We start from the raw sequence: 43,422 nt of genomic DNA on the forward strand, positions 1-43,422 counted from the left end.
CATAAGAACCAGATAAAGCAATGTTTGTATTGTTTTTATCATTCAATGCATTATCAAGCGCTTCTTTATAGATTGTTATGTCTAAATCTTTAACTGCTTTAAGATTTTCTAAATATAGTTTTTCTGTCACCTACTATACCTCCATACACTAGATCCTTATCAATATTGTACTAGATAAATCAGTATTAGAGAAGATAAAGAAAAACATATTGAAATCCCGTAGACAGTCATATTCGAAATTTTTTAAAAGTTGTAAAAGATAGTTTTGTTAAATAAATTTTACAAATACCTTTTTCACAATAACTTTTGTTGATTTAGTATAATTTAAAGTTATTTGACTGTCTTTCCCCTAATTTAAGACAACTAGATACTATTGCTTCGTGCATTTGGCGGAGATTCCCCTTCAAGTATATTTAAATGCATTAATTAAATTATAAATGCTATATTTAACTTGCTGATAATAATGTGCGATAAAGCACTTGTAGACATTGATTAAAACAAATAAAAATCAAAAAAGAGATACTGCTTTTACACAATATCTCTCATTTTCTCCAATTCCTCTGGCGGAATCTTGGCGGAGAACCTATTCATTTTTAATCATTTCATCCATTTTACGTACCATCGAAATGCAGTCAAATCAACGTTTTCACTTCAAATGCCTCTAGTGAATTACTCCCACTCAATCTGCAAACAGCACCTGTAACCCTTGATACAATAGCATTCCTTTAAAAAAGGCATGGTAATCAGCATGGTATTTTTGCAAATCACCTTGTGATCTAATTAATTAATATGCTATATTTGAAGGTTATAGTTTAATAAGTGAGCCTGTCCTATTTGCAAAAATTCTTTGTTAGAAACCTGGTCTAAAGTGGTAATTGATTCATCCGCAATTCTGTTATCATAAATTGTATAGACATTCAATGTATCAACCCTACTGTTCCCTCTCAGGCCGCTTACAATGATAGAAATCAAAAAGGGGTTTACATTTATTAAGTAAATAACCTTGCATTCTAATATCTGTTTCACCGCAAAATTATATTCATCCCTACTCAAAACCACATTAAACGAATGTCATTAAAGAGCCACCAATTGCACCAGTCAGTACGATAATCCACGGTGGGAGCTTCCAGTAGGCAAGCATACTAAATAAAATGGCAGCTAGAGCAAAATCAATAGGTGCCAAGATTGAACTTGTCCAAATCGGAAAATAAAAAGCAGAGATTAAAATGCCGATAACTGCTGCATTTACGCCCATTATTGCTCCTTTAATTTTATGATTGTTGCGTAAACTATCCCAAAATGGTAATGCACCGAGAATGAGCAAAAAAGCAGGTAAGAAAACCGCAAGTGTCGCCACTAAACCGCCTTGCCAACCTTTCATAACAGTACCTAAGTAAGCTGCAAATGTAAACAAAGGCCCAGGTACTGCTTGTGTCGCACCATAACCTGCTAAAAAAGACTCTTCACTTATCCAGCCAGATGGCACCAATTCCTGCTCTAACAAAGGCAAAACGACATGTCCCCCACCAAAAACCAAAGAACCTGAACGATAAAAACTGTCAAACAAAGCTATCCAATAGAATCCAGTTACTTCTCGAATAACGGGTAAGAAAAATAATAAGCCGAAAAATAACAGTAGACAGATCACCGATACCCTTTTGGTAATCGGAAAGTTCGATTTAGTTTTTTCAATCTCATCGTGCTGTTTAAATAAAAGGAATCCAAAGAATGCAGCGATTAAAATAACACCTACTTGAGTAAAAGCTGATTGCCAAAGAAGCGTGCCTATTAGCGCAAATAAAGCGATGGCTTTTCTTTTTAAATCAGGCGTCAAGTTTTTAGCCATCCCAATAATGGCATGTGCAACTATCGCTACTGCTACAATTTTCAATCCATGTATCCATCCAGCGTTTCCTATATCAAATCCAGTGAGCAGTAAAGCAAAAAGGATAAGCGCAATAACAGACGGTAATGTAAACCCTATAAAAGATATTATTCCACCTAATATCCCCGCACGCATAACGCCTATACCGATTCCAACTTGGCTACTAGCTGGACCCGGTAAGAACTGTGCTAAAGCAACTAAATCGGCATAACTTTTTTCACCCATCCATTTTCTTCTTCGTACATATTCTTCATGAAAATACCCTAAGTGGGCTGTTGGTCCACCAAATGAAGTCAATCCAAGTCGTGTTGAAACTAAAAATATCTCCAAGAGTGATTTAAATCCTCTATTCGGGTTACTTTGATTCATTATTATCTCCTTTTATTCTTTAATTTCTTTAAAGAGTTCATAAGCTTTTTTCCGAGCTTCGTTAAGAACTAAATCTCCTTTTTCAGTTATCGTGTAATACTTCCTAACTTTTCCTTCCACGTTTTTATCTTCTCTTATTAGAAGTCCATCAGACTCCATTGAATGTAGTATAGGATAGAGAGTCCCTGAACTGATACTGTATCCGTGTTCTCTGAGCTCTTCTAACATCCATACACCAAAAATCGGATGCTCTTTTGCATGGTGTAATATGTGTATATGAATAAATCCAAGAAATAATTTACGCAATACTTTATCCTCCAAAACATCACCTCCAATAGCAATATCGAAACCAGATATCGTTATCCGATATCAATAATATATAATACACTATGATCACTTTCAATAAAAAAACTAATTATTTACATAACCTTTACATTTAAACAGTGGTAAATTCTTTTTCGCAAACAACAAACGCGTGCAATTGTTGAACAGTTATATCATCTAAATCAAAACCACCAGTGTGAACTGGTGGTTTTGATTTGCAGTATTATTTAGCACAGTTAATGACTTCCTCCCCTCTCTACTTACTAAACAACTACTGGTTTAATATCCATAAAACATAATATTCTATATCGGAAATTTGAAATTCAAAGAGACTACCTGAGCGATTTCCAAAAATTCTTTGCTTGAGATTTCTCCTATGGATTCTGATTTAACTTTTAGAACGTTGGTAAATTCTAATGTGTAAAGGTTTAGCGTATTAACCTTACTGTTTCTTCTTAATCCTGGAATCCTAATTGGAATAAAATAAGGTTTCACATCTGTTATATAAATAATCTTACATGCTAGTATCTGTTTCATCGCAACGTTATATTCATCCCTACTCAAAACCACATATTCTGTCTTACTGTACCGATCAAGTACTTCATCGTATGATTCAACTGATATGACATCTTTTTGCTTCATTAATCTTTACTCTCCATTCAGGGCACATACTTTTTTGCATACTCTTCTAGCTCTTGCTGTAAATTTAGTTCATCTATCTTCTTAAAGAAATCTTCTGTTTCAGGTATTAATCTAATCGTTTCATCTTCCTTTATAATGTAGAATTTTTGACCGACTTCAATATTAAAGCGTGCTGGTATTGTTATGACGACTGCATTCCTTTGTTTCCGTGCATTAGACGTTCCAACTATCATCTTTCTCACCTCCTAAAAAAATAAACGCCCTGGAATAGATTCATCCAAGACGTTTACACTTTAATTTTTAACATGTTGATTACCATAAAATCCTATTAATTTTTTATCTGTGATATTAATGTCAATATCACCTGCTATCGCTTCTGCGACTACTGTATCATTCCGATTCCATAGATGTGCATAATGCTTCAAAGTGATTTCCGGGCTGGAGTGCCCGAGTCTTTGTGATACAACTAGAATATCAATGTTGTGCTGATTAATAAGGTAACTTGCATGGCTGTGCCTTAAGCCTTTCGCTTGGATACGTTTCACACCAGCTGCATCAGCATAGCGATTGACAATATTATTCACTGTTCCCCTGACAAGAGGTCTTTCTGTGGTAGTTAAGATGAACTTGGTCACACCATGTTTTAATTGACGCTCTTTCCATTTTTTCAAAATAAAAATTGTATCATCATCTAAAGAAATCATTCGCATACTACTTCTAGTTTTCGTGTACGGTTTCACTGTGTACTCACCTTTGTACCATTCCAAAGTACCATGGATCCTCAGTGTCTTCTTTTCAAAATCCACATCATCCCATGTTAATGCTAATCCTTCCGAAACCCGCATCCCCGTCGTGTAGTACAACCACAACATAACAAACGACATGTGTTCATAAAAATCCTTTACATAAACAGATGATATAACCCTTTCAAATTCTTCCTTTGTCCAATAGGGTACAACAGCTTTACCCTTAGGAATTGCTTTAGTACGCATGGATGGATTCACTTCTATATACTGCAAATTAACCGCCTTCGTTAACGTTCTTCTAAACGTGCTATAAACCATACTTGAGAAACTCTGTGAATAACCACTTTCCGACAGTAAGAACACCCGAAACATCTCACAATCTTCTACAGTAATACCTCTTAGCTTTTTGCTTTTAAATCGTTTCTTAATTGTTTTAAACACAGATTTCCTAGATAGCCATGTTGATTTTTCTACGTTCCCTTTATAAATAGGTAAGTAAATTTGTGTCAAGAACTGATCGTATGTCATGTTATAATTCCTGTATTGATGCGCCTCATGGTACTCTCTCTTTATTTTTGTTGCTTCAATATGAGCCGCTTTTGCAGTTAAAAACGGCTCACCTAATTCACTCCTAGATCGCTTCCTCTGTATTGTTTTACCTGTAATTTTATCTACACCTAGCCAAACATTATAAAAGAATCGACCTGTTTTTTCATTCTTGTATACGCCTGGATATTTTGTCTTGGCCAATCAAATTCACCCCGCTTTGTTAGTAAATTTAACTCCTAAAATTTCCTCGACTTTTTCTACTGGCACTACACCGCAACGTTGATTTTCATAGAATGTAAAGCCTTCATTGACTAATTTAATCTTTGCTTCTCGAATGATTGATCTTGCAGTGTTCTGTTTAAATCCGTATTCCATCAATTTTTTGTAATCAATCATAACCATTTAAATTCCCCTCTCTTGTTGTATGTTTTGTCATTTAATTTTTGCTACATAATAGTCCAATTAGCTCTTACATTTACCGACAATGGATGCCGGCAGTTAATCTTTTCTTCATCAGTAAGTGTCCTTATTTTCTTACCTAACTTCTTCTGTTTTAATAAATCCAACAATTCATCTAATCGTTCACGCACTCGCTTGCTCTTCTTCGGCGTGCTTCCATAAGCTAAAATAATTAATTCCGAATCTTTGACACTATTAACGATAATTTCATCGTTAACATCATCCGACATGTACTTGTATTCTTTCTTATCTATTAATTTTTCAGAGAACAAGTTCACACTGTAATAGCCACCATAACCAAGCTTGTAAACATTGCTGGTAATCAAGAAATTCGTCAAGTCATTCTCAACGTAATTAAAGTTCGTAGGATAGAGTGTCAATACAGTTACTAATGGACTATTCGAATCCCACACACGTTTTGTAGCATATCGATGTTCACCGTCATCCGCTTCCAAAAACGTAACATCAATTGCTGTTGTCGATTCTTTAACCATGACTACTGACTCCTTCCTCAATGCGTTTCTTTATCTCATAGACGGTCGATTTAGATATCCCGTTCTCTCTTGCAATTTGTCTGATTGGAATCTCTCGTTCTAATTGATGACTAACATTGAGAAAAACGAGTTTGTCTTTTGGATTTTTTGCTTGTGCATGATATTTCAGAGGTCTCCCTTTGTAAACACCACGTAATTTGGCTTGTATGATTCCTTGCTTTTGCCGTTCCAGTATTTTTTCTCTTTCGTTTTGTGCGATATAACCTAATAAAGAAATAAACATATCGGACATTGCTTTGTCTAATGTCTTATTACCAGTGTTGAAATGTAAAAACGGAGCATCCAACACAGTCAATCGTACATCCCTTTCTTGGAGGATTCTAACTGTTTCTTTAATGTCCGAGTAATCTCTGCCAAGCCTGTCCAAGGAAGCGATCACAACCTCATCTCCAGATCTAACATATGACATCATTTCCTGAAACTTTTCCCTTTTTGTATCTTTACCACTTAATTGCTCACTAAAAATCTTGTCTACATTTTCCTTTTTCACAGCATGAATTTGTCTGTCCAGATTTTGTTCTTTAGTAGAAGTCCTAATGTATGCTACTTTCATCCCAAATCCCCTTTTCTGTAATCAATTACTGGCCACTTATAACGGCCACTTTCGTTCTTGTAAAATCAATGAACCAAAGTGGCCGATTAGGGTATAGCCATTTTGGCCAGTCTATTCAGTAGCCTTCCCAACACTACTGAAAGTGCTAGTTAACCTTTCTTCCCTCCTTTAATTCACCTAGTCATTCAATGAATCAAAGGTATAATATATATTTGAAGGAAAGTTCTTCGACAGGATAAGATGACTTAAAAGTGCGACACTCCCTCCCCCATCGTCACTGTTAGTGATTCCAGTGACGACAGTACCTACTTTTTTACTTCAATCCAATGTCACGAACAACTGTAATTCCATTGGACTTCCCACGAGTAAATGAAATGAGTTCAAGATTCATTGCTTCCTGGAACATTTTCCAAAACTTTTGAGGGTTGTCTGTCCCTTTGAAAGGTAACTTTTCTAGCATCATCCAGTTTTTGTATGCATTTAATAAATCTTTAGCAGGCATGACTTTTGCTGGTACAGAATCGATGCATTCTTTTACAAATTTTTCAATTGGATTACCAACACCTAAATATAATTCCTTTGCATCTAGCATGGATTTTGACACCGTAAATGTGTAATTGTTTGCGATTAAGTGCCTCAGTCCTTCTAACGACCAATTTAAAATACCTTCTAGCTCCTTTGATAGCTTTTTTGGTAGGTCTTTGTCTTGTTCATGCGGTAGGAAGATCCTGTCGAATGGTAAAATCAGCAACCGTCGCTCGAAGCCAAAACTGTCATCGCTTAATAGCGGTAATTCGTTCATTAAGAACGTGAGTTTAGCATTTAATACAACATTAACTTCCTGGCGGTTTTTCCGATTCACAGATATTGTCTCTCCACTACAAATCGCCTTCAGCTTACCTGATTTAAAGCTTTCTAGATCTGACTCTGTAGCTAAGTTTAATTTTTTTCCAATTAAAGGCTCTAATCCAAATTCGGTGTTGAAATTAGAGAGTGGTGCTGATGATACATTTTCAATCCCTACCAGTTGGGCGAGAATATCAAACAAAGTTGATTTACCATTTGCACCTGCCCCAACACCAATCAAAAAAGAATTTGATTGGTGGCTACACGACAACGTATAGCCGAAAAATTCTTGAACAAATTGAATCGTTTCTTCATCTTCAAATAACCCTTCTAAAAACTCAGTAAAATTTGGACATCTAGCTTCCTCATTATGATTTACTGGACTACCAAATGTTGCAAGGTGACTCGGTGCATGCGGCACCAAGTCTCCTGTGATGGAATCAAGGGTATGGTTACCCAGGGGAAAGTGACTCTTATTGAAATTTAGCGACTGAATAAAAGCTACTTTCCTTTTTAAAATATCGACAATTGAACTCTCTAAGTGGCTCGTCCAGGTGTCTTCTATGTTTCCACCAGCTGCATGCGCAATCTCAATGATGAGTCGATGTAGTGGTTGTCTAGCTTTTTCCCAAAAACCTTTTTGATTGTTGTAGACTAAAATCGTCTCTGGATCTTTTCTGTCTACAACTAAAGCCATTAGTTCCATCACTAGCTCTGCAAAGCTTTTCTTGTTAAAGCTGATTCTCCCAGACTCACTCATGTTGTACTCCAATTCAATTCGTCCAACGTCTAAAATAAATTCATGAAACGACTCTTTAACTTCTTCCGACAGAATGCTACTTCCACCCGGATTAAAGTTTACATCTGTTCCTTCTAACAAGCTTTCCATGCAAATAGGTGCTAGTAAATGTTCATTTAAATCATTTAACACTTGTATAGATGTTAAATTTCCTTCTTTCACGGATGAAATAAAACTTTCAAAGAGATCTGATCGTGTTTGTTTTTCTATTACTAGTTTATTTTCCACCTTAATAAATTGACGAATAAAATGTAGATTCTTTTTGTTTTGAATCTTATACAATTTCATCACCACCCTCGTCGAAATCGATACCATCATCTTTTTGGTACTGCTCTAATGCTTTCGCTACCTTGTCGTTTCGCTGGTAAAAGACCCAATTGTTAATTCGTGGGTATGAAAAGTCGCTTCCTTCAGGCTGGTAATGACTTAGGACCGCTTCTCCTTTCAATCCAATTAACTTGCTTGGCTGAAATGAGGTTGTTGATAGTGCAGTAATTGCTGCATTAACAAATTTGTAAAAATGACCTCTTGGTGTGAAGTCCACAAATAAATTAATTTCTTTTACCTCTGTACTGCCATCAGCGTTGTTTAATTCTTGCAATTCAAGCTCTAACTTTACTATCTCTTTCACCCCATTCTTTGTGGGTATGTCGTCATACATTGCATTTAAAACTCTAAATTTGACTGGTCCATCTTCTACCTTTGCTTCGAATTGACTTAATAATATTGATTTTTCATTATTTTTACTCATTATATTTTTTCCCCTCTCAATTTTTCCTTCGACAGAATTCCGTTTGTAGGTAATCCTGGAAGGATCATTTCTATTTCTTTCTCAAATCTTTCTTCGACCTGCTTTATAAACTCATCAAGATAAATGTTTTCTTCTACTAAAAACCAGACTTCATCATGGACAACATGAATGATTTCAAAATCGTTTTCAGCTAGTACATTAAGAAGAACTTTAAGGGCTACTGCCACACTATGCTGTAAGGTGAAATTTTTCTTCTGTGTTGTTGTAAACTTAGCAACTGGTTCAATTTCACCAAACACGGTCAACAATTTTTCACTCTTACCTCTTTCATTTAAAAAATGTTGTAGTTCTGGATACGTATCATAAAATACAGCTCTTAATCTATCCACCTCTACACTGGTCACATGGGGAAAAATCTTACGCATCTTTTTCGTGATGGTCTGAATTCCCGAACCATACGCAAGGCTATACGTAAATTCTTTAGCAAGCTTTCTCAACTGCTTCCCAGTGATGTCATGACTGTCAAAAATGTAACGAATCATGTCTGAAATTTCGGTAAGTACATCGATACCTTTCTGGATTTTTTGCACTAATGAACCACATTTTGCGTGATATGCCATGAACCTAAGCTCTGCTGCGTTGATGTCTAAACTAATTATTTGATAGTCTTTAGGAGTCATGATGTAATTTCTCATTTCATTTGGCAGAGATGTCAATGGCAAGTTTCTGGCATAGATTCTCCCAGTATAGGAAGTGAAGCTTCTCCATTGAGCTTGGAGTATGACACCTCCATCGACTGTTGTGCCTTTTTCTAACAATCTTTGCCCCCACATTTTCAAATAGTTTTGATAATTTTTGTAGGTCAACATCATTTGAAAGCTCGGATGTAATTTTCTGTACATTATTAACTCATCCATGCCTTTAGCTACTGGAAGTTCTCTAAGCTTCCAATAATGATGCAGCTTGTCCTCATCGACTTGGTCAGACACTGCTTCGCCCATCATCTGGTTAATCTCATTCCTTACAGCTACTAATTGATTCTGTTTTTCCTGCAAGCCACTTTTAAACCATTCACCTGAGATGAGAAGTCCCGATTCTTCTAAAGTTGATAAAATTGGGCTGATGCTTTTTTCAAGAAGATATAACTCTTTAAATAATGAGTGTTTCTGTAAAAGCACATCAACTTCTTTACGACTTTGAGTCAAGTCGTAATGCTTCGGCATTAAGAGTAAATGGTTCAAGTTGGTGTGTGATATCATCTTTTGGGGTTTCACAAACATTTCGACCTCCTTTCCAACTAGATTAAAAAGAAATGTAATTTATCAATTACAGCAACAAATCTTTTCATCCCTCATTATGAATCGACAGCGATCTTCTATCTATATCGAAAATAAATATTGTTTTTCATAATTAAACTTCGGATAATAAAATACGCAAAAAAAATAAGCATCTAATAGTTATATTAGATACTTACTTTTCAAACTGCTTGTCAATTTCAACTAGATTTTTATTTAACTTATATTTGTGATACTCATTAGGGTTGTCATTTATTTCTAATTCAATGTAATCCTCTAATCTCTCTAACATTTTTGGAATCCTACTTTTCATTGATTGATTATAAAATGCTACTTTATGATGTTCAGGTAGTTCTTCATACAATTTTAATAGTGTTTCTAAATCATTTTGATAGTCCTTTGCCTGAGCATTCATCGCAGGTAGTAATGTGAATTTATAAAATATACTCGCTAGATTTACAGATACGATCTCCCAAGTTTCTTGCCTACTCGTTTCACTCCATACTGCCTCAAAACGGTTCAGTTTATTAGTGAATGCTTGTATCCACTGTTTTTCTTCTTGTTCGGGATTACTTATCCATGATTGTCTTCTTATTTTTTTGAATAAAGATTGGTCAAATAAAGAAATAAGAACAGCCAAAAATATTGCATCCATATAATTGTAGTCATAACCTTGGTAAATAGCACCTCTGGCTTTAGTCAAATTCATTTCATTATTAAAGAAATACTCCCCCAACTTTTTCTCCTTTTGTCGTCCAAGTAGATATTGGACTCTGCTTTCATTAAGAAATCCAAGAATTTCCTGCAATCTTTTTTCCAATGTTGTTTGATTGAGCTCAAATTCTAATTCGCCATACTTTTTAACCAATTGAATAATATCTGTCTTTGAATAGATTTCATTTCCCACAAGCACCCATTCTCTCCTTAAATATCTATTATTAAAACGATTCACCACATTCGATGGTAGCGAAGAAGTTGGCTAATTTACTGGCCTACATACATATTAATTAATCTAAGATCTTTTTACGTTACTAACTATGAAACAGGTCTTATGCTGACACATTCGATGTTCGGGAATGATAAATTCTCATAATAGCCTATCTTTAATTTTGCTTGATGGACTGCATCTTCGTCTTCTAATACAGATCTCTCTACTAAAAAAAGATCACCTTCAACATGATTAGAACCACTTAACACTTTATCGATAGTAAACGATAAGTTTTCACCATCGAACTCTTCGATGATCGATACAGTCACCAACGCTTCAATTATTTCTTCCTGGTGTAAATTCTCACTTAATTCATCAAAAATATTAAACATTAAACCGCTCCTTTTTATTTGATGTAATAATAAGAACTATACCAGATTTATTTTTATTCGTACAGTCAAAAACGGCGTAAGAGCAGCGTCACAACAACGTTTCCGAGGGCCTTCGGCGGATATCGGCGGATAAGGAGTCGAAAATAAATTTAAATATTTAATAAATATGTCTGTTTACTAAAACCACTAATTGAAAAAATAAAAATATTAAGGTAGAACATGTCACTCTCGTCACTATAATCACTTTTTAAGTGAACAGAGCGACGAGGGTACCCATTTTAAACTATAACTTTAACAATACTAGAAACGACCAAATCTTTTTGCATACACTCTTTTAAAAAATGATGGAATTAATCGGAGTTTTTGTTCTGTTTTTTTCGTATTTAAGACCATTAGAGATTTTTTAATTTCACTATATCGCGTCAATTAATTGACGCTAATAAGTAGGTGTGATAAAATATATCTAATATATTGATAAAAAGTGGGTGGACTAAGTTATGACTAATGATTTTCATAATTGGTTAATAGAGAAATGTGAACTTAAATTGAGATCGGCCAGAGATGTTCAGAGTCGACTGAAAAGAGTAAATAAATTTATAGATATTTCACAAAACATTCCAGAAGATGAATTGATTCTGAATCTGAACAGAATAAAAGATTTTAAGACACTACAGCCTACTGTTCAATCTCAACTGAGAAGAAGCATTAAATTATATAGGAAATTTTTAAGAGAAAATAATTCATAAAATAGAGGAATGTGCAAATGATGAAAGGTGTATCTATGTTCTCAAGTGCAGGTATAGGAGAACTTTATCTTAAAAAGATAGGATTAAATATAGTAGTTGCAAATGAAGTAATTGAAAGACGTGGAAAGTTACACCAATACACTTATCCCGATGCCGAAATGATAATTGGGGATATTTCTAAAGAAGATATTTTTGAGAAGTTTATAAAGGAATCTAAAAAGCATGTGATAGATTTTTTAATAGCATCCCCTCCTTGCCAAGGTATGAGTATCGCAGGTAAAAATAGATGCCTAAACTCAATGAGTCTAGATGAAAGGAATTATTTAATAAGTTATGTAATAAAAGCTATACATATATTACAACCTAAGTATATTTTAATTGAAAATGTTCCCTCATTATTAAGATTGATGTTAAATTATAAAGATGACCTTTTAACAGTTCCGGAAATATTAAATAAGGAATTCAAGGATAGTTACACTATTGATACTGATATTTTAGACTCCGCAGACTATGGTGTACCACAGACTAGAAAAAGAGCGATAATTAGATTATATCCAAAAAATAAAAAATGGAAGTTACCAAAAAAAGAACCTAAAATTACAGTTAGAGATGCCATATCTCATTTACCTTCGTTAGAATCTGGGGAAGTGTCCAATATAAATTGGCATTTTGCACGAGAACATGACAAAAGACATGTTTTATGGATGAGTCATACTAAAACTGGAGAATCAGCCTTCTCCAATCTAACTCATTATCCTCGAAAATTAAATGGTGACAAGATAAAAGGGTATGATACTACTTATAGAAGAATAGAGTGGGATAAACCAGCTCCTACAATCACCATCAGGAATGATGCTATAAGTTCTCAAAGAAATGTTCATCCTGGACGGAGGTTAGAGGATGGAACATATTCTGATGCCAGGGTCTTAACACCATATGAACTAATGATATTAAATAGCATTCCTGATGACTGGGATATACCTGATTCGACCCCAGAGATATTAATACGCCAATGTATAGGTGAATCAATCCCTCCATTAATGATTAAAAAAATTATTGAAGGAGTTTTTTCAGATGATTAAAGCATTATCGTTATTTTCTAGTGCAGGCATAGGAGAATTATTATTAGATCCAGAAAAAATACAGGTAGTGGTTTCAAATGAATTGCTAGAAAGAAGAGCTCAATGTTATGAGTATTTGCACCCAAATACCAAAATGATATGTGGTGACATTACGAAAGATAGCACAAAAGAAGCTATTTACAATGAATTAACCGATGATGTAAAACTATTAATCGCTACCCCTCCATGCCAAGGGATAAGTAGCGTTGGTAAGAATAAAGTACAAAATGACTTTATTAAAGATAGAAGAAATTTCCTCATTTTGGAGACATTTAGTTTTATCGATAACTTAAAGTTTGATTACATCCTTATAGAAAATGTCCCTAGATTTATTGAAATGTTATTTCCATATAAGGATGATTTTTACACTTTGGAGGAGTTGCTAAATTTCAGATATTCGGGTGAATATAATATTGAAGTAAGAGTATTAAATGTAAAAGATTATGGAGTTCCACAATCTAGACCAAGAGCTATTATAAAAATGTATAAAAAAGGATTAAAATGGGATTGGCCTGTGGAAGAACCAGAAATAACGCTAAAAGAGGCTATTGGGCATTTACCATCTCTGGCACCTGGAGAGAAGTCTAATATAAAATGGCATGAAGCAAAGAAAGTAAATGATAGAATCATACTAGCTTTGTCACATACTAAAACGGGTGCAAGTGCAATGAAAAATGAAGTATATTATCCTAAAAAAGCCAATGGAGATAGGATAAAGGGGTTTCATAACACGTATAAAAGAATGAATTGGGACAAGCCCGCTACAGCTAGAACAACCTATAATGGCAGTGTCAGCTCGCATAATAACGTACACCCAGGACGAAAGCTAAAGGATGGAACTTATTCAGACCCTAGAGTATTAAGTATTTTGGAAACTTTTATTGTATCTACGATCCCAAAAAATATAAATCTTCCAGATGATGCTTCAGACACATTTATAAGAACAATTATAGGTGAGGCCATCCCACCTCTAATGCTCAAAAAAGTGCTAGATGAAATAGGGGGATAGATTATATGACAAGAACAATAGAAACACCAAAGTGGATACTTTATAGACATACTTCAAATTATGAACTAATAAAGGCTGTTGCAATAGATATTAAAGAGAAATGTATGTCTAATTTATCTGTGGAGAATCATTATCAAATACAAGAACGATTGCGGGCTTTAGATTTATATAAAGAGAGAAACCCCAAAAGACCATTAGATGCTATTAATCATAGAATTAATACTTTAGAGTATTATATGTTTGGCTATGAGGAAGTTGTTAAAAAACAAAAGAGGTTTATATTTAGTCCTCTTGGTAACTTATTTTTAAAACACGTTACCAATCCTGAAAAGTTAAAATTTATATTTACTACTATGTTATATGCTATGCAGTACGAACACCCACATGGTAGTACACCTAATCAATTTCAATTATACCCTTTTAGGTTAATTTTTAAATTGTTACGAGATTCTAGATTAGACTATAAGTTGTATAATTACGAAGTGGAATACTACATAGTACAGGTGCAAGAAATGAATGGTGAAAGTTATGAAACACTCGTTAAGCGCTTATTAGAATTTAGGCAAAAGGATGATTCCCAAATTGAAAAATTATTTAAGGAAGATGAGCATGTATTTGTTAATGCTGCATACGAATGGGAGTATTACACAAAGAAATTATTAGAGAAAGCAGATTTATGGACTGCATATGATGGTGAGTTAATTTGTAAATTAGCACATCCAGTTAGGAAATCAACTACTAAACCAACACTTAGAAGCGTTACTAGAGGATATGTTGTATTAAATAAAGCCTTAGAGGATTATGTTGATATTTTGTTAAAGTCATATTCTTTTGATGATAATCCATTAAAATTAAATGATTCTGAACGGTTGAGGGTTGATGTGATTAAAGAGATATATAACTTTTACCCAGAGGAGCTTCTCAATTATATTGGTGAAGAAAGAGACCAAGCAACAGCAAAGTTACTAAAATTACCAAAGTTAATAGAAAGATATGCGGAAAATAACAAAGGAAAAGAAGCTTATTTATTTGAAGAAGTGTTAGTTGAAGGTTTTAATATGTTTTATAATGTTGAAGCAATTGGAATTGGCGGAGCAGGACAAACAGATATTGAAGCAATTTATTTAACAACAAATGAAAAATTTGCGGTGGATGCTAAATCTACTAAAAACAAGTTGTCAAACCTCAGTTCAGGTAGATTACGTTCACACAGAGAAAAAATAGGTGCAAAATATACAATTGTACTCACACCTAGATATGTGCCAGCAGTATTAGAAGATATTAAGGGGTCTCCAATTGTAATACTACGGGCAAATACCTTTTCTGAATATTTATATAACCATATAAATAATAATATTAGAGATATTGACTATAGTGATCTTCATGATATTATCTCACAAAATTATGGTGAAGATATAAGTCAAGAGGTTTCAGATAAAACTCTTGAAAAGTTTGCAAGTGTAAATTAAAGCTAATAAAAATTCCTTTTGGCTAACTTATAAAAGGTTTGTAGATTGTGTGTGGTGCACGGGTTTAATGATGGTTTAATATGCAATTATTCAGATAAAGCCATTTATTATTTTATTAATAAATGGCTTTTAAAACCTCATTTACTTATGATACGGTTCTTCGTGCTGTATCTAAGTAAGTTAAATAAAATCAAACACACCTAGGAAATTCCTGATACAATCATTCGAAAATATCCAGTATGTATTCAAATACTTCTCCCGTTTCAGTTGTAAATAAGGCATACGCTGAACCATCAAATGGATCTATAATAACTGTGTGCTCGTACGTCATTTTCCCACCTTCAAACTCCCATGTACTTCCTTCAACGTGACCTTCAACCTCATCAATTGGCGGTAAATCTACAACCATTTCACCAAACTCATTGTAATCTATTAAAATAACGTCATAGCCCATTTCTTCAGCGTCTTTAACCGTATGATACTCAGACATGCCTGTTTCACCAGAGTAATATTCACCATTGTAGAATCCTTCTTGATTTGGGTTAAGCGGTAGGTCTAATCGATCTACTTGTTCACCGTCTGAACTTTCCACCCTACCAATATTCAATGCTTCATCTAATGTTTTCAGCAGTTCGTCCAAGTCTGATTCGCTGCTTGTAAGTTCTTCTGTCTTTTCTTTTAGCTCATCCTTTAATTGTTTTAGTTCCTCTTCCTGCTCCAAGAGCTCATCTTCTAATTCAATTAATGTGTCATCATTAGAATTACAGCCACTTAAAATGATTAGGGCAGTGAACACTATCGTAACTAACCAGTTTTTGTTTTTGAGATTCATTTAAATTCCACCTATTCCTCTTTAATCAGAAAATAGTTGATTATATTTTTCATGTGTTCTTCTGTAAACTTCATAAGCGTGCTTGGCATCATAATCAACTAAATATGGTGCTCTTTCTCCCTGGAGTAAATACTGTTCAATAATATAAGGCTGTGCAATGAACTCTTCATAGGTTAGAACTTCCGTGCCAATATAATTGCTGGAAGACTCATCTCTGTCTCCTTCATACTCATTGAAGGTTTCGTCTGCCTCATATTCTTCGTACTCTTCTTGAAATGCACCGAGTTCTTCAGCCATGGCTATCTCGGCTTCTGCCCATTCTGCTTCTTCCGTGATTTCTAATAGCTTTTTCTCCACGGACGTTAGCTCTTCTTTAGTAGCATCTATCTCACTTTTTATTCCATCAATCTCTTCTTTCATCTTGCTTTCAATATCGGATGTATCTGAACAACCAACCAGGATTAATACAAATGAAAGAAAGATAAATTTACATACAACAAGTCTTTTCATAACTATCATCCTTTAAAATGTTATTTTCGATAAAAAAATAAAAGGCTTGCAAAATAAATCACTTTTACAAGCCTTCTCTATTATACATTGATTAATCATCTAAATCCCCTCTAATCGGTAGGGATTCAGTATAACCTGTCACAATGTATTCACCATCAATTAGTTCTATATGTGCTTCATAGCTAATACGAGGATGAGGGTCCTCGTGCCCTAAGTCTTCTACTTTTTCAGGATTGAAGGTGTAAACGCCATTTATTTGCCATGTATCATTACCAGCTGTACTTCTTCCCTCAACGAAGGGGGACATATCCTTAAGTTTTGGATATACGATTTCAAGCTCTTTATTTGATACTGGATAATGTTCCTTTTGATATTTTTCAACAGCTTTAAAAGCCTTCTTTCCGTCCTTACTCACATCAGAACACCCCACTAGACCTATTAGAAGTGTTGTCATTGCAATTAATAGAATTATTTTCCCAATAGATATTCGTTTCATAAATATGCCTCTTTTCATTTTAAAAAACATAGCTGTGTAATAAAAATCCGATGATAGTTAAAGCAAGTCCTATCATACAAAAATATAAACTTTTCCGACTTTCTCCTGTTTCACTGTCATCAGAAATAGCACGAAACCCTAAGAATGCAGTAACTATAGATGCAATTCCAGCTACAAATGTAAACATAAAAATAGATATTGCGCCTGCTATAACACTTATCAATCCATATCTTTTAGTCAATGTACATTACCTCTCTCTCCTAGTTGCCCCAACGTTTTAAAGTCCTATTCTTTACGTCTCGTTGATCTTTATTTGTGAATTTCACCTTGGTCGGGTCACCCATGTTATGGTCGTAGTTCCAATAGCTGAACACTCCTAAACTAACAACTGCACCAACCAGTAAAATTTGAACGAAACGTTTTAACTGCTTAATAGAAAACTTACTTTCAAACTGCTTTATTTTCTCCGTGTCCACATTTTTAATAACTTGGTCTACTTTGTCTTTCGTCTTGCTTAGAAACTCTTCTGATTTGTTATCTTTGCTCATACTCCCACCACTTTCTATATAATATAAATAAAACTTACTTACCTTCTTTATGCCTTTTTAATACTTTCATGACCCAGCTGTAAGAATAGTCATATTTTCTCGCAAGGTGTCGTGCATTTGTTCCATCATACTCTTCTACAATGCGTTGATGAAGATAGGATTCTTTTAAAACACGTTTTGGAAAAGTTAAATATTGTCCCGAATAGAAGTCGTACAGCTTTAAAGTATGCTCTAACCCTATAATTTCCACTAGCTCTCTATAAACGGTATTGAAATGCTTATTTTCCGCTTTTTCTATTTCAGAACGCATATAAACTCACTTCCTCCATTAAATCAAATTAGTGAATTAATCATTACACTTTTTGGAACGATAATCTTTTCGATTATAGAGTGGACTTTACAAGTTAAAGTCCACTACTGCTATTAGATGTGTAACAGCACATATTCCAGGACAATTACACCAGTTACTTGTGCTGCTACACACAGCTTTCTTACCTAGTTTTTGTTAATACAGAAAGCACTGCACCCAAAATCCCTATCGCTATTTCACGAAGTATTTCTTTTCTATCCACCTATGCCACCTCCTAGTAGTCGCTAGGAAGTAACATCATCTGATATGATTCACTGTCAATGCACCAAATTGTTTGGTCAATTGGAGTTGTGTATTGTAAGGTGTAAAGCCATTCACGTTTACGTTCTGGTTCTTCTTGTCGGTGCACAATTCTTTGTCTGCCATCTGCCACTGTAAGCTCAAACACTTGCAAGTAGTCTAACTTCATATCTTTGTTTCCTTGTTCTTCAATTAAACGCCACAAAATCATTTGTATTTCGGCATGTACTGTTTCATCAATTGATCTTGTCATGTACCTTTCGTGTTTTCTATTGAACATGCTTCTCTCCCTACCTTTCCAACCATCGCTCAGTTTTTTGTGGTAGTGTTCCTTCTAATAGATAGATGATGGACATCTGGTGGTCGTGCATTAAACCAATCCTATAATATTTTTTACCATCGACTTTCTCGATATCTACATATTCCAAGGCATCGATATTGTCTATCAACATCTGCATATCTTCCTCTTTGTCAAAATGATAGATACACGAATGGGATGACAAGACAAATTCATCAAAGGATTCCCCTTCATTCTGGTCTATATACCACATTAAAAATTGATGCTCTACTTCACCTACATAAAAAGAAGGCAGACGCTCATCTGCTTTTAAAGCAAGAACATCTGCCATCGTCTGAATAACCTTCATAATATGATGAACCCCCTATTTAATTTTTTCATTATTTTTAAACCATGTTTCGTAATGCTTATACTCATGTGATTCGTCCGTTACAACAACACAAATCCATTCATCTCCTTCATCTTCAACGTAGATAAAGGAATGGGCTAACAGTGGATTCGGTAATGTTTGAATCTCACCTAATGGAATCAATTCCTCGTCTACTTCATCAGGTGTTAACATAATGGATTCATAACCCACTTCATTTACTTCAACCTTCCTGTCTAATCGTTTTGACAACTCCTTTGTAAACCAAAAAACATCGTAAACGTCAGCCTTACATGTAGCCTTTTTCATTAAGTGACACAAAGTTCTCATCTCCTAAAATGATGTGGTCAAGGATTTCAATTCCCATGATCTTTCCTGCTTCTACTAGCTTTCTAGTCACTTGAATGTCCTCTTGACTAGGTTCAGGATTGCCCGATGGATGATTGTGACCTACAATGACACCAGCTGCATTTGATAGAATAGCTGGTTTCATAACCTCCCGTGGATGGACAATACTAGAGTTTAAACTCCCTATGTGACATACGTTAATCGCAGTTGGTTGGTTTTTAGTGTCCAAACAGACAACCACGAAGTGCTCTCTGTCTACATCACCTAAAAACTGTCTCATTAAATTAGCTCCATCCTGGGGTGAACCTACAACTCGATCCTTGTACATCAAGCTACATTCCTTCACCATTCTTACACTGACAATGTCAACCCGCTTAGCAGGGACATGCTTCTCCTTCTCACATACATAATCTAAAGTTAATTGCTGAAACTGTTCTTTGTAACTCATGACTTTCTCCTCCTAAAGTAAATGTAAGTAAGCCTACTCGGCTACTTCATAGAAATAATATATATTTAAGAAACAAGTAATAAACAGCATAAAAAATCCCCAACTCAACTAAATGAGTTAGGGGTGATTGATTTTGGAAAGTGATGGGAGGGATAGGAGTGACGAGTTTTAAATTTTAATGTTTATAACTATTAACTACACTCATGGTATAATATTTAAATAGTAACGTCCTATATTCTAAATAATCGACTTTTACACAGAGGAGGCCTAAATTTGAATAAAATAGCAAATAATTTAAATGATATTAATGAGTACATTATTGACTTTGAAAATAAAGCAGAGCGTAAAGGCATATGGTATAGAGGAGTTACTAATAGTGACTATAAATTAATTCCTAGCTTACAACGTGACTTACCACCAAAAACTTTACATGATGATATGAAAAATATCGAAAGAAAAATGTTTGATATCTTTAAGAATACAAATGAAATAAAAGATATGGGTTTTACAGATTGGGAACTAATGTACTTAATGCAACATCTTGGGTTAAAAACTAGATTTTTAGATTGGACTTTTAATCCTTTGGTTGCACTATTTTTTGCTACCTATAATTGGAACAAAAAACAAAATGCCCGCCTTTGGTTGTTAGATCCACATCTATTGAATAAAATCTATTTAGGAGAAGAAATTATTATTCAACCAAAACAAGAAAATTCATTTTTTGATTTTTTAGATACATATACAATAAACAATGATATCTATGCTTTAGACCATTATCAACTTAACTATGATGGCTTTAATAAAAGAATCGAAGCACAAAGCGGTGTGTTTACCCTACATTTATCAAGAAACATGCTAAGTCCAAATATATACTCATTAGATAATACTTTAGAGACTACGGCTACTATAAACAAACACAAATATAGTGACTTACCTACTTCAGATATAGTATTGAATTATATCGACATACATCCAAATGCAGCAAAAGAAATTGAACAGCATCTTTTTGAAAAAGATATTTCGATTAAAACTCTGTTCCCCGACTTACATGGAACTGTTGACTATATAAATAATATTTTCCCTAATTTCTAAATTATAACCATTAATCATAATAGCTAATAACTGAAAAGTGTCTGTCTCGAAAAATAAAAACAATAGATTTACTTTTAGATTAAAATAAGAGCTATCCCAAAAGGTTTAGCTCTTTTCCCGTTCCATTTACTTCCCCATATTTAGTTAAAACTCCACCCCGGCAGGGTAAAAAGCAGAGAACTATCTGCTCAAACTTTCGTCTAGACAAATAAGATCCCTGCTAAAGCCAGCTAAATCATATCAAATTGCTCTAAATGCGCTTAGAAATTACTCCCACTCAATCGTCGCTGGTGGCTTGCTCGTAATGTCATAGACAACACGATTCACATGGCCTACTTCAGTCGTAATACGACGAGATATTTTTTCTAACAGATCAAATGGAATATGTGCCCATTCTGATGTCATTCCATCGACAGAATGTACTGCACGAATCCCAACCGTATAATCATATGAACGTGCATCATCTGATACACCTACACTGCGGATATTAGGTAAGACAGCGAAATATTGCCAAATCGAACGGTCTAAGCCTGCAAGACGAATTTCTTCACGTAAAATCGCATCTGCTTCACGAACGATATGTAATTTTTCTTCAGTAACTTCCCCAAGTACACGAATACCTAATCCTGGTCCTGGGAATGGCTGTCTCCAAACGATACTATCTGGTAACCCTAAAGCAGTTCCTAATGCACGTACCTCATCTTTAAATAATGAACGGATCGGCTCGATTAATTTGAACTGCATGTCCTCTGGTAAACCACCAACATTATGGTGTGATTTTACCTTCTGTCCCGTTAAGCTACCACTTTCGATAACATCACTATATAACGTCCCTTGCGCTAAGAAGTCAACATCTGTTAATTTTCCAGCTTCTTCATCAAAAACGTAAATAAATTCATTACCGATAATTTTACGCTTTTTCTCTGGATCATCTACTCCAGCTAATTTACTTAAGAAGCGCTCTTTTGCATCAACCATATGAATGTTCATTTTAAAGTTTTTCATTAAAAAGCCCATGACTTCATCTGCTTCATTTTTACGTAATAAACCATGGTCTACGAAAATACATGTTAATTGATCACCAATTGCTTTATGCAATAAAGCCGCTACAACGGTTGAATCAACCCCACCACTTAGTGCGCATAACACTTTACGGTCGCCAACTGTTTCACGAATTTTTACAACTTCTGAATCGATAAAACTTTCAATCGTCCAGTCCCCTTCTAATCCGCTCACTGTAAATAAAAAGTCTTTTAAAATTTCTTTTCCATTTTCTGTTTCAGTTTTCTCAGGGTAAAACTGAATACCGTACATTTTCTTTGCCTCATTACTAAACGTCGCAACTTCTCCATTGGCAAATGTTGCATCAACTGAGAAATCAGCTGGCGCTTTTATAATTTGGTCTCCTTTTGAAGCATATACTGTACTTACATGTGCTAACATATCAGTGTTTTGTTCAATGTTTACATCTGTTATTTCATACGTACGCGCCGCTTCATGTACTACTTCTCCTCCGAACTGTTCTGCAAGTAATTGTGCCCCATAGCAAATTCCAAGTACAGGAATTCCTAAATCATAAATCGCTTCATCAATTCTATATTTGTTTTCATCATGTACATAATAAGGGCCACCTGATAAAATAATTGCTTTAGGCTCCATTTTCTTTAATGTTTCTGCCTCAACCGTATGAGGAAGTAATTCACTATACACGCCTAACTCGCGAATACTACGAGTTAATAATTGATTATATGGACTACCAAAATCAATGACAACAACTAATTCATTTTTCATCTTATCGTCTCCTCACTTACATCCTACTTGTACATTATACACAGTTTTTCTTCATTTTTGGTACAATATAGGTAAATTATTGATATTTTTTTATTTCAAACTTTCGAAAGGTTGTGACATACATATGGAAATTATCGCACACCGAGGCGCCTCTGAATTTGCACCAGAAAATACAATCGCCTCATTTAAAAAAGCAATTGAATTACAAGCCGATGCAATCGAGTTAGATGTCCGATTAACAAAAGATGGGGAACTCGTTCTAAGTCATGATTCTACAATTAAACGACTAACAAACGAAAAGGGATTCGTACATAATTATACGTTAAAACAATTAAAGTCCTTTGATTTTGGGAGTAAATTTTCCAAAAAATTCAAAGGAGAAAAAATTGCAACATTCGATGAAGCGCTTCAATTATTAAAACAAACAGATATGACACTACATATCGAATTAAAAAACGGTCCTGTCATGATGCCTCAATTAGAAGAGAAAGTGTTACAACACGTCTCCAATTATCATATGGAAGATCGTGTTATTTACTCTTCATTTGACCATAAAAGTTTGCAACATTTGTACAGGCTCGATCCGAATGTGAAACTTAGTGTCTTATTTTTCGGTAATTTAGTCGATCCGTTTTATTATATCGATCATCTTTCTTTTCCGTTATACGGGATTCACCCGAATCATTATTACGTCACGGAACAAATGGTACAAGAAGCAAAAAAACGTCATTTACAAACGAACGTTTATACTGTAAATGACATTGATTTTGCCACACATTATAAAAATATCGGTGTGGACGGGTTAATTACGAACAACCCTTCCATTTTCAAATAAAAATTCAGTACAATTTACAAAGGTTTACATGAAACACGAATCCACCCTCGATTTAGTACAGTACAATTTTAAAGTAGTCATTTCGAGGAAGCGATTCGTGTTTCAAAAGCCTTAATTTTTATACATCTAAATCCGTAATAATGGTCACATTAGGATGTTTTTGTAAAATGGATGCCGGAACTTCTTCCGTTACTTCTCCATAAATCACTTTTTTTAAAATCTCTCTCTTACGCTCACCTTGAACTAAAAGCATTATTTGCTTCGCATCCATAATAGTACCGAGCCCCATCGTTAATGCCTCAGTCGGTACTTCATCAATCGAATCAAAGAATCTTGCATTTACTTCACGTGTATTTTCCGTCAACGTAACGATATGTGTACGAGATTCAAATGAAGTACCCGGTTCATTAAAACCGATATGTCCATTCTCTCCAATACCTAAAACTAAAAAGTCTAAATTTCCTGCTTCTTGTATATGTTTTTCATATGTTATACATTCTGCATCAAGATCCTCTGCTAAGCCATTCGGTAAAAATGTATTCATTCTTTTTGTATCCACATGATTATATAATTTATGTTGCATATAATAACGATAACTCGCCGGATGGTCCGGTGCTAAACCTACATACTCATCTAAATTAAATGCCAATGCATTTTTAAATGAAATGTCACCATTTTGATAACTTTCAATTAATAATTTATACATTCCTTCTGGTGTAGAACCTGTCGCCAACCCTAAAATAGGTGCCACTGTATTTTGTAAAACGTCTACAAACATTTCTTTCGCTTTTATGCTTAATGCTTCTTTGTTTTCAACTTTTATAATATTCATTTTCCCACCTCAAATAGTCTAAATAACAATATCTTATTTACACCGTATTTTATCATACGGAAGTACTAAATGACTAATGAGAAGTTAATATTTTTCATGACTCTTTTGTGAATCGCTTACATTTATTGAAAATTGTCAGAAAATTAGATATGATGACTATACAAAGAAGAGATCATACTTATTAATTAAAGGAGCGTTTGCTTATGACTACTGACAACGCTATAACGATAGAAGAAAAAATTGGACAACTTTGTTTTGTACGTTTTAATGAAAATCATATAAACGAAAATATCACCCATTTAGTATCAAACCACCATATCGGTGGTGTCTTATTAACGAATGAACTATTTGAAAAGCCTAAACAAGTCCATCATATAACTGATTATTTACAGCGCTATGCAGGAGTTGGAAGGCCTTTATTCATCGGCATAGAAGGAGCAGAACACCCGCTAACATTATATGGGATGACGCAGCCAATTCCACATACTACGATGGAACAATTGAATAATCGCTTATACACAAAACAGCAAGCAGAATTGTATGGGAAAGAATTACGTGCGGTTGGAATTAATACAATTATTGCACCAAATGTACGATTCGATGATAATAATGCTAAACCATTTGTTGATCTGTTCCGTCCGAAAATGCAACATGCGATTGCTGCGATGGAAGGATACAAAAAAGCGGTCGTACAATCTATTCCAAATGTTGATGCAATCATTGAATATATTGCCGTATCTAATGCGTCAAACAAAGGACGAATTCGCTTATATGTGGATAAACTGTTAAAAAATACTTCTGCACTTTTTCTGCAAGGGGATTCCATCCACTTTAAAAATAATATTGCTTTATTACGGGAGACGTTCGGATTTGACGGTTTAATCGTTGCCAACTTTCACTCTGCGAACGTGACAGCGAATGACCTAATTGAAGCACTACATGATGGAGCAGATGCCTTTATCATACATGATAATTATGAAAAACAATTAATACTATTAAACGAACTTACCGAACATGCGAAGGACGGCACTATATTAGAAACGCGTTTAGAAAATGCCGTTCATAGATTGTTAGAATTAAAACAATCGGACGGATTCGGAACGATTTATCCTTACGACCGTGATGCATTTCGTCAACGAATGTTTGCGCAGCTAGTGGAAACTGCGAATAATTTGCATAAATAAAGTATAATTCCGCATAGGAACACGGAGATCGTGATGAATTTGCGGAGATATCTCATAATTTCGCAAGTGAACACGATAATCACGACGAACTTGCGGATATAACCTATAATTCCGCAAGTGAACACGATAATCGAGGCGAACTTGCGGATATAACCTATAATTCCGCAAGTAAAAGCGATAATCGAGGCGAACTTGCGGATATATATCATAATTCCGCAAGTGAACACGAAAAACGCGACGAACTTGCGGATATATCTCATAATTCCGCAAGTAAACAACAAAATCACGACGAACTTGCGAATATAACATATAATTCCGCAAGTGAACACGATAATCGAGGTGAACTTGCGGATATATCTCATAATTCCGCAAGTGAACACGATAATCGAGGTGAACTTGCGGATATATCTCATAATTCCGCAAGTGAACACGATAATCACGACGAACTTGCGAAGATAAGCAACACTACATTCACCATATCATAGCACGTTCTAAAAAATAATCATTCAGATTAGGGTAAACGAAAATTTCGGTTCAATTTTACCGTTTTTATTTATCCTAATCTTTTTTCATGGATAAAATTTAGACGGATTGTTTACTGTAGTAGCGCATTCCACGATACATGCCACATACACGGCCGGATCTATCTGTTTCAAATGTAATATATTTCTCATCTGGAAGGCGAAATAAGTTATGGGCCACTTGTGTTGTCGCAATATACTCATGTTGCACACGCAAATATAAACGATTGTTTTCTATACAGACTTCTATCTTTTGTCCTTCACCAGAGTCATACATCCCTTCATACTTTATTATATGTTCGTACGTCGAAATCATTTTTGGCTCCTCATCATTTGGAGATAATTGTAAAATTTCCGCCACGATTTTTTTCACTAATAATTCTGTCGGTACTTCAGCAATATTTGTTAAAACAGCAATCGTCAAACCAGCGCTCTTCACTATGCTCATAAAGGAAGACACTCCCTTCATTCCTCCACCATGCCCAACAAGTGTTTCGCCATAGATATTATAAGTTAAGAGCCCATATCCGCAATGAACCCCATGCGGACTTTTAATCTCGGGCTGCATCATTTGTTTCATACTTTCCTCGTTTAAAATTGCTTCCCATCGACGGTTCCACCATTCTGGAAAATTTCCAAGTAACGCATTATATTTATGTTGTGCAAAAGTCAGCAGCTATTTTTTCTATTTGTTTCTTCATCTTTATTTCTCCTTATAAAAAACACCATCGCTAAAATTTACGATGGTGTCTGTTTCTTATAAAATTTTACTTAAAAATGATTGAAGTCGTTCACTTTTCGGCTGTTCAAAAATTACTTCTGGATCTCCTTCTTCCATCACAATTCCTTCATCAATGAAAATTACCCGGTCGCCAACTTCGCGGGCAAAACCCATCTCGTGTGTGACGACGACCATTGTCATACCCTCTTGTGCTAATTCTTTCATTACCGCAAGTACTTCCCCTACTAACTCCGGGTCTAGTGCTGATGTTGGTTCATCGAATAACATTACTTTCGGATTCATCGCAAGCGCTCTAGAAATTGCTACACGCTGTTTTTGTCCGCCTGACAAACTACTAGGATACACATTCGCTTTATCAGACAAACCGACTTTTGCAAGTAATTCCTTTGCTTTTTCTTCCGCTTCCTCCTGAGATTGACCAAGTACTTTCATCGGTCCAAGAGTAATGTTTTCAAGCACTGTTTTATGTGGAAATAAATTAAAATGTTGGAATACCATGCCCACTTTTGATCGTACTTTTGGTACATTCGTTCGAGTATCCGTTATTTCTTCTCCATCAATCGTAATCGAACCAGATGTTACGTCCTCCAATAAATTTAAACAACGTAAAAAGGTACTTTTCCCTGAGCCCGATGGTCCGATGACACATACGACTTCTTGTGGCTTTATTTTATTAGAAATCCCTTTAAGTACTTCGTGATTTCCGAATGATTTATGTAAATTATCTACTGTAATCATTATACATCAAGCTTCCTCTCTATACGTCTTAAAATAATACTGGCAGGAATCGTAATAGCTAAATAAAATAACGCAACCATTAAAAACGGTTCAAAATATGTAAAGGTTGAATTCGCATACGCTCGCCCTTCATACAATAGCTCCCCGACCGCAATCGCTGAGAATAATGACGTATCTTTTAAACTAATAATAAATTGGTTTCCTAATGGCGGAATCATCCTTCTTAATGCTTGCGGCCAAATAATGTACCACATCGTTTGAGATTTTGTTAGACCGATAGAATCTCCAGCCTCAAACTGGCCTTTATCAATAGACTCGACACCACCACGAACAATTTCGGCAATATATGCACCAGCATTTACAGCAATTGCAATAATCGATGCGGTAATTTTGTCTAAGTTGATATCTAATAAGTCCGACAATCCGAAATAAATAAATAAAATTTGTACTAAAATTGGTGTTCCACGAATTACTTCTACATAGACAGTGGAAATACCGAATATAAGTTTGTTTTTAGATATTCTACCTAAACCTGCAAATGCACCAATAACAAAACCGATGGAAATACCGACAACGGTTATAATAAAAGTGTATTTTAATCCTTGTAATAAACTAGGTAAAACATTTATAATATGCTCCACTGTTATACACCACCTTCATCTGTTATATTTCGACAGAAAAAAGAGGTCGGACAATGATATTGAAAATAGATATGTCCCAACCTCTTCTCCTTTTTACGTACCTTCTGGTCTTTCTCCAAACCATTCTTCATAAATATCATCATATGTGCCATTCTCTTTTAATGTCTGTAAAGCATCGTTAAATTGATCTCTCAACTCAGAATCTTTAGGGAATGCAATACCATAGTCTTCCCCTGTTAACTTTTCACCGACAGTAACTAATTTATTATCTGCCTCTTTTTCTGAATAGAATAGTACGTTCGGTAAGTCATATAAAACCGCATCTGCACGGCCTGCTAGGACATTTTGGTATCCTTCAATGATTTGTGGGAATGCTTCCACTTCCGCATCTGTATTTTCTTTTAAGTATGTTTCAGACGTAGAACCTGTACGAGTAGCAATCGTTTTGCCGTCTACATCATCAATGGATTGAATCTCATCATTGTCATCTGTAACAGCTAAAATTAAACCAGCCTCATAGTACGGATCCGTAAAATCAATTGATTTTTCACGTTCCTCTGTAATAGTCATTCCAGCGATTGCAATATCGAACTTACCAGAACTAATTCCAGCTACGATTCCATCGAACTCTAATGTTTCAAATTCGATGTCTACGCCCACCTCTTCTGCAAGCGCTTCAATTAAATCGATATCAAATCCTACTAAATCACCTGATTCTTCATCAATGTACTCAAATGGTACATATCCATTGTCTGTTGCTACGACGTATGTATCTTTGTCGCCTCCACCACCGTTATTATTTGTAGCGTCATTCGCATTACTATTCGCGTCATTGTTTCCACCACAAGCAACTAAAACGGCTACCATGATTCCTAGTAAAATAGATAAAACTATTTTTTTCATAATTAGCCCCCTATTTGTTTATTAAAAATTATTATAGCACAATTACGTATTAATAAAAGAAATTTTCTGTATATTTAAACAAATCTAGTAATGAAATACCTCTTCCAAATAGCGTAATGATGTCGTTCTTATCCCTTTTAAAAAAATCTCATTTTTTATAAAACTTTTCCTAAAAATGCTTTCGTTCGTTCATTTTTTGGTGCTTGGAAAATTTCTTCTGGGGTTCCTTCTTCTGCTAAATAACCACCATCAATAAATAACACACGATCGGCTACTTCTCTAGCAAACCCCATTTCATGTGTGACGACAATCATCGTCATTCCTTCCTCCGCTAACTCCCGCATAACGTCTAATACTTCTTTTACCATTTCCGGGTCTAATGCAGAGGTCGGCTCATCAAACAACATGATTTTCGGTTTCATTGCTAATGCCCTTGCAATTGCAACACGTTGCATTTGTCCACCAGAAAGTTGTTCCGGATAATTATAGGCTTTATCCGATAAACCTACTTTTTCTAATAATTCAAATGCTAGACGTTCTGCTTCTTTCTCAGCTGTTTTTTTAATTTGGCGTGGTGCAATCGTAATATTTTGTAGTACTGTCATATGAGGAAATAAATTAAATTGTTGAAACACCATCCCTACATTCGTTCGTAGTTTATTAATATTTGTATGTGGATCGTTCACTTTTACCCCATCAATATAAATCGAGCCATCTGTTATTTCCTCTAACAAATTGATACAACGAAGAAACGTACTCTTTCCAGAACCACTGGCACCGATGACACAAATCACTTCTTTTTCTTTGACGTTATAATCAATTCCCTTTAATACTTCGAGGTCACCATATGATTTTTTTAAGCCTGTAATTTTTATCATCTTTTTCACCTTCCTATCATCGATGGCTTAATTTCCGCTTCTTTTTTGGAACATAACTCGTGCTGTATCGTTTTTCTACATAAGCAACAATTTTCGTTACGACCCATGTTAAACATAAGTATAAAATTGCCGCAAAAATATACGGTTCCCACGGGCGGAAAGTTGCTCCTTGCACTACTTTCGCTGCGAATAAAATGTCATTTGCTGCAATTACTGTCACTAAGGAGGAATCTTTTAATAATGCAATCAATTCATTGCCTAATGGAGGCACCATTCTTCTCAAAGCTTGAGGCAAAATTATATGTTTCATCGCCATCCCATGTGGCATTCCTAATGAACGAGCCGCTTCCATTTGTCCTTTATCTAACGATTGGATTCCGGCACGAATGATTTCCGCTGTATATGCACCACAGTTTAACGAAAGTGCGAGAATACCAGATACGAAGAATCCTAATGATTTCCCGAAAATGGTCGGAATAACCGCTAAATGAATAAGTAATATTTGCACTAATAATGGTGTCCCACGAAAAAAGTCGATATATAATTTACTCGGATAATAAAATATTTTTCGTTTAGACATTTTTCCTATCCCAAAAATAAGACCTAGTATAATACCGATTGTGTAACCAATCACTGTTAACGCAATTGTTACGCCGACACCACGAATAAATAGTTCACGATAATTCCAAATGACATCTAAACGAATATTGTCCAAAAATTCCATTGTATGCACCCCCTACCGATCATCAAAAATGAAACAAAAGAGCTAGGTTAACCAGAGAATGAACAAATTGTCTCTCTGTCCTAGCTCTCCCATGTTACTCTACTTCAATTCCGGTAATTTCTTCTAATTTTCCACTATCTTTAATCTTTTGAATCCCTTCATTTAGTAATTCACGTAATTCGTCATTTCCTTTTTTCACCATCAAGCCATAATTTTCTTTTTCAAAACTATCATCTTCTACTGTTTTTAAATCTACATCTGGATTGTTTTTTAAATATTCATTTACAGTTGAGTTGTCTCCGACAGATGCTTCTGCATTGCCATTTAACATTTCACTAATCGCAAGTGGCATCGATTCTGTCGCAACGATATTCGGACTCGTCTCTCCTAATAATTCTTGTACAACAATATGCCCTGTCGTACTCATTTGTGCAGAAACTTTCTTATCTTTTAAATCATTAAAACTTGTTACATCGCTATCTTCTGGCACTAAAATAAGTTGATTAGCAATATAGTACGGGTCTGTGAAATCAAATTCTTTTTCTCTTTCCTCTGTAATCGTAATCGAAGAAACCGCAAAATCTACTTCCCCGTTGTTTACAGCTGGAAATAACGGATCCCAACCGATATTTTTATATTCCACTTCAAAACCCATTTCTTCTGCAATTGCATCGACTATTTCGATATCAATCCCGACAATATCACCAGCATCATCGATATATTCCATCGGTGCATATGCGGCATCTGTTCCGACAACATACGTATTTCCATCACTTTCTCCACCGTTATTGTCCGCATTCGCATTCGTGTTTGCGCTTTCATTGTTGCCGTTGCCACAAGCCATTAATAATAATGCCAAACTTCCTAATAAACATACAAAAACATAAGAACGAAAACTTCGCTTCACTTTTATATCCCCCTTTTTATTTTGTTATATAACAACTAATTGAAAAAGAAAGCGTTAGTTAAAATTATTATACTTGAATAATGATTTCTCTTCAAATAATATTTTAAATTTTCAGATTTCAACATCTCCTTGGAATCAAAATTTACTCTATGTTTGGAAATGTATACACTGTTATACCATAGTTTTCTGTATAAGTTTATGAATGTTTCTATTGAGTCAATAAATGTATGACTTTCCACCTTATATTTCAGCCGTATTCTATAGTTTACATCCCTCACCTAATTTTTAGCACCGATCAGCAAAAATTTTCGTAACGTAATTTTATACAAAATATATACGTTTTTAAATCTTCTTTTCTGGAATTCTCGTAATCATTTTGTTACGCTTAAAGATGCACATTTTTTACATAGTAGGAGAAGACAACATGTATAGAAAAATTATTATGACACTACTCATGGCAATTTTATTAATCGCCTGCACAAATGACGTAGTAACGAACGAAAACGAAAGTAATAACGAAAACAATGTACCTATGGAACAAAATGAATCAGGGGAAGTTGCTGAAAGTGAAACGAATAAGAAAGAAAAAACATCTACGCAATCAGATAAAAAAGCGCAAAAACTAGATGATTTAACCGTCCACTATATGGATGTTGGTCAAGGAGACGCAACATTATTTCAAGTAAAAGATAAAGATGAAACGTACCATATTTTATATGACACGGGAGACTGGAAAGGAAATGAAGTCGTTCCTTATTTAAAAGATCTAAAGGTCGATTATATCGACATCATTATAATTAGCCATCCACATGCAGACCATATCGGTCAATTACATAAAGTTTTAGATCAATTTGATGTCGGAGAAGTATGGATGTCAAGTAATACTGCACAATCGGAAGTTTATAATAAAGCGGTAGAAGCGATCGTGAAGAGCGATGCAGACTTTGACGAACCTAAAGCAGGAGACGTATTTGATATTGGCCCATTGCAATTAACTATTTTACATCCAGCTAATGTAACGGGAAATTTAAATGAAGATTCTATTTCATTCCACGCACAATACGGTGACATATCCTTTTTATTTACGGGAGATGCTTCTAAAACAGAAGAAAAGATTATGTTAGAAAATGACTTACCTATAGAAGCGACTGTTTTACAATTAGGTCATCACGGTTCCAATACATCCAGTGATCCTAAGTTTGTTGAGGAAGTAAACCCTGAAATTGCTATTTACAGTGCGGGGATCGATAATAAATATGGTCATCCACATGAAGAAGTCATCGATCTATTTGCCACCAAAGATATTCCTTTATATGGAACAGATACATATGGAAACATCGTGATCAAAACGGATGGGAAAACATATGAAGTGGATAAAGGAAAGAAAAAGAAACAAAAGCAAACTGAAAAAGAAAAGAAGAAAGCTGCCTGTATTAATATCAATGATGCTTCAAAAGAAGAATTAATGGAAATTATTCATATTGGAGATGTGAGAGCAGATGCCTTAATCGAGCACCGTCCATATACGTCTGTAGAAGACTTATCTATCATTGATGGAATTGGTCCAGGAAGAATTTCTGATATAATAGAAGAAGGGAAAGCATGTATAGAGGAGTGATAATATGTTCGGTATATTAGATCGGTTTGAAGATCAATTAGCTGTCATTTTAATTGAGTCCGTTGAAGAGGAGCACATTGTTGACAAAGCTACCTTACCTGATGGTAGTGATGTCGGGACGGTTTTTGATGTGGAGAAAATGGAAGAAACATATTCCATCCTATCAATTAATGTCGAAGAAACGGAGAATAGAAAACAAAGAGCTCAACAAGCCTTACATGCATTACATAAAAAGAAAAAAAGAAGTAAATTTAAACGTTGAACGATTATAAAGGAGTGAAAACATGCCAAAAAATAAATGGGACGAACAATTTCAACAAAATAAATATACGTACGGAAAAGAAGTAAATAAGTTCATTAAAAGTAAATGTGATTTATTTCCAGATAACAGTAATATTGCTTGTTTTGCAGAAGGCGAAGGAAGGAATGCCGTTTATTTAGCAAAATTAGGCCATGATGTTACGGCATATGATCTATCTTCTGTCGGGTTAGAACATGCCTCGATATTAGCGAAGGAAAATGGGGTATCGATTCAAACAGTGGAAGCCGATTTAATTGATATGGAGTTGGATCGTAATAAATATGATGGTGGTATCATGGTGTTTGGGCATGTTCATGATGCTAACCAGAAGCAGTTTATTAACAATATGATCCATGCAATTAAACCTGGTGGCTATTTCATTTTTGAAGTATATTCCAAAGCACAAATCGATTATGATACAGGTGGGCCTGGACTCGTCGATATGTTGTATGATCCAAAGGTTATTTTAGATATTATCCGTCCACATAAATGTGTTCATTTTTATTATGGAGAGGCAAAACGTATTGAAGGATACCGTCATACAGGCGTTGGCCATGTCATTCAAGTTGTCATTCAAAAATAATGTGTGAAACAAATACGGGTAAAAAGTAGGAAGCACGATAAAGATGATAAGTTGACCGGACAAAACTTATCGTCTTACGTGCTTCTTACTCTATCTTCTTATGTAAGTGACTGATAAATGTATACTCCACTTTCTATTGTCCGCTCACATCTACCTTCATGACGAACATATTCCATATGTGCAACAGCCTCACCAATCGCAAATTGATAATCATACACAGATAACTCATACGGAAATAGAATATCACACATATCAAAAACCGTTATCCCATTTTTCATTGCATCATACGTTTTCTCGATCCGTTCTTCGTGATGTGCCCAAATCTCATCTATTCGCGTATATACATCTTCAAATGGTTCTCCATGTGATGGAATTACATATGAAATATCAAGTTTTTTAATTTTTTCTAAGGAAGTCTTATACGATAACAAGGGATTTTTCTCCCCATAAAACCAATACGCAATATTCGGAGTAATTTTCGGCAAAACATGATCGGTCGATAATAATACTTTTGTTTCCGGTTCATATAAACAGACGAGCCCCTCTGCATGTCCAGGTGTTGCAATGATATCATACGTATAATCCCCTATGTTAATCGTTTCTCCATCTCGTAAAAACTGTTGAACAGTCGGAGTTGGCTCCACAATATTTGTCGTCTTTCGTATCAATTGAATAATTTTTTCCGCCATTTGCTCTGGTACGGCGAAAGTATGATAATCTCGTTGCAATAACGGAATTGCTTCTTCTTGCCATATAGTTTGCATTGCTTTTGCATCGATTTCTGACATATAGACTGGTGCATTTGTTTGTTTTTGTAAAACACCAGCATAACCAGTATGGTCGGGATGCAGATGTGTTAATATAATTTTCTCTACATCCTTTCCAAGCAATTTTTCTTGCCATATTTTCTTCGCTTGTTCGTCATGTAAACCAGTATCAATTAGCGTATATCCCGTAGCACCTTTTACTAAAAAACAATGGACATGGTCTAATCGAAATGGCAATGGAATCGTAATTTTTTGTATCCCTAATTTCTCGAATATTACTTCATTCTTCACAAAGCATATCTCCCTCTATCTGTCTTTCCTCACTTACTACTGACTGTTGATAAGAAAACCATTCCGCTAACTCCATAGCATCCTCTATTTCCATATGTGAAACCGTATAATGTGTCCCTAAACCACTAGAACCAATTAAAGATAAATGGGCACTCATCAATCCATCTTTCTTTTGCCATGGATGTGCGGTTAGTTTAAGTGATTGTATACGTCGTTTATACGTCATTACAGTTACTCTATCAAATAAACGGCGAATTTGAAATGTAAGGCTTTTTCCTTCTGTTTGTACACGAACATCTTTATAACCCATATTTCCATACCAACCTAATAAAACAGCAAGTAAGGCCGGAATCCACGCGAACGATGGGAAGAAATATAGTAAACCACTGAAAATGATCATTGGAAAAATAAATAGTTTAACAATAAAATATTTCCGACTTCGATTTGGTAAACGTATCGCATCTTTCTGCAATTCAATAACATGGTCTTCCATAAATGTTTGCAAAAATTGCGTCACTTCTTTTTTATGGATTAAAGGAAATAATACTGGAAATGCTTCTGTTCGGTCAAAAGAACCTCCCGCAACAACTGCATATATTTTTACAAAACCGAGCGGTTGCCGAATCAAACTTTGTTCCAAACCGATCGCCTGAATTCGATCAAACGGAATCGTCAGTTCTTTCGTTTCGATTAATCCACGTTTAATAAATAATTCTTTCTCTCTTTTTTCAATTGTAAAGTTGCCGTATTTAATCATCGTTCCGGCAATACCTAATACCCATAATCCAACTAAAAAAAGACAAATAGCTACGACAAGAAAGATGATACTTAATGTCACAACAAATTGAAATGTTTTGTTTAACGCTGATGTAGGAATTACTTGTTCTAGTTGCGGACCGAAAGCTAACACGGCAAGTATCATAAATCCGATACTCCCGGAAGTAGAGCCTGCGATAAATAAATTTTTCCACGTCACTTTTTTCGTCGATAGTGTTGTCGCTTCCTCTTTATTTTCTGTCGAAGATTCTTCTCTTGAATCTGTTGAAGATTTTCCTTTTTGAATTACATTTCGTAAGGCGGTTGCATCCGTTACTTTTACTGCACTTAATGCAACTTCTGCTCCTCCACTACTACTAGCCGTATCTATTTGCATATTTGTCAATTTGAAAAGTCGGTGTATCAAGTTCGCGGTCATATCAATTTTATGGATACGGTAAAATGAAATAAATCGTTTCTTACGGATGAAAACACCTTGCTCTATCCTCAGTTCATCTTCATACACATAATACGTAAATCTCCACCATGATAACATACTATATCCGATCAAAAATAAAATGAAAGCCCCACCGAAAAGTAAAAATGCAATAAAAGATTCTTTCATCGTAACGATAAAACCGATCCCTAAACCAAACACCGTCTCTTTCAGTGCAAGTGTAAACCGAAAAATAATGGCTGCTGGGTGTAAGCGACGTCGTTTTGTAAATGAATGACCATTATGTTGTTCATCATGCATTTGTGCAGTTGTCTCTGTTCCATCATGCTTATACGTCATAATCATCTACCCTCGCTAATGTGGAAATTTTATCACGTAAATCTTCTGCATCCGCACCATTCAATGCTGGTATATAATGCGTCGTTGCAGCAGTTGAGATAGATACCGTCGCTAAGTCATACTTCTTTAAAATTGGACCTTGTTCTGTATCAACATGTTGTACTCGTATCATCGGGATCAATGTTCGTTTGACAATTAAAATCCCGTGCTGAATATAAATTTCTTGCTCAAAAATTTCATAACGCCATCTTTTATAACGCAATGTTGGAATGAGTATGATGAATACGTAAATCGCCATTATCCCCAAAACAACAGTAATAACGGTATATAGGTAAGGAAATGAAAATATAAATGTTATGATGCCCCATGCAATAATAAACATCCAAAAAATAATGACATATATTGCCGCATGAATTCTCCAAACTTTGACAGCGTCCTGCGCAATTTCATGTAATGGTTGTTCTCTCACGATAGTTCCCTCCAGTTCCTTTAGTTTATCATACAAATAAATGGCACATCATCATTTTATAAAAAGATTACTAACTATAATATGTTACATCCGAGGTACATGTCTGTTTTAAAAACAAAATAAAAAACGGTATGATTCAACATAACCGTTTTATCGTTGGAATTCATTTTATTTTAGTATGTCTATTTTATCTAATATCAATCGAATTTTTATGATGAGACAGTAAAGGTCCAGACGACGAACATCATACTAATGATCCCCCACATTGTAGCTCCCACTAACCACCAAATTACTGGTTTCGTTACCCTTTGTTTCAGTTCTAAATTTTGTTCGTGCTCGATCGCTAAGGCAATTCTTTTTTCCATACTCTTTTTCATCGACATAAGTACAATAAATCCTACTACGGTAAAACTTGTCATTACCCAAAATAAAAAAGTCACTTTTAAACCGCCTCTTTCATCATGTATCTTTTTAAAAATTTTTACGTGTACCCAGTAAAAACTTTTACAACATGCACTTCATTCCTTCATGAGTAGAAATAAATCCTAATTTTTCATAAAATCGATGTGCATCTTCACGTTGTTTGTCTGTCGTAAGTTGTACCATACCACATTTCTCAGTTTTGGCAATCGATATAGCTTCTTTAAACAATTGTTCCCCGATCTTTTTCCCGCGGTACGTTCTATCAACACGTACTCCTTCAATTTGTGCACGTTTCATCCCTAGCCTTGCTAAGCCAGGAATAATGGTTAATTGCAAACAACCGATAATTTTCCCATCTTCCACAGCAACAATAATTTGATTCCCATTCTGTTTCTCTATTGCATGAAATGCTTCATAATATTCTGCAGGAATTGGATCTTCAAAACGTTCACGATGTGAGCCTAATGCATCATCAGCAAGTAAACGAACAATCTCATAGACATCATCCTTCGTCGCTTCACGAAATTTCATCCTTACCACTCCATTTCATTCATTGATCAAACAAAATCAACATCGGAAAATAATTATCATTCCCTAGAATGAATGTATGTATGTAAAATCGTAAGTAATTGAAAAATAACACTTTGAAACTTTGTCTTATAAAAGCGTGTAATCATCTATCCGATTTATTCTATTATATATTATAACAAATCGTTACAGAACATCACTACTATTTTTTCTTTTACCCATTAAAAAAACCCTCCCCCATAAAAATGGGACAGGGTTTGTAAAGCATTATTTATTTTTGACGATTACGGCGTTTTTGGAAGTTTCCTTTTCCACCACGGCGTTCGCCACCGCGTCGCTCGCCGCCACGACGACTATCTCCACGGCCACCTTTTGAACGGTTACCGTAAAAACGTTTGCCGCCACCTTTACGGCCTTTTGGACCTTTAGAGCGAGTATTTTTCACGCTAATCGGTTGAACAGATGAAATAGTTACTGGAACATCTTTACGTTCCTTCGTTAACATTTTTAATGCAGCAGATACAACAGAAATTGAATCATGATCATCCAATAATTCCGTCGCTGTTTGATGGAATGATTGTAAATCTTCATTTTCAATTAGTTTTAATAATTTTTCTGCTGTAGCTTGTTGTTTTCCACGTGCCGCTTCTTGATTTGTCGGTGGAACCATACGTTTCATCTTACTTTTCGTTACTTCTTCGATTAAACGTAAATGTGGCATTTCACGTGGTGTAACAAATGAAATTGCCTCACCCGTACGTCCTGCACGACCTGTACGCCCAATACGGTGTACATAGCTTTCTGGATCTTGTGGAATGTCGAAGTTGTAAACATGTGTCACACCTGAAATATCAAGTCCACGTGCCGCAACATCTGTCGCCACTAAGATTTCAATTCGTTCGTTTTTAAATTTATTTAACACGGACATTCTTTTTCCTTGTGTTAAATCCCCATGAATTCCTTCTGCACGGAATCCACGTACTTGTAAACCGTCCGTAATCTCGTCTACACGTTTTTTTGTACGTGTAAATACAATGGCAAGTTTCGGCGAATAAATATCTAAATGGTTTGTCAATGTGTCGAATTTAAAACGCTCAGGTACTTCCATGAATGTTTGTTCGATATTTTCAACCGTCATTTCTTTCGCTTTCACTTTAATTTCTGTCGGATCATTCATCAATGTCGTTGCGATTTCGCGAATCTCTTTCGGCATCGTCGCTGAGAACAATAATGTTTGGCGTTCTTCGGGAATTGCTTTTAAAATATCTTTAATATCATCGATGAAGCCCATGTTTAACATTTCATCTGCTTCATCTAACACCGCTACTTTAATATCGTGTAATTTAATTGTACGGCGATTTAAGTGGTCTAATAAACGCCCTGGTGTTGCAACAACGATTTGTGGACGATCTTTTAATGCTCTAATTTGACGGTCCATTTGTTGTCCACCATATACTGCTAATGAACGAATTCCTTTACTCTTTCCTAAACGGTTTAACTCGGCTGCAACTTGAATTGCTAACTCACGAGTTGGTGCAACAACTAATCCTTGTACACCTTTTTTCCCTGTTTCGAAATTTTCGATCATCGGAATTCCGAATGCTGCTGTCTTTCCTGTTCCTGTTTGTGCTTGCCCAATCACGTCTTTTCCTTGTAGTGCGTGTGGGATTGTTGCGGCTTGAATTGGTGTTGCTTCTTCAAAGCCCATTGATTCTAATGCGTTTAATACGACATCAGAAACTTGTAATTCACTAAATTTAGTCATTACTTATTACCCTTCCTTTTTCTGTAAAATTGTTTACATTTAAGGAAACCTTTTCTCATGATAATTATGTTCAACAGTGCAATTCCCGTTTGAACTATTAAACATCTCATTATTTTTTATTTGAATGTCATTTCTTTAAAAGTATTCAAAGGCTTCCTCCACATGGATTTATGCCCAATTCCATTTCATGTATCAATGCAACTTTTCAATTATACCATATAACGAACAATAATGGGGGATTGTTACAATTATTTATTCCGTTTATTTCCTTTTCTCTAAAATAGTTGTATAAATTAACTGCAAAATTCCATAAAATATATTATACTTACACTCAATTAGTCGAAATATTAAAGGAGTATAGAACATTGCGATTTCCGCCATTTAATCCATATATAGCAGTCATCATAGGGGTCATTGCAGTTTCTACGTCAGCTATTTTTGTGAAATTAGCTAGTGGAGCACCTGCAGGGATCATCGCTTTTTATCGCTTGTTTTTTTCTGTCATATTAATGTTACCCATCATTTTATTAAAATATAACGATGAATGGAAATTAATTCAAAAGAAAGATTGGATACTTGCGACATTTTCAGGTGTCTTTTTAGCGTTACATTTTATTCTTTGGTTTGAATCATTAAATTATACATCTGTTGCAAGTTCCGTCGTATTAGTTACATTACAACCGGTCTTCGCTTTCATCGGAACATATTTTTTCTTTGGAGAACGGTTTGCCCCAGCCGCAGTTATAAGTATGCTGATTACGTTAATTGGAAGTTTTATTATTGGATGGGGAGATTTTCAAGTAAGTGGTTTAGCGTTATTTGGAGATATCCTGGCATTACTAGGGGCAGTCACTGTTACAGGATACTTTTTATTAGGGCAACAATTACGTAGAAGATTATCACTAATGATGTATACGTTCTTAGTGTATGGAATTAGCTCCATCACTTTACTTTTATACAATCTGATCAAAGGGGATGCGTTTTTCCCGTACTCTATGGACATTTGGGGTTGGTTTATAGCTTTAGCCATCATTCCAACTTTCTTAGGACATTCGTTATTTAATTGGGCTTTAAAATGGTTAAGTACTTCAACCATTTCCATGGGAATTGTATTCGAACCAATCGGGGCATCGATTTTAGCTTATTTCATTTTAGGCGAAAAAATAACATCAAGTCAATGGCTCGGAGGAACGGTCGTTATTTTTGGGTTATTCCTTTTTATTATGAGTACAACGACGAAAAAAAATGTAACGATTTCCCATCGGGGTGGTCCCCCATTAAAAAAGTAAAAACAGGCTTGAAATAGTTTCAGCCTGTTTTTTTATGTGTCTTTTTTTAAAAAGCCTAACACCATTTGATTTAGCACATCTTTATCATGACCAAGACAAATTAGATGGCTCGATTCTTCAAAGAAGACGATTTCCTTGTCTTCAGATCCAATCTCTTCTTCTAGTGCGTATGCAACTTGATATGGAACCATTCCATCCTGCTTTCCTTGTGCAATAAACACCGGTGTCGTAATTTCTTCCAAATAATCTTTCGTTTTATTTACTAATTTCATGAATTCAATGTTTGCACTTAATGGTACAGTGCCAAATTTACTTTTATAGTGACGATATATTTCATTTTCTTCTAATTTGCCTTTAAAACTATCTCCAATTACTTCTGCCACATATTGACTTAAATGTCTGAATGACAAATACTTTCTAGCTGTTGCAAGTAAAACTAGTTTATCTACTTCAATTGTTGCCGCTAAATAAGCTGCAATCATTCCTCCCATTGAAAAACCAATAACATATACTTTATTACACGCTTGTTTTAACTCTTCTAGTGCCCTTGTCGCATCTTCCAGCCATACTTCATAAGAGACATCTTTCAAATCTAATTGTTCGCCATGACCAGTTAATGTAGGTACGACAATGTTCCAATCTGTTTGTTCTACTAAATATTCTCTTAGCGGTTCTACTTCGTATGGTCCACCAGTATATCCGTGAATGATTAAACAACCTATCATCGTTGATCACCTAGCTTTTTGTATGAATTTTAAGTAGTACGAAAACTGCGAACTAAATCATTTAATTGTTTTATCACTGGAGAAACTTGTTGAACAGTGTCTGCAAATTGTCCAACTGTTTGTAACATTTTTTGAATATCGACTTGCCCATCCTCATTCATAAATTGCTGAATCATTTTGCTTTCCATTTGTTGATTCATTTCATCTGTTGAAACTGGAATCGTATTTTCTTGTAACGGTATTTCACGTCCACTCCTCACCTCTTGTCGTTCCATATGACAAGTAGCACAATATGGGGCATGCATTGCAAATGGACATGGGTGGTGATAATAAAGGGAATGTGGCGTCCAATATGATTCATATTCCATCGTAAACACCTCTTTCAAACGTAATAAACGTTGATACAATATATGTTTACGATATATAAACGTGAAGGAGGATTCTATCTTTATTTTAGCGTGAAAAGGATAAAAAAAACAAGCTACAAAATTGTAACTTGTTTAATATTCTACTTTCCCTAATAAATAAGCTGTGAATAAACCTAATACAAATACGATTAAACATAAAATAAAGCTTGAAATCGTCGAAGCAAATCCTGGGAATATAACAAAAATCGACCCAATTACTAATCCTATAATGAGAGCAAATGTCGCATGACGATAATATTTTAAAAAGTAGTGAATAATTTTACTCATCGTAATAATTCCAATTGCAATCCCTGAACCAACTACAATGATGACTGGAATTTCTAATTCACTCACTGCATGCATAATCGTCGAGTAGACTCCGATAACTAGCATAATAAATGAACCACTAATACCGGGTAAAATCATCGCCGCACTCGCAATCATTCCAGAAAAGAATAATAAAATATATGTACTCATTGATCGATCTGTAATGATAGGACTTTCTGTTGGATTTACTGGTAAAGCTAAAATAAGAATAATACCGAGCAACATTAATGCATAATGATACCATTGGAAGGTATTTTTCGCATCTGACTCACGAAACAAAAATGGTAGTACACCAATAATTAATCCAACAAAGAAGTAGTATGTTGGCTGACTATGATTCGCTAATAACCATTTCATTAAATGGCTTAACGAATAAATTGCCGTCCCCATTCCAAGCACAATAGGAATTAAAAAAAGTATACTTTCTTTCCACTTTCTCGAAAAAACATTATTGATCGCAGCAATTAGTTGATCATAAAATCCTAACAAAACTGCAATAGTTCCTCCACTAACGCCTGGAACAACATCACTAACTCCCATTGCAAATCCTCTATATAAATTTTTCCATTCCATAATATTGCATTCTCCTTTTTCATTGCATCTGTTTTCGCACATGTTGCATCTAATTTTTGGTTATTGCATCTATTTTCGCATGTGTTGCATCTAGTTTTTGTTTATTGCATCTCTTTTCGGCA

Annotated in this window: 52 protein-coding genes; 11 read left to right on the forward strand and 41 right to left on the reverse strand. The window is 35.0% G+C overall.

Going from position 1 to position 43,422, the window contains the following annotated elements; all coding sequences use genetic code 11:
* Positions 1-1,060: 1,060 nt before the first annotated feature.
* The 13 genes from SPD45_RS12825 to SPD45_RS12885 form a co-directional block, all read right to left on the reverse strand.
* Entirely contained in the window at positions 1,061-2,254 is a 1,194-nt protein-coding gene (locus SPD45_RS12825) for a chromate transporter (protein ID WP_336268174.1), read from the reverse strand.
* A 12-nt stretch (positions 2,255-2,266) separates the two neighbouring features.
* Positions 2,267-2,575, reverse strand: coding sequence for a PadR family transcriptional regulator (locus SPD45_RS12830; RefSeq protein ID WP_336268175.1), 309 nt, complete (start codon positions 2,573-2,575; stop codon positions 2,267-2,269).
* A gap of 306 nt (positions 2,576-2,881) precedes the next feature.
* Positions 2,882-3,220, reverse strand: a complete 339-nt coding sequence (locus tag SPD45_RS12835; protein ID WP_336268176.1) for a type II toxin-antitoxin system PemK/MazF family toxin — start codon at positions 3,218-3,220, stop codon at positions 2,882-2,884.
* A gap of 17 nt (positions 3,221-3,237) precedes the next feature.
* Entirely contained in the window at positions 3,238-3,453 is a 216-nt protein-coding gene (mazE, locus tag SPD45_RS12840; protein WP_336268177.1) for a type II toxin-antitoxin system PemI/MazE family antitoxin, read from the reverse strand.
* Between the two features lie 60 nt (positions 3,454-3,513).
* Positions 3,514-4,716 carry a tyrosine-type recombinase/integrase gene (locus SPD45_RS12845; protein ID WP_336268178.1) on the reverse strand — a complete coding sequence of 401 codons (1,203 nt, stop codon included), beginning with the start codon at positions 4,714-4,716 and terminating at the stop codon, positions 3,514-3,516.
* A 6-nt stretch (positions 4,717-4,722) separates the two neighbouring features.
* Positions 4,723-4,917, reverse strand: coding sequence for a DUF3173 family protein (locus SPD45_RS12850; RefSeq protein WP_336268179.1), 195 nt, complete (start codon positions 4,915-4,917; stop codon positions 4,723-4,725).
* Positions 4,918-4,961: 44 nt separating this feature from the next.
* The gene (locus SPD45_RS12855) at positions 4,962-5,489 is read right to left on the reverse strand and encodes a DUF1643 domain-containing protein (protein ID WP_336268180.1); all 528 of its coding nucleotides are present in this window, start codon (positions 5,487-5,489) and stop codon (positions 4,962-4,964) included.
* Positions 5,461-6,081: a recombinase family protein gene (locus SPD45_RS12860; RefSeq protein ID WP_336268181.1), complete on the reverse strand. Its 621-nt coding sequence runs from the start codon at positions 6,079-6,081 to the stop codon at positions 5,461-5,463. Before SPD45_RS12860 ends, SPD45_RS12855 begins: the two co-directional genes overlap by 29 nt.
* A 313-nt stretch (positions 6,082-6,394) precedes the next feature.
* Positions 6,395-8,008, reverse strand: coding sequence for a DNA primase family protein (locus tag SPD45_RS12865; protein ID WP_336268182.1), 1,614 nt, complete (start codon positions 8,006-8,008; stop codon positions 6,395-6,397).
* Entirely contained in the window at positions 8,001-8,477 is a 477-nt protein-coding gene (locus SPD45_RS12870) for a hypothetical protein (RefSeq protein ID WP_336268183.1), read from the reverse strand. The genes SPD45_RS12865 and SPD45_RS12870 overlap by 8 nt, the downstream gene beginning before the upstream one ends.
* A complete protein-coding gene (locus tag SPD45_RS12875) occupies positions 8,477-9,757 on the reverse strand; it encodes a DNA polymerase (RefSeq protein WP_336268184.1) in 1,281 nt (426 codons plus the stop codon). Before SPD45_RS12875 ends, SPD45_RS12870 begins: the two co-directional genes overlap by 1 nt.
* A 190-nt stretch (positions 9,758-9,947) precedes the next feature.
* On the reverse strand, positions 9,948-10,679 hold the full coding sequence (locus SPD45_RS12880; RefSeq protein ID WP_336268185.1) for a hypothetical protein: 732 nt from the start codon (positions 10,677-10,679) through the stop codon (positions 9,948-9,950).
* Positions 10,680-10,807: 128 nt separating this feature from the next.
* On the reverse strand, positions 10,808-11,092 hold the full coding sequence (locus SPD45_RS12885; protein WP_336268186.1) for a hypothetical protein: 285 nt from the start codon (positions 11,090-11,092) through the stop codon (positions 10,808-10,810).
* Positions 11,093-11,589: 497 nt separating this feature from the next.
* Between SPD45_RS12885 and SPD45_RS12890 the strand changes: the two genes are divergently transcribed.
* Genes SPD45_RS12890 through SPD45_RS12905 form a run of 4 tightly spaced genes read left to right on the forward strand, consistent with a single transcriptional unit; the run spans position 11,590 to position 15,437 of the window.
* Entirely contained in the window at positions 11,590-11,838 is a 249-nt protein-coding gene (locus SPD45_RS12890; protein WP_336268187.1) for a hypothetical protein, read from the forward strand.
* Between the two features lie 17 nt (positions 11,839-11,855).
* The gene (gene dcm, locus SPD45_RS12895) at positions 11,856-12,920 is read left to right on the forward strand and encodes a DNA (cytosine-5-)-methyltransferase (RefSeq protein ID WP_336268188.1); all 1,065 of its coding nucleotides are present in this window, start codon (positions 11,856-11,858) and stop codon (positions 12,918-12,920) included.
* Positions 12,913-13,968: a DNA cytosine methyltransferase gene (locus SPD45_RS12900; RefSeq protein ID WP_336268189.1), complete on the forward strand. Its 1,056-nt coding sequence runs from the start codon at positions 12,913-12,915 to the stop codon at positions 13,966-13,968. The genes dcm and SPD45_RS12900 overlap by 8 nt, the downstream gene beginning before the upstream one ends.
* 5 nt (positions 13,969-13,973) lie before the next feature.
* Positions 13,974-15,437, forward strand: a complete 1,464-nt coding sequence (locus SPD45_RS12905; RefSeq protein WP_336268190.1) for a hypothetical protein — start codon at positions 13,974-13,976, stop codon at positions 15,435-15,437.
* A gap of 220 nt (positions 15,438-15,657) precedes the next feature.
* Here SPD45_RS12905 and SPD45_RS12910 read toward each other — a convergent pair whose 3' ends face one another.
* The 10 genes from SPD45_RS12910 to radC form a co-directional block, all read right to left on the reverse strand.
* Entirely contained in the window at positions 15,658-16,269 is a 612-nt protein-coding gene (locus SPD45_RS12910; protein WP_336268191.1) for a hypothetical protein, read from the reverse strand.
* 21 nt (positions 16,270-16,290) lie between these two features.
* Positions 16,291-16,779: a hypothetical protein gene (locus SPD45_RS12915; protein ID WP_336268192.1), complete on the reverse strand. Its 489-nt coding sequence runs from the start codon at positions 16,777-16,779 to the stop codon at positions 16,291-16,293.
* 91 nt (positions 16,780-16,870) lie between these two features.
* Positions 16,871-17,275 carry a hypothetical protein gene (locus SPD45_RS12920; protein ID WP_336268193.1) on the reverse strand — a complete coding sequence of 135 codons (405 nt, stop codon included), beginning with the start codon at positions 17,273-17,275 and terminating at the stop codon, positions 16,871-16,873.
* A gap of 19 nt (positions 17,276-17,294) precedes the next feature.
* Positions 17,295-17,516, reverse strand: a complete 222-nt coding sequence (locus tag SPD45_RS12925; protein ID WP_336268194.1) for a hypothetical protein — start codon at positions 17,514-17,516, stop codon at positions 17,295-17,297.
* 19 nt (positions 17,517-17,535) lie between these two features.
* The gene (locus SPD45_RS12930) at positions 17,536-17,823 is read right to left on the reverse strand and encodes a hypothetical protein (RefSeq protein WP_336268195.1); all 288 of its coding nucleotides are present in this window, start codon (positions 17,821-17,823) and stop codon (positions 17,536-17,538) included.
* Positions 17,824-17,857: 34 nt separating this feature from the next.
* Positions 17,858-18,133 (reverse strand): Mor transcription activator family protein, encoded by a 276-nt coding sequence (locus SPD45_RS12935; protein ID WP_336268196.1) that lies wholly within the window; start codon positions 18,131-18,133, stop codon positions 17,858-17,860.
* Between the two features lie 274 nt (positions 18,134-18,407).
* Positions 18,408-18,713 (reverse strand): DUF960 family protein, encoded by a 306-nt coding sequence (locus SPD45_RS12940; RefSeq protein ID WP_336268197.1) that lies wholly within the window; start codon positions 18,711-18,713, stop codon positions 18,408-18,410.
* A gap of 10 nt (positions 18,714-18,723) precedes the next feature.
* Entirely contained in the window at positions 18,724-19,080 is a 357-nt protein-coding gene (locus SPD45_RS12945) for a hypothetical protein (protein WP_336268198.1), read from the reverse strand.
* A gap of 15 nt (positions 19,081-19,095) precedes the next feature.
* Entirely contained in the window at positions 19,096-19,419 is a 324-nt protein-coding gene (locus SPD45_RS12950; protein WP_336268199.1) for a hypothetical protein, read from the reverse strand.
* Entirely contained in the window at positions 19,388-19,894 is a 507-nt protein-coding gene (radC, locus tag SPD45_RS12955; RefSeq protein WP_336268200.1) for a RadC family protein, read from the reverse strand. The genes SPD45_RS12950 and radC overlap by 32 nt, the downstream gene beginning before the upstream one ends.
* A gap of 273 nt (positions 19,895-20,167) precedes the next feature.
* Here radC and SPD45_RS12960 point away from each other — a divergent pair, with 273 nt between their 5' ends.
* A complete protein-coding gene (locus SPD45_RS12960) occupies positions 20,168-20,986 on the forward strand; it encodes an FRG domain-containing protein (protein WP_336268201.1) in 819 nt (272 codons plus the stop codon).
* A gap of 267 nt (positions 20,987-21,253) precedes the next feature.
* Here SPD45_RS12960 and guaA read toward each other — a convergent pair whose 3' ends face one another.
* Entirely contained in the window at positions 21,254-22,777 is a 1,524-nt protein-coding gene (gene guaA / locus SPD45_RS12965) for a glutamine-hydrolyzing GMP synthase (protein ID WP_336268202.1), read from the reverse strand.
* Between the two features lie 124 nt (positions 22,778-22,901).
* Here guaA and SPD45_RS12970 point away from each other — a divergent pair, with 124 nt between their 5' ends.
* The gene (locus SPD45_RS12970; RefSeq protein ID WP_336268203.1) at positions 22,902-23,612 is read left to right on the forward strand and encodes a glycerophosphodiester phosphodiesterase; all 711 of its coding nucleotides are present in this window, start codon (positions 22,902-22,904) and stop codon (positions 23,610-23,612) included.
* A 118-nt stretch (positions 23,613-23,730) separates the two neighbouring features.
* Here the strand turns inward: SPD45_RS12970 and nagB are convergent, their stop codons facing one another.
* Complete coding sequence (gene nagB, locus SPD45_RS12975) at positions 23,731-24,444, reverse strand: glucosamine-6-phosphate deaminase (protein ID WP_336268204.1); 714 nt, start codon at positions 24,442-24,444, stop codon at positions 23,731-23,733.
* A gap of 203 nt (positions 24,445-24,647) precedes the next feature.
* Here nagB and SPD45_RS12980 point away from each other — a divergent pair, with 203 nt between their 5' ends.
* Positions 24,648-25,628 carry a glycoside hydrolase family 3 N-terminal domain-containing protein gene (locus SPD45_RS12980; RefSeq protein ID WP_336268205.1) on the forward strand — a complete coding sequence of 327 codons (981 nt, stop codon included), beginning with the start codon at positions 24,648-24,650 and terminating at the stop codon, positions 25,626-25,628.
* Positions 25,629-26,210: 582 nt separating this feature from the next.
* Here SPD45_RS12980 and SPD45_RS12985 read toward each other — a convergent pair.
* The 7 genes from SPD45_RS12985 to SPD45_RS13015 all read right to left on the reverse strand — a co-directional run bounded on the left by SPD45_RS12985 (position 26,211) and on the right by SPD45_RS13015 (position 31,682).
* Positions 26,211-26,597, reverse strand: a complete 387-nt coding sequence (locus tag SPD45_RS12985) for a hypothetical protein (RefSeq protein WP_336268206.1) — start codon at positions 26,595-26,597, stop codon at positions 26,211-26,213.
* A gap of 309 nt (positions 26,598-26,906) precedes the next feature.
* Positions 26,907-27,629, reverse strand: coding sequence for an amino acid ABC transporter ATP-binding protein (locus tag SPD45_RS12990; RefSeq protein WP_336268207.1), 723 nt, complete (start codon positions 27,627-27,629; stop codon positions 26,907-26,909).
* A complete protein-coding gene (locus SPD45_RS12995) occupies positions 27,629-28,270 on the reverse strand; it encodes an amino acid ABC transporter permease (protein WP_336268208.1) in 642 nt (213 codons plus the stop codon). Before SPD45_RS12995 ends, SPD45_RS12990 begins: the two co-directional genes overlap by 1 nt.
* Positions 28,271-28,363: 93 nt before the next feature.
* Positions 28,364-29,173 (reverse strand): transporter substrate-binding domain-containing protein, encoded by an 810-nt coding sequence (locus SPD45_RS13000; RefSeq protein WP_336268209.1) that lies wholly within the window; start codon positions 29,171-29,173, stop codon positions 28,364-28,366.
* Positions 29,174-29,328: 155 nt separating this feature from the next.
* Positions 29,329-30,051, reverse strand: coding sequence for an amino acid ABC transporter ATP-binding protein (locus tag SPD45_RS13005; RefSeq protein ID WP_336268210.1), 723 nt, complete (start codon positions 30,049-30,051; stop codon positions 29,329-29,331).
* A gap of 16 nt (positions 30,052-30,067) precedes the next feature.
* A complete protein-coding gene (locus tag SPD45_RS13010; protein WP_336268211.1) occupies positions 30,068-30,775 on the reverse strand; it encodes an amino acid ABC transporter permease in 708 nt (235 codons plus the stop codon).
* Between the two features lie 94 nt (positions 30,776-30,869).
* Positions 30,870-31,682: a basic amino acid ABC transporter substrate-binding protein gene (locus SPD45_RS13015; RefSeq protein WP_336268212.1), complete on the reverse strand. Its 813-nt coding sequence runs from the start codon at positions 31,680-31,682 to the stop codon at positions 30,870-30,872.
* 424 nt (positions 31,683-32,106) lie between these two features.
* Here SPD45_RS13015 and SPD45_RS13020 point away from each other — a divergent pair, with 424 nt between their 5' ends.
* Genes SPD45_RS13020 through SPD45_RS13030 form a run of 3 tightly spaced genes read left to right on the forward strand, consistent with a single transcriptional unit; the run spans position 32,107 to position 34,184 of the window.
* Positions 32,107-33,300: an MBL fold metallo-hydrolase gene (locus SPD45_RS13020; RefSeq protein WP_336268213.1), complete on the forward strand. Its 1,194-nt coding sequence runs from the start codon at positions 32,107-32,109 to the stop codon at positions 33,298-33,300.
* 4 nt (positions 33,301-33,304) lie between these two features.
* Positions 33,305-33,562 carry a DUF3006 domain-containing protein gene (locus tag SPD45_RS13025; RefSeq protein ID WP_336268214.1) on the forward strand — a complete coding sequence of 86 codons (258 nt, stop codon included), beginning with the start codon at positions 33,305-33,307 and terminating at the stop codon, positions 33,560-33,562.
* 22 nt (positions 33,563-33,584) lie between these two features.
* On the forward strand, positions 33,585-34,184 hold the full coding sequence (locus tag SPD45_RS13030) for a class I SAM-dependent methyltransferase (RefSeq protein WP_336268215.1): 600 nt from the start codon (positions 33,585-33,587) through the stop codon (positions 34,182-34,184).
* Between the two features lie 98 nt (positions 34,185-34,282).
* Here the strand turns inward: SPD45_RS13030 and SPD45_RS13035 are convergent, their stop codons facing one another.
* The 6 genes from SPD45_RS13035 to SPD45_RS13060 all read right to left on the reverse strand — a co-directional run bounded on the left by SPD45_RS13035 (position 34,283) and on the right by SPD45_RS13060 (position 39,979).
* Positions 34,283-35,242: an MBL fold metallo-hydrolase gene (locus SPD45_RS13035; protein ID WP_336268216.1), complete on the reverse strand. Its 960-nt coding sequence runs from the start codon at positions 35,240-35,242 to the stop codon at positions 34,283-34,285.
* Positions 35,232-36,794 (reverse strand): PH domain-containing protein, encoded by a 1,563-nt coding sequence (locus SPD45_RS13040; RefSeq protein ID WP_336268217.1) that lies wholly within the window; start codon positions 36,792-36,794, stop codon positions 35,232-35,234. The genes SPD45_RS13035 and SPD45_RS13040 overlap by 11 nt, the downstream gene beginning before the upstream one ends.
* Complete coding sequence (locus SPD45_RS13045) at positions 36,784-37,263, reverse strand: PH domain-containing protein (RefSeq protein WP_336268218.1); 480 nt, start codon at positions 37,261-37,263, stop codon at positions 36,784-36,786. Before SPD45_RS13045 ends, SPD45_RS13040 begins: the two co-directional genes overlap by 11 nt.
* A 209-nt stretch (positions 37,264-37,472) precedes the next feature.
* Positions 37,473-37,703, reverse strand: coding sequence for a hypothetical protein (locus tag SPD45_RS13050; protein WP_336268219.1), 231 nt, complete (start codon positions 37,701-37,703; stop codon positions 37,473-37,475).
* Between the two features lie 64 nt (positions 37,704-37,767).
* Entirely contained in the window at positions 37,768-38,217 is a 450-nt protein-coding gene (locus tag SPD45_RS13055) for a GNAT family N-acetyltransferase (protein WP_336268220.1), read from the reverse strand.
* Between the two features lie 268 nt (positions 38,218-38,485).
* Positions 38,486-39,979, reverse strand: coding sequence for a DEAD/DEAH box helicase (locus SPD45_RS13060; protein WP_336268221.1), 1,494 nt, complete (start codon positions 39,977-39,979; stop codon positions 38,486-38,488).
* Positions 39,980-40,344: 365 nt separating this feature from the next.
* Here SPD45_RS13060 and SPD45_RS13065 point away from each other — a divergent pair, with 365 nt between their 5' ends.
* Entirely contained in the window at positions 40,345-41,268 is a 924-nt protein-coding gene (locus SPD45_RS13065; protein ID WP_336268222.1) for a DMT family transporter, read from the forward strand.
* A 32-nt stretch (positions 41,269-41,300) separates the two neighbouring features.
* On the opposite strand, the gene SPD45_RS13070 is transcribed toward SPD45_RS13065, so the two are convergent.
* The 3 genes from SPD45_RS13070 to SPD45_RS13080 all read right to left on the reverse strand — a co-directional run bounded on the left by SPD45_RS13070 (position 41,301) and on the right by SPD45_RS13080 (position 43,300).
* On the reverse strand, positions 41,301-41,993 hold the full coding sequence (locus tag SPD45_RS13070; protein WP_336268223.1) for an alpha/beta hydrolase: 693 nt from the start codon (positions 41,991-41,993) through the stop codon (positions 41,301-41,303).
* A 29-nt stretch (positions 41,994-42,022) separates the two neighbouring features.
* Positions 42,023-42,361: a YppG family protein gene (locus tag SPD45_RS13075; protein WP_336268224.1), complete on the reverse strand. Its 339-nt coding sequence runs from the start codon at positions 42,359-42,361 to the stop codon at positions 42,023-42,025.
* Positions 42,362-42,493: 132 nt separating this feature from the next.
* Positions 42,494-43,300, reverse strand: coding sequence for a DUF368 domain-containing protein (locus SPD45_RS13080; protein ID WP_336268225.1), 807 nt, complete (start codon positions 43,298-43,300; stop codon positions 42,494-42,496).
* Between the last annotated feature and the right edge of the window lie 122 nt (positions 43,301-43,422).

The sequence above is a fragment of the Pseudogracilibacillus sp. SO10305 genome (assembly GCF_037072005.1).
In the GTDB taxonomy this organism is placed as follows: Bacteria; Bacillota; Bacilli; order Bacillales; family Amphibacillaceae; genus Pseudogracilibacillus; species Pseudogracilibacillus intestinigallinarum.

What these genes read in the sequence shown, in the direction of transcription:
- SPD45_RS12825 (WP_336268174.1), bottom strand. Translation starts at nt 2,254, where the DNA reads ATGAATCAAAGTAACCCGAATAGAGGATTTAAATCACTCTTGGAGATA.
- SPD45_RS12835 (WP_336268176.1), bottom strand. Translation starts at nt 3,220, where the DNA reads ATGAAGCAAAAAGATGTCATATCAGTTGAATCATACGATGAAGTACTT.
- mazE (WP_336268177.1), bottom strand. Translation starts at nt 3,453, where the DNA reads ATGATAGTTGGAACGTCTAATGCACGGAAACAAAGGAATGCAGTCGTC.
- SPD45_RS12850 (WP_336268179.1), bottom strand. Translation starts at nt 4,917, where the DNA reads ATGGTTATGATTGATTACAAAAAATTGATGGAATACGGATTTAAACAG.
- SPD45_RS12860 (WP_336268181.1), bottom strand. Translation starts at nt 6,081, where the DNA reads ATGAAAGTAGCATACATTAGGACTTCTACTAAAGAACAAAATCTGGAC.
- SPD45_RS12870 (WP_336268183.1), bottom strand. Translation starts at nt 8,477, where the DNA reads ATGAGTAAAAATAATGAAAAATCAATATTATTAAGTCAATTCGAAGCA.
- SPD45_RS12875 (WP_336268184.1), bottom strand. Translation starts at nt 9,757, where the DNA reads ATGTTTGTGAAACCCCAAAAGATGATATCACACACCAACTTGAACCAT.
- SPD45_RS12885 (WP_336268186.1), bottom strand. Translation starts at nt 11,092, where the DNA reads ATGTTTAATATTTTTGATGAATTAAGTGAGAATTTACACCAGGAAGAA.
- SPD45_RS12890 (WP_336268187.1), top strand. Translation starts at nt 11,590, where the DNA reads ATGACTAATGATTTTCATAATTGGTTAATAGAGAAATGTGAACTTAAA.
- dcm (WP_336268188.1), top strand. Translation starts at nt 11,856, where the DNA reads ATGATGAAAGGTGTATCTATGTTCTCAAGTGCAGGTATAGGAGAACTT.
- SPD45_RS12900 (WP_336268189.1), top strand. Translation starts at nt 12,913, where the DNA reads ATGATTAAAGCATTATCGTTATTTTCTAGTGCAGGCATAGGAGAATTA.
- SPD45_RS12905 (WP_336268190.1), top strand. Translation starts at nt 13,974, where the DNA reads ATGACAAGAACAATAGAAACACCAAAGTGGATACTTTATAGACATACT.
- SPD45_RS12910 (WP_336268191.1), bottom strand. Translation starts at nt 16,269, where the DNA reads ATGAATCTCAAAAACAAAAACTGGTTAGTTACGATAGTGTTCACTGCC.
- SPD45_RS12915 (WP_336268192.1), bottom strand. Translation starts at nt 16,779, where the DNA reads ATGAAAAGACTTGTTGTATGTAAATTTATCTTTCTTTCATTTGTATTA.
- SPD45_RS12920 (WP_336268193.1), bottom strand. Translation starts at nt 17,275, where the DNA reads ATGAAACGAATATCTATTGGGAAAATAATTCTATTAATTGCAATGACA.
- SPD45_RS12930 (WP_336268195.1), bottom strand. Translation starts at nt 17,823, where the DNA reads ATGAGCAAAGATAACAAATCAGAAGAGTTTCTAAGCAAGACGAAAGAC.
- SPD45_RS12935 (WP_336268196.1), bottom strand. Translation starts at nt 18,133, where the DNA reads ATGCGTTCTGAAATAGAAAAAGCGGAAAATAAGCATTTCAATACCGTT.
- SPD45_RS12940 (WP_336268197.1), bottom strand. Translation starts at nt 18,713, where the DNA reads ATGTTCAATAGAAAACACGAAAGGTACATGACAAGATCAATTGATGAA.
- SPD45_RS12945 (WP_336268198.1), bottom strand. Translation starts at nt 19,080, where the DNA reads ATGAAGGTTATTCAGACGATGGCAGATGTTCTTGCTTTAAAAGCAGAT.
- radC (WP_336268200.1), bottom strand. Translation starts at nt 19,894, where the DNA reads ATGAGTTACAAAGAACAGTTTCAGCAATTAACTTTAGATTATGTATGT.
- guaA (WP_336268202.1), bottom strand. Translation starts at nt 22,777, where the DNA reads ATGAAAAATGAATTAGTTGTTGTCATTGATTTTGGTAGTCCATATAAT.
- SPD45_RS12970 (WP_336268203.1), top strand. Translation starts at nt 22,902, where the DNA reads ATGGAAATTATCGCACACCGAGGCGCCTCTGAATTTGCACCAGAAAAT.
- nagB (WP_336268204.1), bottom strand. Translation starts at nt 24,444, where the DNA reads ATGAATATTATAAAAGTTGAAAACAAAGAAGCATTAAGCATAAAAGCG.
- SPD45_RS12980 (WP_336268205.1), top strand. Translation starts at nt 24,648, where the DNA reads ATGACTACTGACAACGCTATAACGATAGAAGAAAAAATTGGACAACTT.
- SPD45_RS12985 (WP_336268206.1), bottom strand. Translation starts at nt 26,597, where the DNA reads ATGAGCATAGTGAAGAGCGCTGGTTTGACGATTGCTGTTTTAACAAAT.
- SPD45_RS12990 (WP_336268207.1), bottom strand. Translation starts at nt 27,629, where the DNA reads ATGATTACAGTAGATAATTTACATAAATCATTCGGAAATCACGAAGTA.
- SPD45_RS13000 (WP_336268209.1), bottom strand. Translation starts at nt 29,173, where the DNA reads ATGAAAAAAATAGTTTTATCTATTTTACTAGGAATCATGGTAGCCGTT.
- SPD45_RS13005 (WP_336268210.1), bottom strand. Translation starts at nt 30,051, where the DNA reads ATGATAAAAATTACAGGCTTAAAAAAATCATATGGTGACCTCGAAGTA.
- SPD45_RS13010 (WP_336268211.1), bottom strand. Translation starts at nt 30,775, where the DNA reads ATGGAATTTTTGGACAATATTCGTTTAGATGTCATTTGGAATTATCGT.
- SPD45_RS13020 (WP_336268213.1), top strand. Translation starts at nt 32,107, where the DNA reads ATGTATAGAAAAATTATTATGACACTACTCATGGCAATTTTATTAATC.
- SPD45_RS13025 (WP_336268214.1), top strand. Translation starts at nt 33,305, where the DNA reads ATGTTCGGTATATTAGATCGGTTTGAAGATCAATTAGCTGTCATTTTA.
- SPD45_RS13030 (WP_336268215.1), top strand. Translation starts at nt 33,585, where the DNA reads ATGCCAAAAAATAAATGGGACGAACAATTTCAACAAAATAAATATACG.
- SPD45_RS13040 (WP_336268217.1), bottom strand. Translation starts at nt 36,794, where the DNA reads ATGACGTATAAGCATGATGGAACAGAGACAACTGCACAAATGCATGAT.
- SPD45_RS13055 (WP_336268220.1), bottom strand. Translation starts at nt 38,217, where the DNA reads ATGAAATTTCGTGAAGCGACGAAGGATGATGTCTATGAGATTGTTCGT.
- SPD45_RS13060 (WP_336268221.1), bottom strand. Translation starts at nt 39,979, where the DNA reads ATGACTAAATTTAGTGAATTACAAGTTTCTGATGTCGTATTAAACGCA.
- SPD45_RS13070 (WP_336268223.1), bottom strand. Translation starts at nt 41,993, where the DNA reads ATGATAGGTTGTTTAATCATTCACGGATATACTGGTGGACCATACGAA.
- SPD45_RS13075 (WP_336268224.1), bottom strand. Translation starts at nt 42,361, where the DNA reads ATGGAATATGAATCATATTGGACGCCACATTCCCTTTATTATCACCAC.
- SPD45_RS13080 (WP_336268225.1), bottom strand. Translation starts at nt 43,300, where the DNA reads ATGGAATGGAAAAATTTATATAGAGGATTTGCAATGGGAGTTAGTGAT.